At 72.8% G+C, this 55,208-nt stretch carries 54 protein-coding genes, 1 tRNA gene and 1 pseudogene (1 of these 56 only partly in view); 26 read left to right on the top strand and 30 right to left on the bottom strand.

The genetic code is table 11. The features are described 5' to 3' along the window. The 4 genes from ACFXG1_RS03260 to ACFXG1_RS03245 all read left to right on the top strand — a co-directional run. Positions 1 to 649 carry the 3' portion of an ROK family protein gene (locus ACFXG1_RS03260; protein ID WP_384713267.1) on the top strand. 290 nt of this gene lie to the left of the window's left edge, so 649 of the gene's 939 nt are visible here — the last part of the coding sequence; the start codon falls outside the window, past its left edge; its stop codon occupies positions 647 to 649. Then, complete coding sequence (nagA, locus tag ACFXG1_RS03255) at positions 649 to 1,845, top strand: N-acetylglucosamine-6-phosphate deacetylase (protein ID WP_384713270.1); 1,197 nt, start codon at positions 649 to 651, stop codon at positions 1,843 to 1,845. Before ACFXG1_RS03260 ends, nagA begins: the two co-directional genes overlap by 1 nt. 213 nt (positions 1,846 to 2,058) lie before the next feature. Then, the gene (locus ACFXG1_RS03250) at positions 2,059 to 2,988 is read left to right on the top strand and encodes a 1-phosphofructokinase family hexose kinase (RefSeq protein WP_384740560.1); all 930 of its coding nucleotides are present in this window, start codon (positions 2,059 to 2,061) and stop codon (positions 2,986 to 2,988) included. A gap of 20 nt (positions 2,989 to 3,008) precedes the next feature. Then, complete coding sequence (locus tag ACFXG1_RS03245) at positions 3,009 to 3,863, top strand: ketose-bisphosphate aldolase (RefSeq protein WP_384718039.1); 855 nt, start codon at positions 3,009 to 3,011, stop codon at positions 3,861 to 3,863. A 60-nt stretch (positions 3,864 to 3,923) separates the two neighbouring features. Here ACFXG1_RS03245 and ACFXG1_RS03240 read toward each other — a convergent pair whose 3' ends face one another. Both ACFXG1_RS03240 and cdgB read right to left on the bottom strand, forming a co-directional pair. Further along, positions 3,924 to 4,967, bottom strand: coding sequence for a CBM35 domain-containing protein (locus ACFXG1_RS03240; protein WP_384718037.1), 1,044 nt, complete (start codon positions 4,965 to 4,967; stop codon positions 3,924 to 3,926). A gap of 289 nt (positions 4,968 to 5,256) precedes the next feature. Further along, positions 5,257 to 6,933, bottom strand: a complete 1,677-nt coding sequence (cdgB, locus tag ACFXG1_RS03235) for a diguanylate cyclase CdgB (RefSeq protein WP_384718035.1) — start codon at positions 6,931 to 6,933, stop codon at positions 5,257 to 5,259. Between the two features lie 506 nt (positions 6,934 to 7,439). Between cdgB and ACFXG1_RS03230 the strand changes: the two genes are divergently transcribed. Then, positions 7,440 to 8,012 (top strand): flavin reductase family protein, encoded by a 573-nt coding sequence (locus ACFXG1_RS03230; RefSeq protein WP_384718032.1) that lies wholly within the window; start codon positions 7,440 to 7,442, stop codon positions 8,010 to 8,012. Positions 8,013 to 8,091: 79 nt separating this feature from the next. On the opposite strand, the gene ACFXG1_RS03225 is transcribed toward ACFXG1_RS03230, so the two are convergent. Beyond that, positions 8,092 to 8,694, bottom strand: a complete 603-nt coding sequence (locus ACFXG1_RS03225) for an ankyrin repeat domain-containing protein (protein ID WP_384718030.1) — start codon at positions 8,692 to 8,694, stop codon at positions 8,092 to 8,094. Positions 8,695 to 8,867: 173 nt separating this feature from the next. Then, positions 8,868 to 9,296 carry an alternative ribosome rescue aminoacyl-tRNA hydrolase ArfB gene (gene arfB, locus ACFXG1_RS03220; RefSeq protein ID WP_384722362.1) on the bottom strand — a complete coding sequence of 143 codons (429 nt, stop codon included), beginning with the start codon at positions 9,294 to 9,296 and terminating at the stop codon, positions 8,868 to 8,870. Positions 9,297 to 9,519: 223 nt separating this feature from the next. On the opposite strand from arfB, the gene ACFXG1_RS03215 reads away from it, so the two are divergent. Then, entirely contained in the window at positions 9,520 to 10,095 is a 576-nt protein-coding gene (locus tag ACFXG1_RS03215; RefSeq protein ID WP_384740553.1) for a TerD family protein, read from the top strand. A gap of 107 nt (positions 10,096 to 10,202) precedes the next feature. On the opposite strand, the gene ACFXG1_RS03210 is transcribed toward ACFXG1_RS03215, so the two are convergent. Further along, entirely contained in the window at positions 10,203 to 11,609 is a 1,407-nt protein-coding gene (locus tag ACFXG1_RS03210; protein ID WP_384740551.1) for a M1 family metallopeptidase, read from the bottom strand. Between the two features lie 139 nt (positions 11,610 to 11,748). Continuing rightward, entirely contained in the window at positions 11,749 to 12,306 is a 558-nt protein-coding gene (locus ACFXG1_RS03205) for a heme-binding protein (RefSeq protein ID WP_384740548.1), read from the bottom strand. 311 nt (positions 12,307 to 12,617) lie between these two features. Here ACFXG1_RS03205 and ACFXG1_RS03200 point away from each other — a divergent pair, with 311 nt between their 5' ends. From ACFXG1_RS03200 to ACFXG1_RS03185, 4 genes are all read left to right on the top strand, one after another. Then, positions 12,618 to 13,850, top strand: a complete 1,233-nt coding sequence (locus ACFXG1_RS03200; protein WP_384740545.1) for a sensor histidine kinase — start codon at positions 12,618 to 12,620, stop codon at positions 13,848 to 13,850. Continuing rightward, positions 13,847 to 14,479 carry a response regulator gene (locus tag ACFXG1_RS03195; protein ID WP_384713039.1) on the top strand — a complete coding sequence of 211 codons (633 nt, stop codon included), beginning with the start codon at positions 13,847 to 13,849 and terminating at the stop codon, positions 14,477 to 14,479. The genes ACFXG1_RS03200 and ACFXG1_RS03195 overlap by 4 nt, the downstream gene beginning before the upstream one ends. Before the next feature lie 73 nt (positions 14,480 to 14,552). Next, positions 14,553 to 14,726 carry a hypothetical protein gene (locus ACFXG1_RS03190; protein ID WP_384713042.1) on the top strand — a complete coding sequence of 58 codons (174 nt, stop codon included), beginning with the start codon at positions 14,553 to 14,555 and terminating at the stop codon, positions 14,724 to 14,726. Positions 14,727 to 14,730: 4 nt separating this feature from the next. Continuing rightward, positions 14,731 to 15,123: a RidA family protein gene (locus tag ACFXG1_RS03185; RefSeq protein WP_384713045.1), complete on the top strand. Its 393-nt coding sequence runs from the start codon at positions 14,731 to 14,733 to the stop codon at positions 15,121 to 15,123. A 57-nt stretch (positions 15,124 to 15,180) separates the two neighbouring features. Here the strand turns inward: ACFXG1_RS03185 and ACFXG1_RS03180 are convergent, their stop codons facing one another. From ACFXG1_RS03180 to ACFXG1_RS03170, 3 genes are all read right to left on the bottom strand, one after another. Continuing rightward, on the bottom strand, positions 15,181 to 16,398 hold the full coding sequence (locus ACFXG1_RS03180) for a lipase family protein (RefSeq protein ID WP_384713048.1): 1,218 nt from the start codon (positions 16,396 to 16,398) through the stop codon (positions 15,181 to 15,183). A gap of 309 nt (positions 16,399 to 16,707) precedes the next feature. Further along, positions 16,708 to 17,373, bottom strand: a complete 666-nt coding sequence (locus tag ACFXG1_RS03175) for a response regulator (RefSeq protein WP_384713051.1) — start codon at positions 17,371 to 17,373, stop codon at positions 16,708 to 16,710. Further along, positions 17,370 to 18,497, bottom strand: a complete 1,128-nt coding sequence (locus tag ACFXG1_RS03170; protein WP_384740539.1) for a sensor histidine kinase — start codon at positions 18,495 to 18,497, stop codon at positions 17,370 to 17,372. Before ACFXG1_RS03170 ends, ACFXG1_RS03175 begins: the two co-directional genes overlap by 4 nt. Before the next feature lie 198 nt (positions 18,498 to 18,695). Here ACFXG1_RS03170 and ACFXG1_RS03165 point away from each other — a divergent pair, with 198 nt between their 5' ends. Together ACFXG1_RS03165 and ACFXG1_RS03160 are read left to right on the top strand one after the other, a co-directional pair. Then, a complete protein-coding gene (locus ACFXG1_RS03165) occupies positions 18,696 to 19,118 on the top strand; it encodes a DUF6223 family protein (protein WP_384740536.1) in 423 nt (140 codons plus the stop codon). 96 nt (positions 19,119 to 19,214) lie between these two features. Next, entirely contained in the window at positions 19,215 to 19,646 is a 432-nt protein-coding gene (locus ACFXG1_RS03160) for a DUF4259 domain-containing protein (protein WP_384713060.1), read from the top strand. Positions 19,647 to 19,671: 25 nt separating this feature from the next. Here ACFXG1_RS03160 and ACFXG1_RS03155 read toward each other — a convergent pair whose 3' ends face one another. Beyond that, entirely contained in the window at positions 19,672 to 20,463 is a 792-nt protein-coding gene (locus ACFXG1_RS03155) for a hypothetical protein (protein WP_384713063.1), read from the bottom strand. Between ACFXG1_RS03155 and ACFXG1_RS03150 the strand changes: the two are divergent. After that, positions 20,344 to 21,559 (top strand): annotated as a pseudogene (locus tag ACFXG1_RS03150) (helix-turn-helix domain-containing protein). The gene ACFXG1_RS03155 and the pseudogene ACFXG1_RS03150 overlap by 120 nt on opposite strands. Positions 21,560 to 21,818: 259 nt before the next feature. Then, complete coding sequence (locus tag ACFXG1_RS03145; protein ID WP_384713066.1) at positions 21,819 to 22,679, top strand: putative RNA methyltransferase; 861 nt, start codon at positions 21,819 to 21,821, stop codon at positions 22,677 to 22,679. A gap of 91 nt (positions 22,680 to 22,770) precedes the next feature. Here ACFXG1_RS03145 and ACFXG1_RS03140 read toward each other — a convergent pair whose 3' ends face one another. Next, complete coding sequence (locus tag ACFXG1_RS03140) at positions 22,771 to 23,292, bottom strand: hypothetical protein (RefSeq protein ID WP_384713069.1); 522 nt, start codon at positions 23,290 to 23,292, stop codon at positions 22,771 to 22,773. Positions 23,293 to 23,429: 137 nt separating this feature from the next. Between ACFXG1_RS03140 and ACFXG1_RS03135 the strand changes: the two genes are divergently transcribed. The 4 genes from ACFXG1_RS03135 to ACFXG1_RS03120 all read left to right on the top strand — a co-directional run bounded on the left by ACFXG1_RS03135 (position 23,430) and on the right by ACFXG1_RS03120 (position 26,842). Next, complete coding sequence (locus tag ACFXG1_RS03135) at positions 23,430 to 24,542, top strand: helix-turn-helix domain-containing protein (RefSeq protein ID WP_384740532.1); 1,113 nt, start codon at positions 23,430 to 23,432, stop codon at positions 24,540 to 24,542. A gap of 67 nt (positions 24,543 to 24,609) precedes the next feature. Then, on the top strand, positions 24,610 to 25,836 hold the full coding sequence (locus tag ACFXG1_RS03130; protein ID WP_384721894.1) for a helix-turn-helix domain-containing protein: 1,227 nt from the start codon (positions 24,610 to 24,612) through the stop codon (positions 25,834 to 25,836). Between the two features lie 166 nt (positions 25,837 to 26,002). Beyond that, positions 26,003 to 26,644 carry a hypothetical protein gene (locus tag ACFXG1_RS03125; RefSeq protein ID WP_384740528.1) on the top strand — a complete coding sequence of 214 codons (642 nt, stop codon included), beginning with the start codon at positions 26,003 to 26,005 and terminating at the stop codon, positions 26,642 to 26,644. Positions 26,645 to 26,653: 9 nt separating this feature from the next. Then, the gene (locus ACFXG1_RS03120; RefSeq protein ID WP_384740525.1) at positions 26,654 to 26,842 is read left to right on the top strand and encodes a hypothetical protein; all 189 of its coding nucleotides are present in this window, start codon (positions 26,654 to 26,656) and stop codon (positions 26,840 to 26,842) included. A gap of 62 nt (positions 26,843 to 26,904) precedes the next feature. On the opposite strand, the gene ACFXG1_RS03115 is transcribed toward ACFXG1_RS03120, so the two are convergent. Next, positions 26,905 to 27,378 carry a carboxymuconolactone decarboxylase family protein gene (locus ACFXG1_RS03115; protein ID WP_384718134.1) on the bottom strand — a complete coding sequence of 158 codons (474 nt, stop codon included), beginning with the start codon at positions 27,376 to 27,378 and terminating at the stop codon, positions 26,905 to 26,907. A gap of 277 nt (positions 27,379 to 27,655) precedes the next feature. Between ACFXG1_RS03115 and ACFXG1_RS03110 the strand changes: the two genes are divergently transcribed. The 3 genes from ACFXG1_RS03110 (at position 27,656) to ACFXG1_RS03100 (ending at position 30,194) form a co-directional block, all read left to right on the top strand. Further along, the gene (locus tag ACFXG1_RS03110) at positions 27,656 to 28,231 is read left to right on the top strand and encodes an RNA polymerase sigma factor (RefSeq protein ID WP_384718136.1); all 576 of its coding nucleotides are present in this window, start codon (positions 27,656 to 27,658) and stop codon (positions 28,229 to 28,231) included. A gap of 40 nt (positions 28,232 to 28,271) precedes the next feature. Then, positions 28,272 to 28,511 (top strand): hypothetical protein, encoded by a 240-nt coding sequence (locus ACFXG1_RS03105; protein WP_384718138.1) that lies wholly within the window; start codon positions 28,272 to 28,274, stop codon positions 28,509 to 28,511. A gap of 303 nt (positions 28,512 to 28,814) precedes the next feature. Next, on the top strand, positions 28,815 to 30,194 hold the full coding sequence (locus ACFXG1_RS03100) for a hypothetical protein (RefSeq protein ID WP_384718140.1): 1,380 nt from the start codon (positions 28,815 to 28,817) through the stop codon (positions 30,192 to 30,194). A 16-nt stretch (positions 30,195 to 30,210) separates the two neighbouring features. Here ACFXG1_RS03100 and ACFXG1_RS03095 read toward each other — a convergent pair whose 3' ends face one another. Continuing rightward, a complete protein-coding gene (locus ACFXG1_RS03095; RefSeq protein ID WP_384718142.1) occupies positions 30,211 to 31,935 on the bottom strand; it encodes a serine/threonine-protein kinase in 1,725 nt (574 codons plus the stop codon). A gap of 139 nt (positions 31,936 to 32,074) precedes the next feature. On the opposite strand from ACFXG1_RS03095, the gene ACFXG1_RS03090 reads away from it, so the two are divergent. The 3 genes from ACFXG1_RS03090 (at position 32,075) to ACFXG1_RS03080 (ending at position 35,189) form a co-directional block, all read left to right on the top strand. Further along, on the top strand, positions 32,075 to 32,584 hold the full coding sequence (locus ACFXG1_RS03090; protein WP_384718144.1) for a hypothetical protein: 510 nt from the start codon (positions 32,075 to 32,077) through the stop codon (positions 32,582 to 32,584). A gap of 130 nt (positions 32,585 to 32,714) precedes the next feature. Next, positions 32,715 to 34,064, top strand: a complete 1,350-nt coding sequence (locus ACFXG1_RS03085) for an FAD-dependent oxidoreductase (protein WP_384740519.1) — start codon at positions 32,715 to 32,717, stop codon at positions 34,062 to 34,064. A gap of 126 nt (positions 34,065 to 34,190) precedes the next feature. Beyond that, on the top strand, positions 34,191 to 35,189 hold the full coding sequence (locus ACFXG1_RS03080; RefSeq protein ID WP_384722332.1) for a zinc-binding dehydrogenase: 999 nt from the start codon (positions 34,191 to 34,193) through the stop codon (positions 35,187 to 35,189). A 116-nt stretch (positions 35,190 to 35,305) separates the two neighbouring features. Here ACFXG1_RS03080 and ACFXG1_RS03075 read toward each other — a convergent pair whose 3' ends face one another. The 3 genes from ACFXG1_RS03075 to ACFXG1_RS03065 all read right to left on the bottom strand — a co-directional run bounded on the left by ACFXG1_RS03075 (position 35,306) and on the right by ACFXG1_RS03065 (position 37,255). Beyond that, positions 35,306 to 35,791, bottom strand: a complete 486-nt coding sequence (locus ACFXG1_RS03075) for a GNAT family N-acetyltransferase (RefSeq protein ID WP_384722193.1) — start codon at positions 35,789 to 35,791, stop codon at positions 35,306 to 35,308. A gap of 54 nt (positions 35,792 to 35,845) precedes the next feature. Continuing rightward, the gene (locus tag ACFXG1_RS03070; protein WP_384722190.1) at positions 35,846 to 36,751 is read right to left on the bottom strand and encodes an aminoglycoside phosphotransferase family protein; all 906 of its coding nucleotides are present in this window, start codon (positions 36,749 to 36,751) and stop codon (positions 35,846 to 35,848) included. 69 nt (positions 36,752 to 36,820) lie between these two features. Beyond that, positions 36,821 to 37,255: a DUF1801 domain-containing protein gene (locus tag ACFXG1_RS03065; protein ID WP_384722187.1), complete on the bottom strand. Its 435-nt coding sequence runs from the start codon at positions 37,253 to 37,255 to the stop codon at positions 36,821 to 36,823. 175 nt (positions 37,256 to 37,430) lie between these two features. Between ACFXG1_RS03065 and ACFXG1_RS03060 the strand changes: the two genes are divergently transcribed. Beyond that, positions 37,431 to 38,831: an NAD(P)/FAD-dependent oxidoreductase gene (locus tag ACFXG1_RS03060; protein ID WP_384740514.1), complete on the top strand. Its 1,401-nt coding sequence runs from the start codon at positions 37,431 to 37,433 to the stop codon at positions 38,829 to 38,831. 74 nt (positions 38,832 to 38,905) lie between these two features. Here the strand turns inward: ACFXG1_RS03060 and ACFXG1_RS03055 are convergent, their stop codons facing one another. The 3 genes from ACFXG1_RS03055 to ACFXG1_RS03045 all read right to left on the bottom strand — a co-directional run bounded on the left by ACFXG1_RS03055 (position 38,906) and on the right by ACFXG1_RS03045 (position 41,436). Then, complete coding sequence (locus ACFXG1_RS03055; protein WP_384709532.1) at positions 38,906 to 39,622, bottom strand: NDP-sugar synthase; 717 nt, start codon at positions 39,620 to 39,622, stop codon at positions 38,906 to 38,908. 78 nt (positions 39,623 to 39,700) lie between these two features. Next, positions 39,701 to 40,123, bottom strand: coding sequence for a hypothetical protein (locus tag ACFXG1_RS03050; RefSeq protein ID WP_384709486.1), 423 nt, complete (start codon positions 40,121 to 40,123; stop codon positions 39,701 to 39,703). A gap of 176 nt (positions 40,124 to 40,299) precedes the next feature. Next, positions 40,300 to 41,436: an ABC transporter ATP-binding protein gene (locus tag ACFXG1_RS03045; RefSeq protein WP_384740510.1), complete on the bottom strand. Its 1,137-nt coding sequence runs from the start codon at positions 41,434 to 41,436 to the stop codon at positions 40,300 to 40,302. A gap of 230 nt (positions 41,437 to 41,666) precedes the next feature. Here ACFXG1_RS03045 and ACFXG1_RS03040 point away from each other — a divergent pair. Further along, a tRNA-Thr gene (locus ACFXG1_RS03040) sits at positions 41,667 to 41,740 on the top strand. Between the two features lie 103 nt (positions 41,741 to 41,843). On the opposite strand, the gene ACFXG1_RS03035 is transcribed toward ACFXG1_RS03040, so the two are convergent. From ACFXG1_RS03035 to ACFXG1_RS02985, 11 genes are all read right to left on the bottom strand, one after another. Beyond that, positions 41,844 to 43,211, bottom strand: a complete 1,368-nt coding sequence (locus ACFXG1_RS03035) for a M1 family metallopeptidase (RefSeq protein ID WP_384709492.1) — start codon at positions 43,209 to 43,211, stop codon at positions 41,844 to 41,846. After that, on the bottom strand, positions 43,208 to 43,795 hold the full coding sequence (locus ACFXG1_RS03030) for a nucleoside 2-deoxyribosyltransferase (protein ID WP_384709495.1): 588 nt from the start codon (positions 43,793 to 43,795) through the stop codon (positions 43,208 to 43,210). Before ACFXG1_RS03030 ends, ACFXG1_RS03035 begins: the two co-directional genes overlap by 4 nt. 86 nt (positions 43,796 to 43,881) lie before the next feature. Beyond that, entirely contained in the window at positions 43,882 to 44,532 is a 651-nt protein-coding gene (locus ACFXG1_RS03025; RefSeq protein WP_384709498.1) for a class I SAM-dependent methyltransferase, read from the bottom strand. A 43-nt stretch (positions 44,533 to 44,575) separates the two neighbouring features. After that, a complete protein-coding gene (locus ACFXG1_RS03020) occupies positions 44,576 to 46,477 on the bottom strand; it encodes a hypothetical protein (RefSeq protein WP_384709501.1) in 1,902 nt (633 codons plus the stop codon). A gap of 139 nt (positions 46,478 to 46,616) precedes the next feature. Continuing rightward, the gene (locus tag ACFXG1_RS03015) at positions 46,617 to 47,843 is read right to left on the bottom strand and encodes an MFS transporter (protein ID WP_384709504.1); all 1,227 of its coding nucleotides are present in this window, start codon (positions 47,841 to 47,843) and stop codon (positions 46,617 to 46,619) included. 141 nt (positions 47,844 to 47,984) lie between these two features. Next, positions 47,985 to 49,223, bottom strand: a complete 1,239-nt coding sequence (locus ACFXG1_RS03010) for an ATP-dependent carboxylate-amine ligase (protein WP_384709507.1) — start codon at positions 49,221 to 49,223, stop codon at positions 47,985 to 47,987. After that, the gene (locus tag ACFXG1_RS03005; protein ID WP_384709510.1) at positions 49,220 to 50,401 is read right to left on the bottom strand and encodes a DegT/DnrJ/EryC1/StrS family aminotransferase; all 1,182 of its coding nucleotides are present in this window, start codon (positions 50,399 to 50,401) and stop codon (positions 49,220 to 49,222) included. The genes ACFXG1_RS03010 and ACFXG1_RS03005 overlap by 4 nt, the downstream gene beginning before the upstream one ends. Continuing rightward, positions 50,398 to 51,564 carry an arginine 2,3-aminomutase gene (gene blsG, locus ACFXG1_RS03000; RefSeq protein WP_384709513.1) on the bottom strand — a complete coding sequence of 389 codons (1,167 nt, stop codon included), beginning with the start codon at positions 51,562 to 51,564 and terminating at the stop codon, positions 50,398 to 50,400. The genes ACFXG1_RS03005 and blsG overlap by 4 nt, the downstream gene beginning before the upstream one ends. Before the next feature lie 166 nt (positions 51,565 to 51,730). After that, on the bottom strand, positions 51,731 to 52,645 hold the full coding sequence (gene blsF, locus ACFXG1_RS02995) for a CGA synthase-related protein (protein WP_384709516.1): 915 nt from the start codon (positions 52,643 to 52,645) through the stop codon (positions 51,731 to 51,733). Beyond that, positions 52,633 to 53,622, bottom strand: a complete 990-nt coding sequence (blsE, locus tag ACFXG1_RS02990) for a cytosylglucuronate decarboxylase (RefSeq protein WP_384709518.1) — start codon at positions 53,620 to 53,622, stop codon at positions 52,633 to 52,635. The genes blsF and blsE overlap by 13 nt, the downstream gene beginning before the upstream one ends. 23 nt (positions 53,623 to 53,645) lie before the next feature. Beyond that, the gene (locus ACFXG1_RS02985; protein ID WP_384740609.1) at positions 53,646 to 55,067 is read right to left on the bottom strand and encodes a hydroxymethylcytosylglucuronate/cytosylglucuronate synthase; all 1,422 of its coding nucleotides are present in this window, start codon (positions 55,065 to 55,067) and stop codon (positions 53,646 to 53,648) included. Positions 55,068 to 55,208: the final 141 nt, after the last annotated feature.

Raw genomic sequence — 55,208 nt, 5'->3', positions numbered from 1 at the left:
GGATCTGCTCAGCCGCAGGCTGCGCGGCATTCCCGTGGCCCTCGGGCACGACGTCAGGACCGGTGGGCTCGCCGAGGGGCGGATCGGGGCCGGGAAGGGCGACGACCGGTTCCTGTTCGTACCGCTCGGGACGGGCATCGCGGGCGCCATCGGCATCGAGGGCACCATCGAGGCCGGGGCCCACGGCTACGCGGGGGAGATCGGGCATGTGGTCGTACGGCCCGACGGACCCGACTGCGGATGCGGTCAGCGCGGCTGTCTGGAGACCCTCGCGTCCGCCTCCGCGGTGACACGTGCCTGGGCCGAGGCCAGTGGCGACCCGTACGCCGACGCCGCCGACTGCGCCAAGGCAGTCGAGTCGGGCGACCCCCGCGCGATCGCCGTCTGGCGGGACGCCGTGGACGCGCTGGCCGCCGGACTGGTCACGGCGCTCACCCTGCTGGACCCCCGGACCCTCATCATCGGTGGCGGACTCGCCGAGGCCGGGGAAACGTTGTTCACACCGCTGCGGGCCGCGGTCGAGGAGCGCGTCACGTTCCAGAAGCTGCCCGCCATCGTCCCGGCCGCCCTCGGGGACACCGCAGCGTGTCTGGGCGCCGGGCTGCTCGCCTGGGATCTCATCGCCACCGACTCGGAGGTAACCGCCTAATGGCCGCACGCGCCGCACTCGCCCACAGCGCAGCGGGCGCCGCTCGCGCCGACAGCACGATCCTCACCGGAGCCCGGGTCGTCCTGCCGAGCGGCACGGTCGAGAACGGGACCGTGACCGTCGAGGGTACGAAGATCTCCGCGGCCGGGGCGGCCCCCGCGCCCGAGGGCGCGCCCGTCACCGATCTCACCGGGCACTGGATCGTCCCCGGCTTCGTCGACATCCACAACCACGGCGGCGGCGGCGCTTCCTTCACCTCCGGCACCGCGGACGAGGTGCTCACCGGCGTCCGCACCCACCGCGAGCACGGGGCCACCACCGTCGTGGCGTCCCTCGTCACCGCCGACACCGGCTTCCTCGCCCGCCGCGCCGCCGAACTCGCCGGCCTGGTCGAGCAGGGCGATCTGGCGGGCATCCACTTCGAGGGCCCGTTCATCAGCCCCTGCCGCAAGGGCGCCCACAGTGAGGAGCTGCTGCGCGACCCCGACCCGGCCGAGGTCCGCAAGCTGATCGACGCCGCCCGCGGTACGGCGAAGATGGTGACCCTCGCCACCGAGCTGCCCGGCGGTATCGACTCCGTACGGCTGCTCGCCGAGCACGGCGTGATCGCCGCGATCGGCCACACCGACGCCACGTACGAGCAGACCGTCGAGGCCATCGACGCGGGCGCCACCGTCGCCACCCACCTCTTCAACGCCATGCCGCCGCTCGGCCACCGCGCCCCCGGCCCGATCGTGGCGCTGCTGGAGGACGAGCGGGTCACCGTCGAGCTGATCAACGACGGTACGCATCTCCACCCCGCCGCCCTCGAACTCGCCTTCCACCGCGCGGGCGCCGGACGGGTCGCCTTCATCACCGACGCGATGGACGCGGCGGGCTTCAAGGACGGGCTCTACCAGCTCGGCCCGCTGGCCGTCGATGTCACCGACGGTGTCGCCCGCCTGGTCGAGGGCGGCTCCATCGCCGGGTCGACCCTCACCCTGGACACCGCCTTCCGCCGCGCCGCGACCGTCGACCTGCTGCCGGTCGAGGACATCGTGCGGGCCATCTCGGTGAACCCGGCGAGACTCCTCGGCCTCGACGACCGCATCGGATCCCTGGAACCGGGCAAGGACGCCGACCTCGTCGTCCTCGACGCCGACTTCACGCTCAAGGGCGTCATGCGGCGCGGCACCTGGGTCGTGGAGCCCGAGTAACCCGAATAACCAGCCACGGTACGGGTCCGGGGCCGCGCCCCGGACCCGTACCGCCCTCCATCGATCCCCGCCGGATCCCGCCGAACCGCGCGCCGCGCACCACGGACGGCCCCGGGGGGTGGGCCAACCGACCGCCATTTGGCATGATCAGGACCGTAGCCGGAAGACGAGCAGTCCCGACGCGACCCGATGCCGATGGGGGTGGTGACCGCGATGGCGATCCTGACCGTCACTCTGAACGCCGCCCTCGACATCACCTACCGGGTCCCCGTCCTCACCCCAGGCACCAGCCAGCGCGTCTCCGACGTCCGTGAGCGCCCCGGCGGCAAGGGCGTCAACGTCGCCCGGGTGCTGGCCGCCCTCGGCCACGAGACCGTGGTCACCGGATTCGCCGGCGGCCCCGCCGGAACGGTTCTGCGCGAGCTGCTCGCCCCCCTCGCCCCGTACGACGCACTCGTCCCCATCGCCGGGAACACCCGCCGCACCGTCGCCGTCGTCGACACGAACGGCGGCGACACCACCCAGCTCAACGAGCCGGGGCCGGTGGTCTCGCCCGGGGAGTGGACCCGCTTCCTCGATACGTACGAGAACCTGCTGAAGGACGCCGATGCGGTCGCCCTCTGCGGCAGCCTGCCGCCCGGGATCCATGTCGGCGCCTACGCCGAACTGATCCGCCGCGCCCACGCCCGGGGCGTCCCGGCCGTCCTCGACACCGACGGCGAGCCGCTGCGCCGGGGCATCGCCGCCCGCCCCGATCTGATCAAGCCCAACGCCGATGAACTCGCCCGGCTCACCGGGGCCCGCGAACCGGTCCGCGCCGTGCTCGGCGCCCGGCGCCGCGGCGCCCGCGCGGTCGCCGCCTCCTTCGGCGCCGACGGGCTGCTCGCCGCCACCGCCGACGGGGTATGGCGGGCCGCGCCGCCCGCCCCGGTCCGCGGCAACCCCACCGGAGCCGGGGATTCCGCGGTCGCGGCCCTGCTCGTGGGGCTGATCGACGGACTGCCGTGGCCGGAGCGGCTGATCCGGGCCGTCGCCCTGTCCGCGGCCACGGTCGCCGCGCCCGCCGCGGGCGAGTTCGACGCCGCCGCGTACGAACGGCTGCTCTCCGACATCACCGTGGTCGAACACACGGAGATCAACTAGCACCGGTAGCAGGGGGAGACATGCCCGTCGTCAGTACGCGAGAGCTGGTCGAGTCGGCGGTGGCCGCCGGGACCGGGGTCGCCGCGTTCAACGTCATCACGCTGGAGCACGCCGAGGCCGTGGCCGAGGGCGCCGAGCGCGCGGGCCGGCCCGCCGTCCTCCAGATCTCCGAGAACGCGGTCCGCTTCCACGGCGGCAGACTCGCCCCGATCGCCGCCGCGACCCTCGCCGTCGCCCGCGCCTCCACCGCGCCCCTCGCGCTCCATCTCGACCATGTCGTCACCCCCGCGTTGCTGGAGGAGGCGCCCGGGGAGGGCTTCGGCTCGGTGATGTTCGACGCGTCGGCGCTGCCGTACGAGGAGAATGTCGCCGCCACCGCGCGGATGACGGCCTACGGGCACCGGCACGGCATCTGGGTGGAGGCCGAGCTGGGCCGGGTCGGCGGCAAGGACGGCGAGCCGCCGCTGGACGCGCACGCCCCCGGGGTGCGGACCGACCCGGACGAGGCCGCCGCCTACACCGCGGCGACCGGAATCGACGCGCTGGCCGTGGCGGTCGGGTCCTCGCACGCGATGACCGAGCGGACCGCGACCCTCGACCACACCCTGGTCAAGCGGCTGCGGGCGGCGGTCCCGGTACCGCTGGTGCTGCACGGCTCGTCGGGCGTCCCGGACGACGAGATCCGGGCCGCGATCGCCGCCGGCATGGTGAAGATCAATGTGGGGACGGCGCTGAACACCGCTTTCACGGGGGCGGTACGGGAGTATCTGGCCGCCCACCCGGGCACGGTCGACCCCCGGAAACACCTCGTCCCGGCTCGCGAGGCGATGGCCGGGACGGTGGCGGACTTCCTGGGGCTGCTGCCCCCCGGATGACCCCGGTCAGGGGCCCCGGTCAAACGCTCAGGAGGTCTCAGGTGGCTCGGTCAGGGGGTCTCAGGGGGTCCGGACTTCCAGCCAGTCGAGATTGACGTCGCACTGGTCGCCGGTCTCGCAGGAGATCTTGATCTCGTTCTCCCCGTCCTTCAGCGCCACCGGCGCCCAGGTGGTCTGCCAGTTCTTGTCGAGCGCCGGGTCGCTGGAGGAGATGAAGTTCTTCAGCCCGATGGGGTTGGTGTTCGCCTTGCCGTTGATGGTGAGCGTGGCGAGCGCGTCCTTGGCGGGGATCGTGTAGCGGACGTAGAGCCGGTACTCCCCCGCCTTCTCGATCTTCGCCTTCCAGGTCACGGACGAGCCGACCTGGTTGAACTGGGTGACATACGCGCCACCGGTGCCCTCGGCGCCCTTGATGGTGTTGTCCGTGGCCGCCGCGCCGCCGAGCTGGAGGGTGACCGCGTCCTGCTTGGGGAGCGGGGCGGTGTCGTCCTCGTCGTCCTTCGGCTTCTCGCCCTTGTCGTCCGGCTTCCGCTCGGAGGGGCTGGGGGAGGTGCCGCCGACGCTCTGGGTGTTCTCCGCGGCCTTCTTGTCGTCGTCCTTGGTGACCAGGGCGACGGTGATCCCCACCACGACGACGCCGACCACCGCGAGGGCACCGATCAGCAGACCCTTGGTGTTGGGTCCGCGGCCCCGGCCGCCGCCGGAGCCGTGTCCGCCGCCGGGCACCGTGGGCGGCCCCGAGCCGTGCCGGGCGGGCCCGCCCGCACCGGGGTAGGTCTCGGGCGCCGCGTACTGCGCGGTGGGCTGGCCGTACTGCTGCTGCCCGTACTGCTGCTGCGGCGGCGGATAGCCGTAACCCGGCTGCTGGGGGGCGTGCTGCTGGTGGTGACCGTACTGACGCTCGCCGACCGCCCGTACCTGGTTGTACGACGTCCTGGGGACGCCGGGCTGCGATGCGGGGCCGGGATAGCCGTAGCCCCCGCGGCCCTGGCCGGGCCTGGTCGCGCCCGCGGCCTGCCCGTCCTCGTACAGGTAGCCGAACGGGTCGTCGTCCTCGGGCGTGCTGCCGTTGGGCGTGCCTCCGCCGTTGTTCGCGGCCGTCATCCCTGTCACTCCTCACCATGTCGCCGGCGGTACGCCGACTCGGCGAGCCTACCCGGTTCGAATGAACCGATCGGTCGGTGTTGACCGTGATCGGTACGGACGGGACGGTCCCGGCCGGGCGTCCGTGCACCCGCTTCTCCCACAGAGCGTACGGACGTTGGACGCCGGGTCAATGAGCGGATGGACACAGGACGGGTACAACGCGCCCCGGCCGGACGGGAGGAACACCCGGGGGACCGGAGCGCGGCCGTCCGCCGCCGGGACCGGGACGCGGTACGTGCCACCGGGGTCAGCCCGCGCGCCGGTGCACCTTGGAGCGCGAGCGCTTCTCCACGTACATCCGCTCGTCGGCCGAGGTCAGCACCTCGTCCACGGTCATTCCGCAGCTCGCCCAGCCGATCCCGAAGCTGGCGCCGACCCGGACCGCCCGGCCGCCCGCCCTGATCGGCAGGACGATCGCGTTCCGCAGCCGTACGGCCAGGTCCTCGGCGTCCGCGATGCCCAGTCCGTCGGCGAGGACGACGAACTCGTCGCCGCCGAGCCGGGCGACGGTGTCCCCCTCGCGTACCCCGGTCGTCAGCCGCCGGGCGACCTCGATGAGGACCTCGTCACCCGCCTGGTGGCCGAACCGGTCATTGATCGACTTGAAGCCGTCGAGATCGCAGAAGAGGACCGCGAGCCCCTTCGTCCCGTCGTCGGCGCCGCCCTCGGGCGCGACGATATGGACGTGGTGGTCGTAGGGGTGGCCCGCCTGGCCGAAGGAGTAGCCCTCGGAGTTGAAGATCGCCTCGGTGTCGGCGTCGTAGTCGAAGGCGTAGTCGGCGCCGTCGTACTCGTAGTCGTACGTGCCGCCGTCCGCGGGCGGCGGGGCGCCCGGCGCCTGGGGCCGCTCGCACAGTTTGGCGCTGAGCCGGGACCGCAGTTCGGCGCTGTTGGGAAGGCCGGTCAGGGCGTCGTGGGAGGCGCGGTGCGCGAGGGCCAGCTCATGGCGCTTGCGGTCCTCTATGTCCTCGACATGGGTGAGCAGGAAGCGGGGGCCGTCGGCGGTGTCGGCGACGACGGAGTTGCGGAGGGAGACCCAGACATAGCTGCTGTCCCGCCGCCCCAGACGTATCTCGGCCCGGCCGCCCTCGGCGGAGGTGCGCAGCAGGGTGCCGACGTCCTCGGGGTGGACGAGGTCGGCGAAGGAGTAGCGGCGCAGTACGGAGGCGGGGCGGCCGAGGAGCCGGCAGAGCGCGTCATTGGTGCGCAGCAGACGTCCGTGCTGGTCACCGCCCATCTCGGCGATCGCCATACCGCTGGGGGCGTATTCGAAGGCCTGCCGGAACGACTCCTCGCTCGACCGGAGCGCCTGCTGTTCGCGTTCCAGCCGGACGAGTGCCCTTTGCATATTTGCTCGCAGCCGGGCGTTGCTGATCGCAATGCCCGCCTGGGACGCGTACATCTGGAGGGCTTCCTGGCCCCAGGGCCCGGGGCGGCGGCCGTTGCGGGGGCGGTCGACGGAGATGACGCCGAGCAGCTCGCGGTTGCCGCCGGAGCCGTGCATCGGCGCGTAGAGCCGGTCGCGGGGGTGCCATTCGTCGTCGAACCGGGGCTCGGGGCCCTCGGTGTGCCACTGCGGTACGTCGTCCTCGATCAGGACCCAGCCCTCGGTGTGCGGGATGAACCGCAGATCGCCCCAGGCCTCGCCCATGGAGAGCCGCCGTTCCCAGGAGGAGCGGGGGCCGACCCGGCCGGTCATCAGGGCCTCGGCGGCGGCGCTGCCGGCGAAGGCGGCGACGACGAGGTCGCCGTCGGAGCGGACGAGGTTGACGCAGGCGAGTTCGTAGCCGAGGCCGGAAACGACGCCGTCGGCGACGTTCTGGAGGGTGTCGGCGAGGCTGCCGGCTCCGGTGAGTTCAGCCACCACCTTGTGCAGCTGCCGCAAGGTCGCAAGGCGGACGTAGGGCTCCGACTCGGTCTCCATGCTCGCTCTCCCCGAGACCTCGACAGCAGACTCCAGGTATCTCTTCGGCCTTCGTGTTGCGGTCCTCATACGGTCGTTCCACGCCGGTTCGCCGGTGTGGTTTCCCGGCCACTGAATCACAGCGAGCTGTCCACCCGGTACACAGGGTCAACAAATACCGCCCTCTGTGACTCAAGTCACACGGAATGATGAGAGTATCCCGCTTGTACGGGGATGTGCTTTTGGCCTTTACCAGCGTTTTCGGAGTGCAAATCGGATATCCGTACGGAGGGCGACGGGGGCGTACGGGGAGCGCTTCCGGGGGCGTGACCGGGGCGCCCGGGGGGTGTCCGGTGGTGCCCTGGGGCCTGACGAGGCACCTGTTCCCGGGCGTCCGCGGCTCCTTGCGGGGTGCCGGTCGCTCCTTGCCCGGGATCCCGTTTCCACGCCGGGACCTTGGTCCTAGGACCAAGGCAGCCCCCGCCGCCCGATGCGACACCCCGTTTCGTCCGGTTAGCGTTCGGTGTGTGTTGCATACGACTCCCTCCAGCCCCGCTACCGGACGTGTTCCGGCCCCCGGCGTCCCCCATGCTGAGGGGGTGAGCAACGACGACTTCCGGGCGGCCATGTCCCGGCTGGCGGCGGGCGTGGTGCTGGTGACCGCGTTCGACGAGGACGCCGGACCGAACGGTGAGGACGCCGGGATGACGGCGACGGCCTTCGTCTCGGTCTCCCTGGACCCGCCCCTGGTCATGGTGAGTCTGCGCAATGGCTCCCGGATGGACGATCTGCTGGCGGAGCAGCCCCTGTGGGCGGTGTCGGTGCTCTCCGAGAGCCAGCGCCATATCGCGGGCCGGTTCGCGATGAAAGGCCGGTTGAGCGACCGCCTCCTCTTCGAGGACATCCCGTACCGGCGCGGCGGGATCAGCGGCTCCCCGCTGGTCGGCGGCGCCCTGGCGAACCTGGAGTGCCGTACGGAGCAGCGGGTGGTCGCGGGCGATCACACCCTGGTCATCGGCCGGGTGCTGTCGGTCGAGCTGCCGAGCGCGGAGGGCGGCCCGCTGGCGTACTTCCGGGGCCGGTACCGCCACCTGGGCTGAGCCGAGCCGCGCCTTGTACGCGCGGAGCCGCGCCGATACGTGCCGCGCCGAGCCGCACCGGGCGCCGGGGCGAAGGCCCCTACTCCGCCGGCTCCAGCAGCGCCGCGATCTCCGTGAACCCCCGCCTGCGGGCGTGCGCCAGCGCCGTGACGCCGTCCGCGTCCGCGAGACCCGGGGTGGCGCCCGCCGCCAGCAGGATCCTGACGACCTGCTGATGGGCGGGACCGCCGTCGCCGAGGAGTACCGCCTCCAACAGGGCCGTCCAGCCGAGGTCGTTGACATGGTCGACATCGATCGCGGTATCGCTCAGCACGGCCCGTACATACGCCACGTGCCCCCGCTCGGCCGCGGGGATCAGGGACACCCCGCCGAAGCGGTTCCGCAGCTCCACGTCCGGGTTCGCGGGCAGCAGGACCCGCATCATCGCCACACTGCCGGTCACGCCCGTCACCAGCCACGGGCTGTCGTGCCTGGAGTCCTGGGCGTCGGGGTCGGCGCCCGCCGCGACCAGGGCGCGGGCGGCCTCGACATGGTCGCCGACGGCCGCCAGCAGCAGCGGCGTACGCAGATCGCCGTCCCGCACGTCCGGGTCGGCGCCCGCGGCGAGCGCGGCCCTTACGGCGGGCGCTTCCCCGCGCCGGGCGGCGTCGAGCAGCTCGGCGGCGGCGGTGACGGCGTTCATCTGCGGACTCCCTGGGGTACGGCCCGGCGTACGGTGATCCGCGCGCCGTACCTCCACTCTGCGCCCCGGGGCGCCGCGGTGATGTCGCCGCACCGGCCACCCGGACGGGCCCGCCCGGTGGACCCCGGTGTCGTCCGATCGTCCGATGCGCGGGGCCTCGCCCGAGGGTGGGTTCAGGTCCAGTCGCGGCCGGACCGGCCGCGCTTGGTGTCGGCGCGCTGCTTCTTCTGCCGCAGCCGCCGCTCGTTGAGCCCGCGCGGGATCCGGGTCGGGCGGCGCGGCTTGGGCGGCGGCGCCGTCGCCTCGGCGAGCAGCGCGGCCAGCCGGACCGCGGCCGTCTCGCGATTGCGCCACTGGGAGCGGTGCTCGGAGGCGCGGACGGCGATCACCCCGCCGACCAGCCGTCCCGCGAGCCGGTCGAGGGCGCGTTCCTTCCACACCGGTGGCAGCGCTTCCGTGGCCGCGAGGTCGAAGCGCAGCTCGACCTGCGAGTCGCTGGTGTTCACATGCTGCCCGCCCGGCCCCGACGACCTGGAGAAACGCCACATGAGCTCGGCCTCCGGGAGGGAGACGGAACCGCGGATGACATAGGGCCCTGGCATGTCCCCATGATCTCGCGCGAACACGTGTCCGTCATCCCGTTTGTCCGGTGGAAGTGGGCTCAGGGGAAAGGTGTGGAACCCGTCACCCGTCTGTCGGCGTTATGGGGATCGGGGGTAGCTTCGGACGAGGCTCAGCCCACCCGATCCGGGACGAAACGTTTCCGGACCGGGCCCGAGACCCGGGAACGACGCGAAACACAGCTCACATAAGGGGATGTCCCACATGGCAGTAAGCCTGACCAAGGGCGGCAACGTATCGCTGACCAAGGAGGCGCCGGGTCTGACCGCCGTCACCGTCGGCCTCGGCTGGGACGTCCGTACGACCACGGGCACGGACTTCGATCTCGACGCCTCCGCGATCGCGGTGAACGCGGCGGGCACGGTCGTCTCCGACGCCCACTTCATCTTCTTCAACAACCGCGCGACGCCGGACCAGACCATCGTCCACACCGGCGACAACCGCACCGGCGAGGGCGGTGGCGACGACGAGCAGATCAACGTGGGTCTGGCGGCCCTGCCCGCCGACGTCGACAAGATCGTCTTCCCGGTCTCGATCTACGACGCCGTCACCCGCGCCCAGAACTTCGGCCAGGTGCGGAACGCGTACATCCGCATCATCAACCAGGCCGGCGGCGCCGAGATCGCCCGCTACGACCTGAGCGAGGACGCCGCGGTGGAGACCGCGATGGTCTTCGGCGAGCTGTACCGCAACGGCGCGGAGTGGAAGTTCCGTGCGGTGGGCCAGGGTTACGCGTCGGGCCTGGAGGGCATCGCGCGGGACTTCGGCGTCAACCTCTGACGCTACGGCTCCGGCGCTACGGCTCCGGCGCGGCGCGGGCGACGCGGGCGACGCGACGCGGGCGATATGCCGCCACCACCCGGTAAGGCCCCCGGCCCGTCCCCGACTCAGGGGCGGGCCGGGCGCCCGTCGCCGTACAGCCAGACGTCCCACACCTTGTCCAGGTCCTTCCCCGACAGCTTCTCCGCGTACGCGGTGAAGTCCGCGGTCGAGGCATTGCCGTGCCGGTGGGCGGCGGGCCAGCCGCGCAGCAGCTCGAAGAACACCCGGTCGCCGACCGCCCTTCGCACCTGGTGCAGGACCATCGCGCCCCGCCCGTAGACCGGCGCCTCCGTGAGCTGCTCCGCCGACGGCGGTTCGGCGGGCGGGAAGGCCCAGTTGGCGTCGTCGGCGAAGGCCTCGGCGAAGGAGTCCGCCGCCGGGGTCCCCTCGCGGTCCTCGGCCCACAGCCATTCGGCGTAGGTGGCGAAACCCTCGTTGAGCCAGATGTCCTTCCAGGTCGCCGGAGAGACGGAGTTGCCGTACCACTGGTGGGCCAGTTCGTGGACGACGGTCGGTACGTCGAACATCCCGGCCGGGATCACCGGCCGGTTCTGGGTCTCCAGCGCGTAGGCCGCCACCCCGTCGGGGACGGCGATCACCCCGGCGGTCGAGAAGGGGTACGGGCCGAAGCGTCCGGCCGCCCAGTCGAGGAATTCGGGTACCCGCTTCGCGACGCCCCGGGTGGCCTCGACCACGGCCGCGTCGGCGGCGCCGATGACGGGCAGACCGCCCTCGGTACGGGTCCGAGTGATCTCGTACGGCCCGATCGCGAGGGTCGCCAGATACGAGGCCATCGGCTCGGCCGACCGCCAGACGAAGGTGGTGTCGCCGCGGCCGGTGGTGGACCGGCGGGCGAGGTCGCCGTTGGAGACGGCCGTGACACCCTTCGGCACGGTGATCGCGAGATCGTAGGTCGCCTTGTCGCTCGGATGGTGGTTGCCCGGGAACCAGGCGGCCGACCCGGCGGGTTCGCCGAGCGCGACGGCCCCCGTCGCGGTGCGCAGCCACCCCTCCTTCGAGCCGTCGGCGTCGGTGATCGCGCGCGGCAGGCCGGAGTAGCGGACGACGGTACGGAAGTGGGCCCCGCGCCGGATGTCGGCGCGGGGCCGGATCGTCAGCTCGTCCCCCGTCCGGCGCGCGGCGGCCGGGTCCCCGTCGACGGTCACCTCATCGGTGGTGAGCCGGTGCAGATCGAGGTTGAAGGCGCTCAGGTCCCGGGTCGCGCGGGCGAGGATCTCCGCGGTGCCGCTCAGCCGCCCGGACGCGGGGTCGTAGTCGAGGGTGAGGAGATAGTGCCGTACGTCGTAGCCGCCGTTGCCGAGCCGGGGAAAGAGCGGATCCCGCAGCCCGGCACCCCCGGGCTCACCCCGCACCCCGCCGAGCCCGCCCGTACAGCCGGCACTCCCCGCACCGACCACGAGCCCGCACAGCGCCCCGGCCACCACGCGAAGGTACCGCCGCATCCGGTGCATGCGGGGATCCTAGGCCGTGGACAGCCCCGGGAAACCCGGCGACGGGTTCGGGCGCGGGACCGTCCCGGAAAAGATCACCGCACGGGTCGGGGCCGGTACGCCCGTACCGGCCCCGATCCGTGACGGGTACCTCCGCGGGTCAGCGGCCCAGGGCCGCCGCGCCCGCCTTCGCGAACTCCTCGTCCTGGGCGCCGCTGGGGGCGCCCGCGACGCCGATGCCCGCGATCGGGGCGCCCTTCGCCTGGACCGGGGTGCCGCCGCCGAGGAAGAGGGTGCCGGGGATGTCCTTCAGGTTGGGGGTGCTCTCCAGCCGCTTGACCAGCTCGGACGTCGGGGCGTTCCACGACACGGCGGTGAATGCCTTCTTCTCCGCCGACTCGTAGGACTGCGGGCCCGCGCCGTCGCCGCGCAGGGTGACGATGGTGTTGCCGTTGCGGTCGACCACGGCGACCGTCACCCGCTGGCCGGAGCGCTCGGCGGCGTCCAGCGCGGCCTGCGCGGCCTTGGTGGCGGCGTCGATCGTCAGGTGGGTGGTCTGCTGGAGGTTGCGGTTGTGGGTGTCGGCCTTGACCGCGGCGCGGGACTCGGCGGCCGGGGCGGACGCGTTCGCGGACACCGCGCCGAAGGTCCCGGCGCTGATCGCGGCGGCGGCGACGGTACCGGCGACGACACGGGCACGGATCGACATCTTCTTCATGGTCGTGACTCCTGGCTGCGGTGGGGTTCCTGCGGTTCCCGGGTCGGGTCGACCCGTCTGCCATCGATCCTCCGGGTGGATCCGGGCCCCGGCCGTCGGCGTACCGGATGGTCACCGCGTGCATGATGGAGGACGGCCGGGTCGGCCGATCGGCCGATGCGGGCCGGTCCCGGCCGGGTCACCATGCGAGAAGACCCCAAGGCCCCGGCCGCCCCCGACCACCCCGGGACGTCACCGGGCCCCACCCGGGCCCGGCGGCGTTTCCGGCCGTACGACCGCAGCGCGAGGACGACCAGATATGACGGCCAGACATGAGGCGTGACACCGCGGGCGCCGGCCCGCGCCCCCCGGCCGACCGGGGCGCGCGGCGCGACGACCGGCGGCTCGACGTCCTCATGAACGTCGCGTTCCTCACCCTCCTGTGCGGCGCGCTGCTCCGGTTCGTCCTGAACCACCCCGGCAGCCCCCGCCTCCCCTGGGTGATCGGTCTCGCCGCCGCCCTCGCCGTCCTCCAGCTCGCCGGGCCCCGGCTGACCGCGCGCTTCGCCCCGGTCCGGGCCCGGCGCCGGGCCGAGCTGTGCGGCTTCGGGCTGACCGTCGGCTGCTGGGTGGTGATCGTGCTGCTCGCGCCGAGCTTCGCCTGGTGCGCCGTACCGCTGATCTACACCGGTCTACGGTCCCTGCCCGCGCGGGCCGCGATCGCGCTCGTCGCCGTACTGACCGCCTTCGTCGTCTACGCCGAGTGGCAGCTCAGGCACGGTATGGACCCCAATCTGTTCCTGCTGCCGCCGACCGTCGCGGCGCTGGCGACCGGGGTCTTCCTCCATATGCGCCGCCAGGCCGACCGGCTCCAGGCCCTCGTCGACGATCTGATCAGGACCCGGCGCGAGCTGGCCGCCACCGAACGCCGCGAGGGCACCCTCGCGGAGCGCCAGCGGCTGTCCATGGAGATCCACGACACTCTCGCGCAGAGCCTGTCGAGCCAGCAGATGCTGCTCCAGGCCGCGGAACGGACCTGGGACAGCGATCCGGCGGCGGCCCGGGGCCATATCCGTACCGCCGAGTCCATCGCGGACCGCAGCCTCACCGAGGCCCGCCGCTTCGTGCACGACCTGGCCCCGGCGGATCTGGCGGCGGGCGGCGGCCTGGCGCAGGCCCTGCGGGTACTCGCCGGACGGGAGACGTCCGACGCGCTGCGGGTCCGGCTGCTGATCGACGGCGCCCCGGCCCTCCCGCTGCCGGACCGGGCCCAGTCGGCGCTGCTGCGGATCGCCCAGGGCGCGCTGGCCAACGTCCGCGAGCACGCCGACGCCTCGGTCGCCACGATCACCCTGACGCACCTCGACGACCAGGTCGTCCTCGACGTCGCGGACGACGGCCGCGGCTTCCCGCCGTCCGCCGCCGAAGCGCCGCCCGGTGTGCGGGGCCACGGCATCGCCGCCATGCGGGCCCGGGTCGGGCAGCTCGGCGGCCGTCTCACCATCGAGTCCGCGCCCGGCGAGGGCACGGTCGTCTCCGCCGCGATCCCCCTGGAGCCCCAGTGACCCCTGTTTCCGTGGTACGGATCCTGCTCTGCGACGACCACGCCGTCGTACGGGCCGGACTGCTCGCGCTCCTCGGCAGCGCCCCCGACATCGAGGTCGTCGGCGAGGCGGGCAGCGGCGAGGAGGCCGTCGCGATGGCCGCGAAGCTCCGGCCCGACGTGGTGCTGATGGACCTCCAGCTGGGCGCCGGGATCGACGGGGTGGAGGCGACCCGCAGGATTGCCGGCCCGGACGTGCACGTCCTGGTGCTGACGACGTACGACACGGACGCGGACATCACCCGGGCGATCGAGGCGGGCGCGACGGGCTATCTGCTGAAGGCCGAGCGCCCGGAGGAGCTGTTCACCGCGATCCACTCGGCCGCCCAGGGCCGTACGGCGCTGTCGGCGCCGGTCGCGTCCCGTGTGATGGACCGTATGCGCGGCACGGGCACCCCCACCCTCACCGACCGTGAGACGGACATCCTGGGCCAGCTCGCGCGGGGCCTCGGCAACCGGGACATCGCGCGGGCGCTCTTCATCAGTGAGGCCACGGTGAAGACCCATCTGGGCCGGATCTACGCGAAGCTGGGCGTGGACACGCGCGCGGGCGCGGTGGCGGTGGCGAAGGAACGGCGGCTGCTGGCGTAGCGGGTCAGGACGGCCCCGACCGCGAAAGCGACTTGCCCGTCGCCCGCCTCCTCACACGTTCCGCAACCGCCGGATGGCCGTCTACGCGCTGCGGGCGTGGCCGGTGGAGCGGTGGTCGCCGGGAACGGCCGACGCGCTGCGGGCCGCGCACGCCGAGGAGGTGGTGGACGACCTCCGGGACGAGTTGGCGGGGTTGCTGAGGGCGTGGGCCGCAGGTTTGCCGGATCCGCCCGTACGGGGATCTTGATCAGATGGAACAAATACGCCACAACGTCCCCTCGGGGTCACCCTTCGAGGCCTCGATCGGCTTCTCCCGGGCCGTGCGCAAGGGATCCCATGTCGCGGTCGCCGGAACGGCGCCGATCGGGGACGACGGTACGACGGTCGGGCCCGGAGACGTATACGCGCAGACCGTACGGTGCCTGGACATCGCGGAGGCCGCGCTGGAGGCGGCGGGGTCGTCGCTGGCCGACGTCGTACGGACGCGGATGATGCTGACGGACGTCACGCGCTGGCGGGAGGCGGCGCGGGCGCACGGCGAACGGTTCGGCGAGGTTCGGCCCGCGTGCACGTTCGTGGAGGTGTCGCGGTTCATCGAGCCGGACTGGCTGGTGGAGATCGAGGTGGACGCGGTCCTCGACTGATCCCGAACGGAACCGGGTGCCCGGCCGCGCGGCCGGGCACCCGTCACGGGCCGGGTGTCACCTCACCCCGAGCCGCTCCTTGATCCATGCCGTGCTCTCGGCCTCCGAGGCGTCCGTGACGGTGTAATGGTTCGCCGTCGGATACTCCCGGTACGTCACCGGGGAGCCGGCCTTCCGCAGGGCGTCGGCGTACGCGGCCACCACCGGGGCCTGCACGATCTCGTCCCTGGCGCCCTGCCCGATGAAGAGTGGCCGGTCGAGCCGGACGACGGGGATGTCGACATGGCTCCGTAGGGTGTTCATCAGCCCGGGTACGGTCTCGGGCCGCTGCTTCCATACGTTGTCGTCGTTCAGGCCGGCCCGTTTGACCTCGTCGAGGAGGTCGAGGGCGCACTTCTCGCGGGCCGTCGGAACGAGCGCACGGGCCCGCTCGGCGAACAGGCCGCTGAAGTCGGATCGCGGGCCGATCACCCGCAAACCCTCCGTGACCAGCGGATACAGGGCCGTCCGCATGGCGCGTTCCTCCGTGGCGGAGTCCGAACGGTCGGCCACGAGCCGGGACATGGTCGTCGGCGGCGCGGTGGCGACGGCGCCCCGGAAATCGAGACCGGGCGCGTAGCGGGTGGCGTACACGGCGGTGCTGATCGCCGCGTGACCACCCTGGGACTGGCCCATGACGACCCAGGTCCCCGATGTGCCGGCCCCCGACTGACGGGCGGCGCGCACGATGTCGATCGAGCCGTACGCGGCGCTGCGGGCGTGCAGATAGGGGTGCGGCCCGGGGGTTCCGAGCCCTTCGTAGTCGGTGGCCACGACGGCGACCCCGCTGTCGAGCCAGCTGCGGACCTCGGGGTAGGAGGCGAAGTCCTGGGTCTCGGTCCGGCTCGGGGCGCAGACGTCGGCGTTGCCCACGGTCCCATGGGCGAGGGAGATCACCGGCCAGCCGCCCTTCGGGGGCTTCCCGGCCGGGGCGAACACCATCCCGGTGACGAGGACGCGGCCCCCGTCCGCACCGGTCGAGGTGTACGTGACGACTTGCCCGGGTCCACCGTGCGGCCGGGCGGCGGCGGGCAGATCCACCGCCTTCACCAGCCGCCCGCTGCCGGGCGCGGCCCGTACGGGCGTGTCGTCGCTCTTGACCGCGACCGGCTTCTTCGGGGTCGCGGGTTCGGCGTCCGTGAAGCCGGTGAGGGTCGTACCGAGCGCGGCAACGGCGAGCACTCCGCCACCGACGACGGCGGCGCGGCGCGGCCGAATCGGTCGTGCTGAGGTCACAGGGTTCCCTTCGCGAGTTGCGGAAGTCGCCCCCGGCGCGGCCGTGCACCGCCGCGCCGGAGTCGTGATCGTCACGCGACGTACCGCACGGTAACCCCGTCCCGGCACCGGTCGGCAGGCCCCGGAAGACCGATCAGCCGTCGTCCCCGATGACCACGAGCGCGCCGCTTCTCGTCCTCGGGGCGCACAACCGGACGGGGCGGATTCGCATCGCGCAAGAGAGTCAATCGGGACAGTCCGCCGAACCCCCGCTCCGGCACCGACCCCGTACGGCGGGCCGCGGCCGCGCGGCGTGGTGGCGGCGCGCGGTCAGAGGTCGTATCCACTGTCCGCCAGGCCGGACTCGTACGCGAAGACGACCAGTTGGGCTCGGTCACGGGCCCGGAGTTTGGTCATGGCGCGGTTGATGTGGGTCTTCGCGGTGAGCGGGCTGATCACCATCCGGTCGGCGATCTCGCCGTTGGACAGGCCCCGCGCGACCAGGGCGACGGCCTCGCGTTCCCGGGTGGTCAGTTCCGCCGGCCCCGAGGCGGGACGGCCGGGCAGGGGCCGGGCGACATACCGGTCGATCAGCTTGCGGGTGATCGAGGGCGCCAGCAGGGCGTCGCCCCGGGCCGCGACACGTACGGCGTGCAGGAAGTCCTCCGGGACGATGTCCTTGACCAAGAATCCCGCGGCGCCCGCGCGCAGCGCGTCGAAGACGTACTCGTCGAGGCCGTGGTTGGTCAGGATGACGACGCGCACCCCGGACAGCGCCGGATCGGCGGCTATCCGGCGGGTCGCCTCGATACCGTCGACGCCCGGCATCCGGATGTCCACGAGCGCGACATCCGGCAGCAGCTCCCGGGCGAGCCGCAGCCCCTCGGCGCCGTCGGCCGCCTCGGCCACCACCTCGATGTCCTCCTCCAGTTCGAGGAGGGCGCGGAATCCGCTCCGGATCAGCGGCTGGTCGTCGACGAGCAGGACCCGGATCACGGCGCTCCGTCCAGGGAGAGTTCGGCCCGGACGGTGAAGCCGCCCCCGCTCCGCGGCCCCGCGCTCAGCCGGCCGCCGAGGGCGTTGACGCGCTCGCGCATGCCGAGGAGCCCGAGGCCGGGGACCGGTGCCGTGCCGTGCGCGGCCTTGCCGTCGTCGTCGACACGTACCGCCAGGGAATCCGGACGGCAGTCGATCCGGACCGTCGCCGTGTCGGCGTCCGCGTGCCGGACGATGTTGGTGAGGGACTCCTGGACGATGCGATAGACGGTCCCGCCGACCGCGGCCGGTACGTCGTGCCACCGTCCCTCGATCGTCAGTGTCGTGCCCAGACCGGCGTCCCGGGCGCGTTCCACCAACTCCGCCACCTGGCCGAGCCCGCGCGGCGGCCCGCTGTCGTCCTCCCGCAACGCCTCCAGGGTCGCGCGCAGCTCCCGGGTCGCCTCCCGCGCCGCGTCCAGGATCGCCAGCAGGGGCGGCGACACTTCCTCGCCCCGCCTGCGGGCCGTGTGCACGGCGACCTCCGCCTGTACCTTGACGACCGAGATCTGGTGCGTGAGCGAGTCGTGCAACTCGCGCGCGATGTGCAGGCGTTCCTCGTCGGCGCGGCGCCGCGCGGTCTCCTCCCGGGTGCGTTCGGCCTCGTCCGCCCGCCGCTCGGCCTGCCGCAGCGCCTCCCCCGCCGCGCCCGCCGCGATCAGCCAGGCGATCTCCAGGGCGCCGCGGGCCCGCGCGAAGGCCTCGCCCGTGGCGTAAGGGCCCGACACCAGGGCCGCGAGGGGCAGCAGCCCCAGTACGGCGACGCTCACCATCACCGCGACGGTACGATGCCCGGCCCGTACCGCCGCGTACACGGCGAACAGATAGGCGACGGCGGGCACGTCGAGCCCGGCCGCCTGGTATCCCACGGCGCACACCCCGGTGACGGCCAGAACGGCGACCGGAGCCCGGCTCCGCGCCGCCAGCGCAAGACCGCCGACGGCGAGCAGCCCGAACCCGAGCACGGCCCGCGCCGTCCCGGGCACCTGCTGCGCCGCGCCGGTGACCAGCAGCGCCGCCGCCACGACGAGGGCGACGACCCCGTCCCCGTACCGGCTCCACAGTCCGGACAGCCCCGTCTCCATGCGCGCACCCTAACGACCCGCCGTCCCGGGCGAGTCCCTCCGGGGGAGGGGCGCCGGACTACCACGGGCGCGGTAGTCCGGCGTCTTCTACGCCGTCCGCGGCAGCCCGAAGTGTCCACGCTCGCCGGACGACCACGGCCGGTACGGGCGGACATGCTCGGGCCGTCCTCCCGTCACCGGAACAAAGGAGCCCGCCGCATGCGCCCTCGTCATCTGCTCACCACCGTCACGGTGACCCTGCCCGGCATCGTCGCGACGGCCGCCCCGGCGGTGGCGATCGCCTCCGCATCGCCGACCGCCGCCGACGCCACCGGCTTCGGCGCCGGACGCGCCGGCGCGACCACGGGCGCGCTCCTGGGCCTGGTGGCCGTGATCGTCGCCTGGCTGGCCCTGACCCGCCCCACCGGCCGCCTCGGCACCGGCCGCGGCCCATGGGGGGCCGGTACGGCACTGGCTGCGGGCCTTACCGGCACCGCACTCGGCGCCCTGGTCGCCCTCACCGCCGACGGCGGCCTCGGCACCGGCAACGGGCTGGGCGGGGCGTATGTCGCCGTGCTGCTGGGGGTGATCGGCGCGGCTCTGGGGGGAAGGGCGCTGGCGCGCGCTCGCCGTACCCGCTGACCGGAGAGAGCCGATCCGGGCGAAGGGACTGCTTCCCCGGTGGGGTTGTCAGTACGGGGTGCGAGGATCCCGGCAACGGCGCGGGAGGAGATCACCATGGGCACCTGGGGAACCGGCCCCTTCGACAACGACACGGCCGCGGACTTCTCCTACGTCCTGGACGACGCCGCGCCCGAGGCGCGCGAAGCCCTGATCCGGGGTGTCCTCGTCCGGACGATCGACGCCGTCGGCTACCTCGCGGAGGCGGAAGAGGCGGTGGGCGCCGCCGCGCTGATCGCGGCGCAGTGCCCCGGAGGCGAACCGGTCGACACGCCCTGCGGACCGAAGTCCGCGATGCCCTTATTTCCCGACGACCTTCGAGCACTCGCGGACGAAGCCATCGCCCGCATCGCCGACCACGAAGACGGGCCGGCCGCCAATTGGGTCAGGCCGGAGGACTACAGGCAATGGCGGGCGATGCTCCGCCGTCTGCGCGCGGTGCTCGTACCGCCGCCTCCTACCATCGCGCTCTTCGGCATCGAGCCATGACGGCGCACCGGGCCAGGGGCGGAGATCAGCCCTCGGAGTCCCCCGTCGAGTGCCGGGCGAGGAACCGCTCGGCGGCCGCGACCGCCTCTCGGGTCAGTTCCTCGTAGGGGGTGTCCCAGGGATCATTCGTCCAGTCGGCCAGGCTGACCGCACAACTGACCAGTTCGCGCAGCTGCTCGGGGTGGCCCAGTCCATCGGCGATCTCCCCATGGATGAGATCGGTACCCAGGGCGGGATCCAACGATCCGTCGACGATCCCACGGGCCATCCAGACGGCCATCGCCCATTTCGCGGCCCGGGGGTCGGCGGGCGGTTGGAAGAGCAGCCCCAGCTCCTCCAACACCTGCTCGAAGAGCGGCGGCGCTTCGGGCTCTTCCTTCCGGAGGAGGCCGGCCAGTGCGACGAGGGACGGACTCTCGATCCCGGCGAGCAGTGCGTCCAGCCCGGCCGCGATGAGCCGGTCGGAACCGACATGGCAGCCGACCATCCGCAGGTGCGCGAGATGGTTGAGCTGTCGCAGGGCGTCGTCACGGTTCATCGGGGCCTTCTCCGTCGGCTTCCGGTAGCAGAAGGCTCGCACGGCCGCCGACGTCGCCGCCATCGGGTTTTCCGGCGGGGTCACATCTCCGGGAACCCGTCGGTCGTCGTCGCCGGATCCGTCACCCCGGGCACGGGACGCGGGCGTAACCTCGGGCACATGGCTGTGGAGCACCTCGGGGAGCGGCTCGCCCGCCTTCGCCGTATCGCCGGTCTCACGCAGGAAAGTCTGGCGGAACGCGCCGATGTCTCCGTCGATGTCATCAGAAAGCTGGAGCAACGACGGAAGCACAGCGCGCGGTTGCCGACTCTTCATGCCCTGGCGCACGGTCTGGGCGTGGAGTTGACGAGTCAGCTCGGTGATCCACCAGGAGTGCCGTCGACCGGAGAGGCGGATCCGCCTCAGCTGGTCGCGGTCCGCCGGGCCGTCATGCCCCCGCTGTTCTCCGTTCCTCAGGAGCCGAGCGGCGCCGATGCGCTCTCCCTTCCCCTCCTCCGCCGGGAGATCGCCGCCGGATGGACCCTGTACCACGACGCGGAGTTCGGCCGTCTGCTGGACGCGCTGCCGGGCATCATCACCGACGCCCGGTTCACGGCATCCGCTGGGCAGCGCCGAAAGCAGGTCCCAGGGGCAGGCGGCACTCGGAAAGGCCCTCCAGCTCGCGGGACATCTCGCGATCCGGCTCGGAAAGACCGATCTGGCGCTCTCATCGCTCGAACGGGCCATGAGCGCCGCGCGGGAATCCGGGGATCCGTTGCTGGCCCCGATGGTCAGCAATTCGATCGCCTGGAACTACCAGCGGCAGAACCGCCTGGCCGATGCCGAAGATCTGGCGATCTACGCGGCTGATGACGTGGAGCGGTCCCGGGTCGGTACGGCCGAGGGTGTTCGGGTGTGGGGCGGACTTCTGATGTCCGCCGCTACCAGTGCGGCCAGACGTGGGGACTACGACACCGCGAACGGGATGATGCTCGACGCCGAGAACGCCACCAGACGGCTCGCCGCACTCCCCGCCCCCGGCGACGGGAGGATGGTGTCCGTCTTCAGCCGGTCCTCGGTACGTATCGAGCGGGTTCGCCTCGCCGTGCAGCACGCGCGGCCCACCGAGGCACTGGCGCTCGCCAAGGGAATGCGCCTCAGCGCCGACACCCCACCGTCGTGGCGGACCTGGCTCCTCCTCGACATCGCCCGGGCCCATGCCGACCTCGGCAACCCCGAGGGGTCCGTCGCGACGTTGGAGAGACTGCACAGGATCGCCCCCGCCTGGATGCGGCATCACACCCTGGCCGTCATGATCGTCAACGATCTCCAGGCGGGACCGAAGCGTCCCACGGGCCTGCGGCGGATCGCCGGGTTCCTCGGGCTCACCGAGTAGTTCGTGCCTCTTGTCCACGGAGGCGAGGTGAGTCGCCTGCGGCGCGGCTCGTAAGGTGGAGGCATGTGGACCCAGCTCATCCAGGCTCTGTGATCACGAGGCATTGAGGGCGATGCCGTAGGGGCGTCGCCCTCCTCGGTGTGCCTGTTACGTGATCCACTACGCCTCCTTCCGGGTTCTTCCGGCCCTTCCGAGACGGCGGTTTCCGAGCCCGCGTGCAGGCACGGTTCCTTTCCTTCACCGTTGCCAGGAGTGCCTTGTGCCCGTGTTGCTTCCCCCTGCCCTCGCACACTTCCTCGACGCGCTGCGCTGCCCCGTGTGCCGCGCCCGCCTCCGGCCCGAACGCCACGCGCTGCGCTGTCCGGCGGGCCACACCTTCGACATCGCCCGTCGCGGCTACGCCGGACTGCTGACGGGCAGCCGTGCCATCAGCGGTGACGACGCGGCCATGGTGCGGGCCCGGAACCGGTTCCTGTCCACCGGGACGTACGCCCCGGTCCTCCGCGCCCTGACACGACTGACCGCGGACGCCCTGCCCGGCCGGGGCGACGGCAGCACGGTCATGGACATCGGCTGCGGCACCGGCTACTACCTGGCCGGTGTCCTCGATCAACTGCCCGGCGCCCGTGGCCTGGGGCTGGACACCTCCGTACCCGCCCTGCGTTCGGCGGCCCGCGCCCATCCCCGAGCGGCGGCGGCGAGCTGGGACGTCTTCCGCCCCTTTCCCCTGGCCGACCGGTCGGCCGATGTCGTGCTGGACGTGTTCGCCCCGCGCAACCCGCCCGAGTTCCACCGGGTGCTCCGCCCGGCGGGCCGGTTGATCGTGGTGCGTCCCGTCGCGCGGCATCTGGCCGAGCTGCGCGACCGGATACCCGCCATGGTCACCGTCGACCCGAACAAGGAACAGCGCCTCCACCAGGCACTGGACCCCTACTTCGCGGCCATCGACACCCGGCAGGTCGAGTACACCGCGCCGCTGACCGGTCAGGAAGCCGTCGACCTGGTGGGAATGACACCGAGCGCGCGCCATCTGCTGTCCCGCGCGGACCCGAGCGGTCACGGCCCCCTGCCCGACCGGGTCACCGTCTCCGTACTGGCGACCTCCTACCGGCCCCGGTGACCAAAGCCGGCAGCCACGCCCGCTGACCGAAGCGCCATGGGCGAGACCGATGCCCCGCCTTCCCGCCGACTCGGGGAAGGCGGGGCGCTCCTCATATCAACAGGTCCACATTCCATGCCCGAGGAAGGGGGCCTCCGCAGAAGACACAGAAGAAGTCGTCCTCGCGCACGATGTTGTGCTCCCGGCAGCCGGGGCAGCGCCGGAACACCACCTCGTGAGTGAACCGGCAGCGGTGTCCGAGGGCCGCACGGCCCAGGGCACGGGCGACCGCGGGCCAGGAGCTGACATCAGGGCGGTAGCCGGTCGAGTGATTGCTGACATGGTTGACCGTCCATCGGCCCGCCTCGTGGACGAAGCCCATCTCACCGGCGCTCAGGACGGGCTCGCCGCCCGCACAAGCCACATGCTCACTGCGTCGCGGAGCGAGCCTCAGCACACCGTCCGTGCCGACGACGAATGTGAACGGCTCGGCCAGTTCCGCCGCGGACCGCTCCGCGGCCCATCGGTCGAAGTCGTCGGACGAACCGATCCGTACACCCGCGCCCTCCGGCCGGACCATCGCCTTCAGTTCGTCCGGACCCACGTACCGATAGCTCCGTCCGTGCTCGTCCATAGGACACAACCTACGGTTCCCTCTGCCTGCCCGGCGTGCAGTCCGTCATCGCCATCGGCCGTGCATCGCGGTCGCTCGCGGGTCGCTCATTCGTTTGACTACTGTGACGACCCACAGGCTCGGGGACGGATGGGTGTGTGAGCGACCAGGTGGGGGGCGTGCGGGACGAGGCCGCTCCGGGTGGGGCGATCGGGAGTCGGCTGGCCGTGTGGCGCGGGCGGCGCGGCCTGGGCCCGGGGGAACTCGGGGAGCTGTCCGGGGTGTCGGCCTCGCGGATCGGCCGGTGGGAACGCGGCGAGGACTGGGTCGACCGGCGCGGCCAGTTGGCGGCGCTCGCCGGGGTCCTGGGTGTCGGCGTCGGGGAGTTGACCGGGCAGCCCTATCCACCGGTGGGCGACGCGCATATCGCCGTACGGGCCGCCGCCTTTCAGCTCCGGCGGCAGTTCGCCGAGGCGCGGACCCCGCCGCCACCGGGGACGGGACCCGGCCATCCGATGCGTATGGCGTCGGACGCGGAGGCCGCCGGGGACGAGCAGGTCCTGGCCGGAGTGCTGCCGGGCCTGATCGCGACGGCGGAAGGCGGGTCGCGGGCGTTGGCGGACGCCCTGGCCGCCGGGCTGTTGAGGCGTCTGGGGTACGGGGACTTGGCGTGGCTGTATCTGCACCGCGCCCGTGCGGGCGGCGGTGCGGAACGGGTCGTACTGCTGGAGGAGATACGGCTGCTCACCGACCTGGGTCTGCCGGAACACGCCGTGGCCCGCGCGGAACGGGGTATGGGGACCATCGGCGACCCCGAGTCGCTCGCGCTGCTCGCCTTCGCCCGCGCGGCGGCCGGGCGCCGCCGGGATGCCGAAGAGGCGCTGACCACGGCCGCCCGGCGCGCGGACGACGAGCGGGCCGTCGCCATCGTGACGGCCACCCGGGCCGCCGTCGCCGTGGAGTGCGGCGCCCCCGACGAGGCCGTCGAGCACGCCCGCGCGACCGATCCGGCGGCGCTTTCGCCCGCCGCGCGGACCCGGCTGCTGACGGTGACCGCGACGGCCGCCGCACGGCTGGGGGACGTCCCACGGGCAATCGGCGATCTCCTCGAAGCCGAAGCCACAGCGCCGTTGAGGCTACGACTCGACCCATGGGTACGAGAGTTGATCACGGCCTTGGCGCACCGCGCCAAGCATGCGTCACCCCGGTTCGGAGACCTCCTGGGCCTCGCCGAGCGGACCGGTCTCCGCCCGGACGGCCGGCTCACCTGAAGCGGCGGAACGGCGCCCGCCGCCGCCCTACCCTGGGTCCAACTGCACCGGACGAGGGCAGATGTCGATGAGCGGACAGCCCGGGGAGCACATCGGACAGCGACTGCGGTCGGCTCGCCGCCGACGCGGCCTGTCACTGCGCGCGCTCGCCGAACTCTGCGGCCTGTCACCGGGCTTCCTCTCGATGGTCGAGAACGGCCACCGGCACCTCGACCGCACCGGGCACATCACCGCCCTCGCCGAAGCCCTGCGGATCGCCCCGGCCGAACTGACCGGTCAGCCCTTCGCGCCGATCGGCCCCCGGACCGATACCGCCCACGAGGCCGTTCCTGCGCTCCGGCTGACCCTGATGGGCCTCGTTCCGCCGTCCCCGGGCGAGCCGTGCCCGCCCAGGACGCTCGCCGCCCGGGTGCGGGAGGCCAACCGCCTCTACCACGCGGCCGAGTACGGTCTCCTCGCCGGCGCGCTCCCCGGGCTGCTGACCGATCTCCACGCCACGGCCGACGCGGCCACCGGCGCCGACCGGCCGTCGTCGCTGCGGCTGCTGGCCGCCGCCTACCACCCGGCCTGTGCCCTGCTGCTCAAGAACCTCGGCTACACCGATCTGGCGTTCATCGCCGTCACCCGCGCCGCGGAAGCGATCGCCGAGCTGGACGACCCCTCCCACACCGCGCTCTCCGGCTTCTTCCACGCCCATGTGCTGCTGTCCGCCGGAAGCCCCGACCAGGCCCTGGCCCGGGCGGAGCAAGCCGCCACCGACGTCGAACACGATCTTTCAAGCCCCGGCGCGCACGCCCTGCTCGGCGAGTTGCACCTGATCGCGGCCACCTGCCTCACGCAGGACGTACGGCGCCGGGGCACCGACCGCGCCCGCGAGGTCGGCGAGCACCTGGCCGACGCCGCCGCCCTCGCCGAACGGACCGGGGAGACCAAGGCGTGGCACCTGAACTTCGGCCCCACCAATGTCGGTATCCACCGCGTCAGCCTCAACACGGACCTCGGACTCCACGGCCGTGCCGTTTCCGCCGGGGACGGGGTGGACCCCGGAGTCCTCCGTGCCCCCGGACGGCAGTCCGCCTTCCACGCCGACCTCGGCCGCTCACTCGCCCGCCTCCACGGCCGGGGCTCCGAGGCGGTCGCCGCCCTGCTCGCGGCGGAACGCACCGCGCCGCAACGAGTCCACGCCCACCATCAGGTACGGAGCACGGTCACCGAACTGCTCGACCGCCGCCTGTCGTCCCCTACGGCCCGTGAGTTGCGCGGACTCGCGCACCGGATGGGCGTTCTGTACTGACGACGGACGGTGTCGGCGGGCGGGTTCACCACCGTGAACACCACTCCGTGGTCACCCGCCTACCTTCGGTCACCCGGATCGGGCGGAACCACCACCCGGAGTGAAAGGGCGACCCATGACACCCATGACGACGAATCCACTTGGTTGGAACGGGGTACGTCAGGCCGTGGACGCTTTGGGGTGCTGGCGGTTGAAGGAGTGGCCGGTCGTCGCCCGGCTGGCGGGGGAGGTGGGGCCGCTGGTGCGGGGCGCCCTGGTCTCGTCCGGGGTGTGGGAGTCGCTTCCCGGGCATACGAGGGCGGCCGTCCACTGGTGTGCGGCAGACGCGCGGGAGATCGGCCGGACCTGGCCCGTCGATGTTGATGCGGAGGCGTACGGGCCCGGGATCACGGCCCTGTGCATGGACGCCGCCCACTTCGCCGCCCTCTACGACCCCCGCGGCGCCGGACGGTGGCCCGAGGCCGACCCCGACCGCGCCGAGCACGCACTGCTGGCCGTCGACACGGCCCGCCAGTGGGGCGACCTCCCCGCCTCCTGGCGCGCGGCCGTCCTGCGGGACCTGTACCACCCCGAACGCCCCACCCTCACCGAAACCCTCGCGGCGGCGACCACATACGCCGAAAAGGGAGAACCACCACCCCCGCCGGACTACATCCACCTGCGCACCGTCGACGCACCCGAACTCGCCCACCGCATCCGCCGACTCCCCCACGACTGGCGCCCCGAAGCCTTCCGCCGCATCGCCACCGGAACCGACCCACTGACCGTGGAGACCGAGGCCCGCCGGGCGATCCGTACCGGCGTGTGACCACCGCCCATGACCCGCGACAGCCTCACCCAGCCCCTCCCACCCCCGGCCGACACCCCCTGCGCCGTCTGCGGGCGCGTCTCACCCGCCGCCGTCGAGATCGGCTACCGCGACGGAACCGTCCTGTACGCCTGCCCGCAACACGCGGGAACGGCCGCCCCCGGGCCTCTCCCCCACGAACTCGGCGTCGCCGGGTGACGACGCCCGAGGGGCCGCCGCCGGGGACATGGCGGTGGCCCCTCGCCGGGGGCGGGTGCGGGTCAGGCGAACTGGCCGACCCGGTAGTCCCCCGCCGGGTTCTGGAGGATCACGTTCAGGCGGTTGAAAGCGTTGATCAGCGCGATCGTGCCGACCAGCGCCACCAGCTGCTCCTCGTCGAAGTGCTTGGCCGCGTTCGACCACACCTCGTCCGGCACCCCGCCCGCCGCGTCGGCCAGGCGGGTGCCCTCCTCCGCGAGTTCCAGGGCCGCGCGCTCCGCGTCGGTGAAGACCGTCGCCTCGCGCCAGGCCGCGACCAGGTGGAGGCGGGCCGGGTCCTCACCGGCCGCGGTGGCCTCCTTGGTGTGCATGTCGAGGCAGAAGCCGCAGCCGTTGATCTGGCTGACGCGAATCCTGACCAGCTCCTGGATGGTGACGGACAGAGTCGCCGGAGAGATCGCCTTGCCCGCGGAGACCAGGTGCTTCAGGGTCTTCCCCGCGAGCGGGCTGGCGAAGAGGTTCAGGCGGGCTTCCATGGTGGGCTCCAATGCCGTTGTCGTCGTGCCTACACACACATGACCCGCCGGGGCCGCGAGATGTGACACGGCCCGGTGTGACGTACGTCTCCCCCGTACGGGCGGGCCGGGGGCGGTCCGGTTGAATCCTTCCGCGGGCGGTGCGCCTCTCATGGGCGTACGGACGCACGGGCCGTACGGAACCGGAGGTGGTCCATGACCACGGCAATCGTCATCGGCGCGGCGGCCCTGCTCGTCTGCGCCTGTACCTTCTTCCTCCTGCGGCGGAGGAGCGGGCGTGGCTGACGTCGCCTGGCCCGGTGAGCGGCTGGTCGACGCCGCCCGGGACGGCGACGAGGAGGCCGTCGCCGCCTTGCTGACCGGCTCGCATCCGCACGTACGGCGGTTCGCGCACTCCCTGTGCGCCACGCCGCAGGACGCGGAGGACGCGGCGCAGGAGGCGCTGATCATCCTGTACCGGAAGATCGGGATGCTCAGGGCGTCCGGCGCGCTGGCGTCCTGGATGTTCCGGATCGTACGGAACGAATGTCTGCGGCGGGCCCGGCTGATGGTCCGCGGGCCGGTGCCGGTGCCGGTACCCGACGACGCGCCCGTCCCGTCGTTCGAGGACGACGTCCTGCGGCGGCTGGAGGCGGAGCTGGTGGCCCGCGCGATCGCGGCGCTCCCCGCCGACCAGCGGCGGGTGCTGATCATGCGGGACGTCCAGGGGTACAGCGGCCGGATGACCGCCGACGCCCTCGGGCTGAGCACCGCCGCGATGAAGTCCCGGCTGCACCGGGCCAGGGCCGCCGTACGGCAGGAGCTGGCGTGGGCGGAGGACGGCACGCTCCGGGGCGGTGATGTCGATGGGTGACGGGTCCGGGTCCGGGTCCGGAGACTTCTCCAGTCGTACGGTGCCCCGCCATCTGGTTCGCGGCGCCGCCGGGTTCGGCGCCCTGGCGGGGTCGGTACTGCTGCTGCCGGTGGTGGGGCTGTGGAGTCTGCTGCTGGCCCCGCCGGGCCTGCTGGCGCTCCGCGGCTGCCCGCTGTGCTGGACCGTCGGCCTTGTACAGACCCTGTCCCGGGGGAGGCTGCGGCGCCGCTGCGGGGACGACGGCCGGTGCGAACTGACCGTCGCGGAGAAGATGACCTAGGCCGGATGCGCGCGGCGGCAAGGGCCCTGCGGGTCGCCGCACGTCACCGGCGGACGCCCCCCGTCCCGGCCCCCGTTCATCGCGCACCCCGGCCGCGGGGCGTGGCGCGGGCCCGGGTCGGGACGCTCTGACGCGACATGGTGATGTCCCCGTTCCTGGTGCGGGCTTTCTGCGACCATGGGTCCAGGATCGCGGAGTGCCGGGGTGCTGCGGCAGGTGCAACGGTGCTGCCGGTGAATCGGCAGCGGCAACGGCAGCGGCGGCGGCGCGGACGGCAGCGAGGGCGGGGGCGACGGCGACACCATGACCGAACTCAAGCCGATCGACGACGATCTGGCGCCGGAGGTCGCGGCGCTGGCGGCCGCGTTGCGCGACCTCTTCGCCGATCTGGGCGTCTCGGTCCGCCGGTACGCGGTCCGTCGCTCCTACGACTCCGGGACCGTCTCCCGCTACCTCGGCGGAGGTCGCGTCCCGCCGTGGGAGTTCGTGCTCCATCTGCTGCACGACGTCGCCGAGCGGCGGGGCACCGTACCGACGCAGGAGACCTCCGATCTGCTGAGGAATCTGCACACCTCGGCGCTGGAGTGCGGCCGGAGCCCCGCCCACCGGGCGCAGTTGCTGGAGCGGAAGCTGGCCGACGCGGACCGGGAGGCCCAGCGCGCGGCCACCCGGGAACGGTGGCTTGAGGACAACCTCCACGACCGTGAGCAGCGGCTCCGCGATCTCCAGATGCGTCATCGCGAGCTCCAGGCGACTTCCGTTCCCCCGCCGAAGGACCCGCTGGACGACGAACCGCCGGGAACGGTGTCGGACGAGTCGATCCGGCTGCGCGGGGAGATCCACGCACTGGAGGAGGAGCTGGCACGGGTACGGGCGCTCCACCGGCGGGCGGAGGAGCGCTGCGACCAGTTGGAGCGCCGGCTCGCCGAGGTCGAGGAGGCCGCGGGTGACGAGCAGGGGGCGGTGCCGACCCGGCTGCCGGATGTGGTGCCGGCCCGAGGGCCCGTCGAAGGCGTCGTTCACGAGGGCGGTGCGGCCAACTCCCGTGTGGTGGGCGGCAACGCGATCTACAACTCCGGCAACTTGACCATGTTCACCGACACCTGGCAGGTCGACGAGGAGTTCGTCTTCTCGATGAGCGTCCGCGTCACCTGCGACGGCAAGCACCTCGGCAACGGACTGCTCGTCGACGCCACGACCGTGGTGACGGTGAGCTATGTGCTCCAGCAGATCACGGACGGCGACGGCCCCCCGGTCGTACAACTGGCGACCGGGGAGCGGGTGTCGGCCACGGCGATCGAGGTGTCCGCCGAGACCTCGGACGAGTCGCTGTACCAGGGCGGCCCGCCCCTCGCGGTACTGCGGCTCGACACGCCCGTGACCGTCGCGGACGGCCCGATGGTGCTCGACAGCCGGTTCACACCCGGTCGGCAGCTCCTGGTCAGCGCCTATGCCGCCAACGGCCGGTTCTCGTGCCTCCTCGACATCACCGGCCGTACGGGAGACCGGCTGCGGGTCGCCGGGGACATCGTCAACGGCCTCGGCGGCGCCCCCGCCTTCACCAGCGCGGGCGCGCTCGCGGGGATCGTGGTGGCGCGCTGGGCGGAGGGGCGCGGCGGGTTCCTGCTGCCGGTGGCGGCGCTGGGCGCGCTGGAGTCGGTCACCCTCCGCGAACGCGAATAGGGCACAGAGGCGGGCCCTACGTCCGGGGAGCCCGCCAGACCGTCATATCCGCCGTCACGAACGCCGTTCCCCGGCTCGCCCCCGCGGTCGACTTCGTCTGGAGCACGAGCAGCCCGATGTCCCCCGACGCGTGCTTGACGCAGATCTCGCTCCCGGCCGCCGCCCCGGCCAGGGGGAGGCTCTTGCTGTCGGCCTTGGCGAGGAAGAGCCGGCACATGTCGACATCCGTCCCCGGTTCTCCGTACATCATGACGAAGACGCTGCTGTCGCTCTCCAGGGAGCAGCCCGCGGAACGGCAGTCGAGCCGGATGTCCCCGCTGCGGTCCTCGCGTCTGACCGGTTCCTCGAAACTCACCGACGTCTTGAGGTCCAGCCATTGCTGGGGGTACGGGACGGGCCGCTGGTCCGTCGCGCCGGTGGCCGAGCCCCGGGGCGGCAGCCCGGTCGCCGCCGCGTCGCGGGCCGTGTCACCGGCTTCGTCGCCGGCCTCGGCACGCTCGGAGCCGGTGCCCTTGGTGCTGCCGGTGCTGCCGGTGCTTTTCACGGATGCGCCCTGCTCCTCGGCGCCCTCGGCCGTCGGCGAGGAAGCCGCCGCGCTGTTCCGGTCCCGTACCCGGTCCGCCGTTTCGACGACGGTCCATACCAGGCCCGTCAGCAGCAACGCGCCCGATGCCACCGCCCCGGCCGTGAAGAGTGCCGTACGGCGCCGACGCGCTTTCCGTGCGGCCGGGTCGGGCGCCGGGGGCGGGGGCGGGGGCGGGCCGCCCAACGGCAACGTACGGACCGCCGTCGCCTCCGGAACAGGAGGGGGAACGGGGGCCGGGACGGCGACCTCGGGGCCGGTCACCTCCTGCCACACCGCCGGACCCGCGCCCGCGTCGGCCTCGGCTCCCAGCAGCTCGCGGCAGGCGGCGACGATCTCCGCCGGGGTGGCCCGGTCCGCGGGTTCGGCGGCCAGACAGCGGGCGATCAGCGGCCGCAGCTCGGCGGGCAGCCGGGACAGATCGGGCGCGGAGTGCACGATCCGGTACAGCACGCCGACCGAGTTCCCGTCCCCGTACAGCGTCTCGCCGAGCGCCGCGAAAGCCGCCGTCTGGCCGAGCGCGAAGATGTCGCTGGCCGCGGTGACATCGCCCGCGGACGCCTGCTCGGGGGCCATGAACGACGGTGTGCCCACGGTCGTGCCGGTGGCGGTGAAGAGCGTCGCGCCGGACGCCAACGAGATACCGAAGTCGATGACCCGGGGGCCGTCGGCGGCCAGCAGCACGTTCGACGGCTTCAGATCCCGGTGGACGATCCCCTCCGCGTGGATGGCCCGCAACGCCTCGGCGACCCCCGCCATCAGCCACAGCACCGCCCGCACGGGCAGCGGCCCGCGCCGCCGGACGGCCTCCGTGAGGGACGGGCCCGGTACGTAGAGCGTGGCCAGCCACGGCGGTGTGCCGTCCGCGTCGGCGTCGATCAGTTCGGCGGTGTACGCGCCCCTGACCCGTCGCGCGGCCCTGATCTCCCGCCGGAACCGCAGTCGGAAGTCGGGATCGTCGGCCAGCTCGGGCCGTACCACCTTGATGGCCACCGGCCGTCCGCCGTCGGTGTGCGACAGATAGACCCGGCCCATGCCGCCCGCGCCCAGCCGGGCGGCGATCCGGTATCCGGCCACCAGGCGCGGATCGTCCGGCTGCAAGGGCTGGAAGGGCTGGAAGGGCTGGAAGGGCTGGAACGATTCAGTCGCAGGTGTCATCGGCCTTCGTTCCCCCCAGGTGGCTGCCCCTTCACCCTATCCGCCGCCTCCACCCCGCTGACCTGCGCGGCCCCCGGGCCCGGGGCAGCCCGGAGGGATGCCGTCGGTGGGGGTGGGTCGGTCATGACACCATCGGCGGGTGCTCGACATCGGCTATTCGCTCTCCCGGCGCTTCCCGGATCCCCCGCAGACGGACTACCGCCGCGCGGAGGTGACAACCCTGCGCCACGACCTGTTCTGCGGCGATGTCTATCTCGCCGACACCGAGGCCGACCGGGAGCTGTCCACAGCCTGGGGATGGGTGCCGGTGCTGGACTTCGCCTGGGCGCTCTGCGACATCGTCGAGCGGCTCGACCGGGATCCGATGGGCAGCCGGGCCGCCCGGCCCCAGCGCGCCGAGCTGGACTTCACGGAGTCGAGCGACCGGCTCCTGTTCGAGCGGCGGTTCGGCTGGGTGGACGTCGCGGCGGACTGGCAGCCGCTGGAGGAGGCTCCCCTCTCCTTCCCGCACGCCGATCTCCGGCGCGAGGCGCGGGACTTCCTCCACGATGTGATCGCGGACCTCTGCGATATGCACGAGACGCTCGCCGACAACCCGGTGGTCTGGGACCTCCAGGCCCGTTTCCCCCGTACCCCGCCGACCGCCTGACGCGCCTCCGATGCTCCCGGGGGCCCCGGATGTCACAAACGGGGGGCCGCCGTTCGTCATCCCTTCGACAGACCGGTGACGCCCGCTCCACGCGCGTCACCGCGGCGACCGGGAAGGACGGACAGCAGTCATGACCTCCAGCGCATCGGGCCGTACCCACGGACGGACGCCCGACCCCGACCCCGAGAGCGAGAGCGACCGGGCGACCGGCCGGCCGCGGGCCCACCCGGCCCGCGACGCAGGCCCGGCCCGCGACTCCGGCCGGGACCGCGTCAGCGTCATCGGCGGCGGTATAGCCGGGCTCACCGCGGCGATCTCCGTCGCCGAGGCCGGGGTGCCGGTCACTCTCTACGAGGCCCGCGCCGCGCTCGGCGGGCGCGGCCGGACCGCCGAAGGCCCGTACCGGACCAGTGAGGGCCCGCATGTCTTCTACAGCGGCCCGATGTGGTCCTGGCTGGGGCGGCGGGACCTGATCGGCCCCACCGGCCGGGTCCCGATCGGCGACGCGCTCCGGATCCGGTTCCGCCACCGGGGCGGCCTGCGGTCGCTGCCGCCGCGCGGGCTGCTGCGGCTGGCCCGGATCGCCGTCGACCAGGCGCCGGTGGACGAGTCCTACCGGGACTGGGCGACCCGGCAGGTGGGCGCCGAAGGGGCCGAGGCGACGGCCAACTTCATGGCGGTCGGCCTCTTCCACCACGACCCGGGATCGCTCTCCGCCGCGTTCGTACACGAGCGGTTCCGCCGGACGGCGTCCCTGCCGCCGGGGGTCCGCTATCCGGCGGGCGGCTGGGGACAGGTCATGGAACGGATGGCGGCCCGCGCCCATGACCTGGGGGTACGGGTGGAGACCTCGGCCCGGGTCGACGAACTGCCCGCCGACCGGGGCCCGGTCATCGTCGCCACGTCCCTGGCGGCGGCGCGGGGGCTGCTGGGCGACGAGTCCCCGCGGTGGACCGGTGGACGTACGGTCCTGGTGGATCTGGCGGTACGCCGCGCCCGCAAGGATCCCTTCGTCGTCTCCGACCTCGACAGGACCGGCTGGATCGAGCGGTTCTCGGCCGTCTCGCCGCTGCTCTCGCCGCGCGGCGAATCGCTGTTCCAGGCACAGTTCCCGGTCCCGCCGGACGCGGGCAAGGCCGACGGGGTCGCCCACGCGGAGGAGCTGCTCGACGCGGCGGTGCCCGGCTGGCGGGAGCGGGAGACCTGGCGTCGGACGGCCCTCGCGCACGACCGGACCGGCGCGCTCGACCCGCCGGGGACGACCTGGCGGGACCGCCCGGCGATCGACCGGGGCGACGGGGTGTTCCTGGCGGGCGACCAGGTCGCGGCGCCCGGCCTGCTGGGGGAGGTCGCCTTCTCCAGCGGGCTGACCGCCTCGTCGCTGGCCCTGCGGGCGCTGGGCGCGTCGCACGGGCCGGGGGCGTCGCGGACCGCGCGGCACCCGGCCACCGGGACGGACCTTGACCTCAAGGTTGCTTGAGGTCGCACAGTGGTGAGCGGTCGGGGTCGTACCGCCGCCGCCGTACGGCCCCGGCCGCACCGCCCCACCGGCCCGCCACCGCGTCAGACACCCAGCACTGAGCACCGAGCACCGAGGGGACCACCTATGCGCGCCATCCGACTCCACGCCTTCGGGCCCGCCGAGAACCTGATGTACGAGGAGGTCCCGGACCCGGTCCCGGGCCCCGGGCAGGTCCGGATCGCGGTCTCGGCGGCCGGGGTCCACCTCATCGACACGGCCCTGCGCGAAGGCGAACAGGGCCCCTACCCCGAACCGGTCCCGCTGCCGACGATCCCGGGCCGCGAGGTAGCGGGCACGGTCGAGGCCATCGGCGAGGGCACCGACGCCGAGTGGCTCGGCCGCCGGGTCGTGGTCCATATCGGGATGAACCCGGGTGGCTACGCGGAGCGGGTCGTCACCGAAGCCGACCGGCTCCGGGTCGTACCGGACACCCTCGGCGACGCGGAGGCCGTCGCCATGATCGGTACGGGACGTACCGCGATGGGCATCCTCCAGTTCGCGGACCTCGGTCCGGACTCCATCGCCATCGTCTCGGCCGCGGCGGGCGGTATCGGGATCCTCGCCGTCCAGTACGCCAAGAACGCCGGGGCCACCGTCATCGGCCTCGCCGGCGGCCCCGCCAAGATCACCCGCGTCCTCGCCAACGGCGCCGACATCGCCGTCGACTACACCGATCCGACCTGGCCGGACGAGGTACTCGGCTATCTCGGCGACCGCCGCGCCACCGTCTACCTCGACGCGGTCGGCGGCACCGTGGCGCGCGCGGCGGTCGAACTGCTCGGCAAGGGCGGCCGGCACCTGGTCTACGGCCGGGTGGGCGAGAACGGGCAGGACGGCGAACCCTTCCTCCCCTCCGAGGAGGAGCAGGCCGAACGGGGCGTGGAGACCCTCATGGTCCTCGGCCCGGTGATGCTGGAGCCCGTCGGCGGCGATATCCGGCGGCTGGAGGACCGCGCCCTCGACCAGGCCGCCACGGGACGGCTCGCGCCCGCGGTGCACCGCTTCCCGCTGGCCGAAGCGGCACGGGCACACCGGGCGCTGGAGACCCGGGCGACGATCGGCAAGGTCGTCCTCGTGCCATGACCACGCGGGGGAACCGGTACGGGGAGCGGGGTGGCCGTCACGGGGTTACGGCCACCCCGCTCCCACACCCCACCCCGCTCCCACCCCCCTTCTCGCCCCCGCTCCCGGCCCCCGCGCTATGCCTTCTCGTACGCCGCCAGCTTCTCCAACGCCCCGTCCGTGAGCCGGAACACCCGGCTGTCCTCCTGCGGACGGGCTCCCAGGGACCGGTAGAACGCGATCGTCTCGGTCAGCTTGTCCAGCACCGACCACTCCAGCCGCTGATACCCCCGGTCCCGGCAGATCCGGGCCAGCGTCGCGAGCAGCGCCTTGCCGTGGCCGCCGCCGCGCCGCGCCGGATCGACATACAGGTCCTCCAGATAGACCCCGTGGACCCCGCGCCAGGTCGAATAGGTCAGGAACCACACGGCGAACCCGATCACGGCGCCGTCGGTGTCGTCGACGGCGATCAGCGCGTGGACGGCGGGCTCGGCCCCGAAGAGCGCCTCGTGGAGCTGCTCCTCGGTGGCACGGACCTCGTCGCGGTAGCCCTGGTACTCGGCGAGGGCCAGGATCATCCGGTGGATGTCGGGTACGTCGGTGGGTGAGGCGGTACGAATCATGGGGTCAGCATGCGGCCGGGCCGCGGACCCACGCCACCGTGTTTCGCCCGCTGATCACCGTCTGAGCAGGGCATTCGCGATGACCACGGCCTGCTCGTCCAAGCCCTCGCCCTCCTTCCCCTGCCCCACGTCCTCCAGGTCCCAGAGCAGGACCTGGAGCACCCGCCCCAGCGTCCACGCCCGCGCCCGCTCCCGGTCCGTGCCCAGCGCCTCCGTCAGCAGATCGAACCGCCACCGGATGGCCGCCGGATCCGGATCGAACCGGTTCATCAGCGCGGGCAGCAACTCGAACCCGGGGTCGCCGGCGAGCGGCTTGGGGTCGATCGCGAGCCACGGCTCCCGCTCCGCCGCCAGCACATTGCCGTAGTGCAGGTCCCAGTGGAGCAGCCGGTCACCGGGCTCGGCCGCGACCTCCCGCAGCGCCGCCGCGCAGTCCGCGAGCAGCCGCCGCCCGTCCGCGTCGCCGAGGGCCGAGAGCGCCCCGGGCAGCTGGTCCAGCATGGCGGCGGTGAGGTCCCCGAGCCGGCGGAGACCGGCGGGCGCGGGCCGGTCGCCCAGCCGGGCGAGCAGCGCGCCCAGGACACGTACCGCCTCCCCCGGATCGGCGACGGAGGAGAGCGGACGGGCCGCGTCCAGCCGCTCCAGCAGCAGGGTGCCGGTCGCCGGGTCGTGGTCCAGCAGCCGTACGGCTCCGTCACCGCCCCAGGCGCGCAGCGCGACCGGCTCGCCGACGGTCTCGTCGTCCACGGGCTGGAGCTTCAGCACCGCTTCCGAGCCGTCCGCCCGCACCACGGGCAGAACGAGCGCGACGACCCCGTGTGCCGGGGGCCCGTCGGGTCCGAGCCCCCATCGCTCCATGAACTCGGCCGCGCGGGCGGGCAGCGCGTCGATGAACGCGCCGGCAGCGGCACCGCTGTGCGCCCGGTGCGAGGCGGCCAGAGCCTCCGGAACCACGATCATGCGACCGATCGTACGCGCGGCCTCGGCACCGGCCGCGGGTTATCCACAGGCCCCGGACGGCGGCCGGGATCAGCCCACGGCCCTCTTCAACAGGTCGGCGATCGCCCGCTCGCCCCGGTCGCTCAGCTCGTTCACCGCGTACGACGTGGGCCAGACGCCGCTCTCGTCGTCGAGGTTCGCCTCGGGGGTGAAGCCGAAGGCCGAGTAGCGCTCCTTGTCGACGTGCCCGCTGCGGAAGAAGCACACGACTTTCCCGTTCCTGGCGTAGGCGGGCTGCCCGTACCAGAGCTTCGGTGCCAGGTCGGGGGCGTGGACGGCGACGAGGGCGTGGAGCCGTTCGGCCACCGCGCGGTCCGCGGGCTCCATCTTGGCGATCTTCGCCAGGACATCGCGCTCCTCGGCCGCGGCCTTCTTGGAGCCGCGGCCGCGGCTCGCCTCCGTCCGCAGCTCGACCGTACGCTCCCGCAGGGCGCTGCGCTCCAACTCCGACAGACCATCGCTCATCGCCGCACTCTCCTCTTCGTCGCCTTTGATGGAGTGCTGTCGACGCTAGCCAGCCGACGGGACCCGGGCTTCTCGATTCCTGACCGATCCCGTCCGGCTCTCTCCGCACTCCCGCGGACGCGCCCGGCTGCATACAGTCGTACCCCCCGACATCACAACCAGGACCAGGGACGGCATGAGGACGACGGGCACGGTCAACGGCGGTATCTCGTTCTGGTACGCGCAGGACGGACTCGCCGCACCCCGCGAGCCACTGCCCGGTGACACGACCGCCGACGTCTGTATCGTCGGCGGCGGCTACACCGGCCTGTGGACGGCGTACTACCTGAAGAAGGCCGTCCCCTTCCTCAACATCACCGTCCTGGAGGCGGCGTTCTGCGGCTACGGCGCCTCCGGGCGCAACGGCGGCTGGCTCTACAACGGCATCGCGGGCCGCGACCGCTACGCCCGCCGCCACGGCCACGAGCCCGCCGTCCGCCTCCAGAAGGCGATGAACGACTCCGTCACCGAGGTGATCGACGTCTGTGCCGCCGAGGGCATCGAAGCCGATGTCCACCGCGGCGGCGTCATCGAGGTGGCCCGCTCCCCCGCCCAGGCGGCCCGGCTGCGGGACTTCCACTCGGTGGAGGTCGCGTTCGGCGAGACCGACCGGGTGCTGATGGGCGCCCGGGAGACCGCCGAACGGCTCAGGGTCGCCGGGGCGGTGGCCTCGTCCTGGACCCCGCACGGCGCCAGGATCGACCCGGTGAAGCTGGTCAAGGGCCTGGCGGCGGCCGTGGAGGCGCTCGGGGTCACGATCCACGAGTCGACCCCGGTCACCGAGATCAGACCCAAGCACGCGGTCACGCCGTACGGTACGGTCCGCGCGCCCTATGTCCTGCGCTGCACCGAGGGGTTCACCGCGACGATCAAGGGGCGGCGCCGGGACTGGCTCCCCATGAACTCCTCGATGATCGTCACCGAACCGCTGCCGCCGGAGGTGTGGGACGCGATCGGCTGGACCGGCCGCGAGACGCTCGGCGACATGGCGCACGCCTATGTGTACGCGCAGCGGACGGCGGACGACCGGATCGCGATCGGCGGGCGCGGGGTGCCGTACCGCTACGGCTCCCGTACCGACAACGACGGCCGTACGCGGCCCGAGACGGTCGCCGCGCTCCACGAGATCCTGCTCGCGTTCTTCCCGCAGGCGGCCCGCGCGGGCATCGACCACGCCTGGTCGGGCGTGCTGGGCGTACCGCGCGACTGGTGCGCCACCGTCACCCTGGACCGCTCGACCGGCCTGGGCTGGGCGGGCGGCTACGTCGGCTCGGGGGTGACCACGGCGAATCTGGCGGCCCGTACGCTCCGGGACCTGATCCAGCGGGACTCGGGCCAGGCGGGGCCGACGGAGCTGACGTCCCTGCCGTGGGTGGGCCACAAGGTCCGCAAGTGGGAGCCGGAGCCGCTGCGCTGGCTCGGGGTCCGGGCGCTGTACGCGGCGTACCGCGGCGCGGACCGGCGCGAGTCGACGGCGCGTTCGACGGCGACGGACCGGGTGGCACGACTCGCGGACCGGATCTCGGGCCGCGGCTGACCGGACCGCCCCGCCCCGCGCGCCGGCCTCCCCTTCCGGCACGCGGAGACGGCCGCGGCCGAACCCGTCATGGACTAACCCCGGTTCGAGGCGAGTTCCTTCGCGGCCTCGGTGAGGTCCTTGGCGGTGTCGATGGCACGCCAGTACGCGCCCTGCGGCAGCGGGAAGCCCGCGAGGCGCCGCTCGCGCGCGAGGCCGGGGAAGGTGGTGCGCTCGTGGTCGCCGACGTCCGGCAGGAGATCACGGAAGGCGGCGGAGAAGACGTACACGCCCGCATTGATCAGGAACGGCGACGGCGGCGACTCGATGAAGTCGGTGATGTGCCCGAACGCGTCGGTCTCGACGGCGCCCCAGGGGATCCGCGGCCGGGCCAGGGCGAGGGTCGCGGTGGCGTCGCGCTCGGTGTGGAACGCGGCCATGTCGCGGAGCGAGAACCGGGTCCAGATGTCGCCGTTGGTGGCGTACCAGGGCTGGTCGGGGTGGGGCAGATGCGCCGCGGCGTACTTCAGCCCGCCACCGCGTCCCAGGGGCTCCGTCTCCACGACGGTGGTGACGGAGAGCGGCAGTTCGGTGCTCTCCAGCCACTTCTGGAGCACCTCGGCGAGATGACCGCAGGAGACGACGACGTCGGTCACGCCCTCGGCGGCCAGCCAGGCCAGCTGATGGCCGATGATCGGGGTCCCGGTTCCCGGGATCTCGACCATCGGCTTGGGACGGTCGTCGGTGTACGGGCGGAGCCGCGACCCCTGGCCACCGGCCAGGACGACGGCCTGCGTCGGATACGTGGGCATATGCATGCCCCGAACCTTATGCGGACCGGCGCGCGACGGACCCCGGGGGGAGCCACGGCGTCCCCGGGCGGCCCGGGGTCAGCTCCCCTGTGCCCGCTGGGCGACACCGGCGGCGAAGGACGTGTCGCAGACGGGCTTGGAGTACTGCTGCGCCTTGGTGGGCCCGAGCCGCTCGACGGCGGCGCGGCCGAGGGCGCGGGCGATGCCCATGCAGTGCCGCGAGAGGGAGGGACGCGCCTCGACCTCGCGCTGGAGGTGGGTGAGGACGGTACCGGGGTCCTTCTCCTGGAGTTCGGTGAGGAGCCGGTCGCGCAGGACGTCCTGCGGGGCGCGGACGGGGGCGGCGGGCACCGAGACGTTCTGCGACGAGGCGGTGAGCATCCGGGAGTCCGATGGGCCCGCCCACGGGACGCTGGTGACCGCGAGGGTTCCGGAGAGCACCATGACGACGGGGAGGACGAAGGCGAAGGAGCGGCCGATGCGCCGTGCGGAGTGAGTCACGCGAGCGAGCGTAGCGGGCAGTGATGATTTGGCGACATTTCGTCACCCCCCCGGGGGAAGCCGGGGAGAAGGTTCTAGGAAACCTTTCGAATCCGCCCGGCGGCGACGGGCCCCTGACAACGCGAAACGGCCCCGGGGATCCCGGGGCCGTTCCGTCAAGGCGGGTATGCCGTGTGTCAGTCGGAGAGGCGCTCGCCGGAGGACGTCGAGAAGACGTGGATCTCGTTCGGCCGCGGCACGACGTGCAGCTCGCTGCCCTTGTCCGGGGTGGCCCGGCCGTCGACGCGGACGACCAGGTCCTTGTCCTCGCCGCCGACGCGGGCGGAGCCGTAGACGAAGCTGTCGGAACCCAGCTCCTCGACGACGTTGACGGAGATCGCGAGCCCGGCGGGGGCGTCGTCGGACTCCTTGGAGAGGGACTTGGCGACGCTGCCGTTGTGCTCGACGACGTCGAAGTGCTCCGGGCGGACACCGACGGTCACCGTGGTGTCACCGCGGTCGGCGGCGGCGCTCAGCGCGTCCCGGGAGACCGGCACGACGCTGTTCCCGAACTTGACGCCGCCGTCGATGATCGGGACGGTGACCAGGTTCATCGCGGGCGAGCCGATGAAGCCGGCGACGAAGAGGTTCGCCGGGCGGTCGTACATGTTGCGCGGGGTGTCGACCTGCTGGAGCAGACCGTCCTTGAGCACCGCCACCCGGTCGCCCATGGTGAGGGCCTCGGTCTGGTCGTGGGTGACGTAGACCGTGGTGATGCCGAGCCGGCGCTGGAGCGACGCGATCTGCGTACGGGTGGAGACCCGGAGCTTGGCGTCGAGGTTCGACAGCGGCTCGTCCATGAGGAACACCTGCGGCTCCCGCACGATGGCCCGCCCCATCGCCACCCGCTGGCGCTGACCACCGGAGAGCGCCTTGGGCTTGCGCCCCAGGTACTCGGTGAGGTCGAGGATCTTCGCGGCCTCCTCGACCTTCGCCCGGATCTCCGCCTTGTTGACCCCGGCGATCTTGAGCGCGAAGCCCATGTTGTCGGCGACGGTCATATGCGGGTAGAGCGCGTAGTTCTGGAACACCATCGCGATGTCCCGGTCCTTCGGCGGCAGATGCGTGACGTCCCGGTCACCGATCCGGATGGCACCGCCGTTGACGTCCTCGAGCCCGGCGAGCATCCGCAGGGACGTGGACTTGCCGCAGCCGGAGGGACCGACGAGGACGAGGAACTCCCCGTCCGCGATCTCGATCTCCAGCTCGTCGACGGCGGGCTTGGTGGACCCCGGGTAGATCCGGGTGGCCTTGTCGAACGTTACGGACGCCATGACGCGTCTCCCCTCACCGGCAGGAACGTGCCGGACGATCCGAGTAAAAGGAATTGGTGTAGTCCACTCACGTGGGCTGCTGGTGACGCTACCCCGGCGATGTCCCATCTGTCAGCAGTGCCGCCGAACCGAGATCCAAACCCGCCCGCCCCACCTCCTCGGACCCCGCCACCGGCCCGCCCCCGCTGTGTACAGTGGGTCCTTCGCACGGGGTCCGCCCCGCTGCCGGTGCCTCCTTAGCTCAGCTGGCCAGAGCAACGCACTTGTAATGCGTAGGTCGTCGGTTCGAATCCGACAGGGGGCTCTTCTCATGCCCGGGTCAGAAGCTTCTGACCTGGGCATTCTTCGTTTCGGAGCGATGCCGGAGAGCCGTCGGGCACAGGGTGGGCCGGGAGGCTTGGGGGCGGTCAGTCATGGATCCGGTGGGCGGCCCAGAACGGGGTCAGGTCCTTGGCCGTGACGGCTTGGGCGGCGGCCTTGAAGGCGGATGTGGTGCTCACGCCGTGACGGTGGGTGCGGACATAGCCGCGGAGCAGGCGGGACATCGCGTCTGGGCCGATCATCCGGCGCAGGTCGTGCAGCGCGCAGGCGCCGTAGCCGTAGACGACGTCCTCGTACCGGTGGGGATGGTCGTCCCAGTACGCCATGCCGTTGGTGATCGACTCCTGCGGTGCGGACCACTCGACGGCCCCCCAGCAGCCCGAGCCGTCGCGGCCGATGGCGAGCTCGGTGGCGTACTCGGCGAAGGATTCGTCCAGCCAGGGCCGGCGGTACTGGTCGTTCCCGACGACGCCGTACCACCACTGGTGGGCGATCTCGTGGAGGAGGGCGGAGGTCTTCACCCGGCTCAGGACGAACCCCGGGTACTCCATACCGCTGAACCAGAGGTCGTTGTCCACGACGACGTCCAGCTCGGCGTAGGGGTAGCCGCCGAACGCGTGGGCGTGGGTGGCCATCCCGGCGCCGGCGGCGGCCAGCATGGCCCGGGCATCCGCGGCCGGGACGCCGGCCCCGCTGTGGACGTTGATCACGACCCCGTCCGCGGTGACCTGGGACACGGTGTCGAACGGGCCCGCGGACCAGGCGAAGTCGCGCACCTCGCGGGCCCTCACCGTGGTGACGGTCCGTCCGGTGGACCCCGGAGTGCCGGTCGCGCTGCCGGTGGCGGGCACCTTGAGCGCGGCCGGGTGGTCGAGCACCACGGTGAAGTCGGCGGCCAGGGTGTAGAAGGACTCCCCGGTGTCGGTGAACGGGTCGAGGTGCCAGCCGGCGCCGTCCCTCACCGCGAGCACCGGCAGGGCGTTGCCGAAGTGGCTGTACGCCCCGTACCGGCCGAACCTTCCTGCGCTGTCGGCCAGTTCGGGGGCGCGGATGGCGAGGTCGAAGCCGATCGTGTGGCGCTCGCCGGGACCGAGCGGATCCGGCAGGACGATCCGGAGCGCCGTGCACCCGGCCCGGAAGCCGTCCGCGGTGGCCCCGACGAGGTTGCTCACCGTGACCGCCGGTGCCGAGCAGCCGCCGGGGGCGTTGCCCCACAGTCTGAGGTAGACCTCCCGGAGCGGATCCGCCGCGGCATGGGTGAAGCTCACGCGCCCGCGCCCGGACCACCGGCCCCCCGTGGAGTCACCGGCCAGCTCGACCGTGTAGGCCGCCGAGGCCGGTGTCCGGGTCGGGTCGGTGGGCCGCCCGTTGCCGGACGGGGTGCCGCCCGGCATGGGGGCCAGCAGCGCGAGGCACCCGAGAAGGACCGCCGCGAGCCGAGCGGACCTGCTCAAGCATCCTCCCGCGGAGTCCGCGCCGGCGTCTCGTGCGGGTGGACCGGGCCCGTCGGCAACCGGCTGCCGTCGCGTTCCCGCTGCCGCTGCACCGCCAGGTCCACCGCCCGGTCGACGGCGGGCAGACAGGCCGCGATATCCGTATGGACCACGTACTCCACGGATGCGACCGTGTGCAGGCCCTGGATCAGGAAGGTGTACTCGTGTTCGCGCTCCAGCAGCAGGACGATGGGCTTACCGAAGGCACTGGCCCACCCGATCTCGATATGGGTGCCCGGGGAGGCTGGATGGCCCGGCAGCGCCACGAAGACATCGGCCTTGCGGATCTCGTCCTGGTCCAGTTTGGTGCACTGCTCCGGAAGCATCAGTTCCGCCCCCCACGCCTCACGGCGGTGGGCATTGTGCACGGAGAGCCCCTGTGCCTCGAAATGCTTGATCAGGATGTCGAACGGGCCTCGGGCGGCGGCCGGCATCCTTCCGGTCTCGGGGTCCAGGAGCTGGATGAACGGGCCGGCGAGGAAGAGGGAGCGGATGCCCGGGTCGGGCCGGGAGCCAGGGGAGTCGAGGGGTGGTGTGACGGCCATGGGAGTGCCTCCGTGGTGGCGCTGGTGCTCGGTGTCGGGTGTCGGTGGCGCGTGGAGAGGGAGGGGGGCGGGCGGGGCGAGCCGGGTCAGTCCTTGAGGAAACACTGGATGAAGGCGTCGCCGGTGGTGCCGCCGTGTGTGTACTCGGTGGTGTCGTAGGCGACGAAGGGGTGCCGTTCGACCCGGATCCGGCGGAAGTGCGGGAAGTACTGCCGGCGCAGCTCCGGCTTGGTGCTGAAAAACGGGATGAAGACGCCGCCGGTGCGCAGCACCCGGACGACCTCCGGCATGACGCGGGCCCACAGCTCGTCGTCCGTCCAGACCTCCATGTCGAGGGCCGGGTCGAAGAACATCCCGTCGACGCTCTCCGACGGCAGTTCGAAGATCCGTTGGAAGAAGTCGCCGCGCTCGACGGTGAGGTTGTCGGGTACGTGGGGGTGCCGGGCCCGGAACAGGTCTTCGACCTCGCCGAAGAGCTCCAGCACCGTGTGGCTGCGGGTCACCGGGTTGCCGGCGATGCGCAGCGCGGACAGGCCCAGGCCAAGACCGACCTCGTAGAAGTCCTTGCCGTACTCGCACAGCATGTCGGCGCTGGCCCACATCAGGTCCCGCTCCCAGGCCTGCATGGCCTGCTCGCCGCCGATACTGAGGGTCACTTGGCCGTTCTGCTCGATCAGTTCGATCGCCGGCTGCTCCCGGGGCGCGGTGCCCGGCTCCGTAACGTTCGGGGTTTCCATGGTCTTCTCCCTGTGAGGTGGGGGGGGCGGGCAGGAGAGGCGGTCAGACGGTCCGGGGAACGACTCCGAAGTGGCGCCGGGCCGTGGAAACGGCGAGGTCCTGTACGGCGAACACCGTGAAGTAGTACGCCTGGGGCGCGGTGCCGGGCGCGAACCGCACCCGGAACGCGACGTCCTCGGCTCGTCCACCGGTGAGCCGGCGCTTGGTGGTGGCCGGTTCCACGGTCGTGTCCTCGCGCAGATAGGTCGGTACGAAGAGGCCCAGCCGGACCGGGCCGGTGCGGGCCGCGGTGACCGTGGCCCGGACTTCCAGTACCTCGCCCTGCCCGACCGCGTCGGCGGCATGGGCGAGCAGGGCGGGTGCGTCCGGGATCCGGAAGGTGACATCGCCGCACCGCATGCAGACGGCACAGGTGGTGTCCAGGACGTACGGGAGCAGACCCCGCCGGGTGAACTCCTGCGCGGGACGGCCGCAGTGGCAGGTGACCTCCCGGACCCGGGGGTCCAGGGTGCTGCGGTCGCCGAAGTGCGCCGGGTAGTTCATCAGCGCGGTCTCGGGGTCGGCCGAGACTTGCTCGGTGATGACGTGGTCGAGGGATTGCAGATCCGCCGTGAGCGAGGCCGTGATCTGCTCGGGCGACTGGTCGGCGAGGTGCGTGGGCCTGGCCACCCAGAGGTCGACCTTCCGGGCGAGTCTGGTCAGCCGGGGCCTCAGCGGGTGGTGGTGCGGCAGCAGGTCCGAGGCGAGATAGGCGGTGAGCCGGCCGCCCACGGTCAGGAGCAGCGGGTCCGGGCGGTGGTCCACCGGAGCGGGGGGTGCCGGGGTGTCCTCCGGCGCCTCCGGCAGTCCGAAGCGCATGAACGCCGGGTAGGGGTGCGAGCCGGCCAGGCTGGCGTTGAGGGTGTCGACGGAGTCCGCGCCGACGAGGGCGCCACGCATCCAGGCGACGTTCTCCGGCCGGTCGGAGTCGTGCACGGATACGGCCGAGACCACCGTGCGGGCGGGCCCGTCGAGGGCGTTCAGCAACAGCTGGTACTTCGGGTCGTACAGGGCGAGGTCCGCGAGCGGGCCGCTGTTGCACGCGCTGAGCACCAGTTCCACGGCCTGTACGCGGTTGAGGGGGACCAGTTTGTCCTCCGGCTTGTAGCAGGGCAGCCCGTACGCGCAGCGCGGACCGAGGAGTCCGGGCACGGCCGGGGCGGCGGGGTTGAGACCGCAGATGGTGAACTCGCCGAGGTTGACGCTGTCGTCCTTGCCGTGCCCCTGGAAGCCCACCCGCAGCCATCGGGTGTCCCCGATCGCCGCCTGGATGTCCGTACTCTCGAAGTCCCGGTCGTCGAAGACCTGGACGCCGGGCAGCCGGGGCGGCCGGTCGGTGTCGGTGAAGAGGCCCAGCGCGTCGACGTCGAGTGCCGGCCGCGCGTACTGCTTGGCGACGTTCCAGCAGACCGAGGCGGCGTCGCGGCCGCTCAGCAGGGTCAGTCCGTGCCGGGCGCCGCGGTAGGTCGCCAGCAGCAGGGCCCGTACGGGGTCGAGGGTGAGCCGGTCGTAACAGCCGACGAGCAGCAGCGAGCCGCCGTGCCGGGCCCTGAACGCGGCGATGTCCGCGAGTTCTCCCTCGTCCGCCCACACGCGGGCGAACGGACGGGCCAGTTCCGCGAGCCCGTCCGGCAGCTGCGCCGCGCCGAGGACGACGCCGGTGTCCAGCGGGTGCGGCCGCCGCAGTCCGCCGTACAGGCGGCCGGCGAGTTCGACGCTCGCCGTCAGATCGGCGCGGTCCTCGGTCGGGACCGGCACCGGCACCGGCACCGGCACCGGCGGGTGCGGAAGGGAGCCCAGGAACTCCCGGACGGCTTCGGCGAACTCCCGCCGGGTGACCGGTCGGAACAGGGGGGCCGGGCCGGACGGCCGGTCGGCTCGCTGGTGGGTGAGCGCGGCGTTCATGGTGGATACCTCGTGTCGCCCGCGCCGGGGCGCGGGGCATGGGGGGGGGCGGGAGCGGGCCGGACGGGGAGCGGTCGGTTCGGGCCGGACGGGGAGCGGTTCGGGTCGGTGGGGGGGCCTCGGCCGGAGGGCGTGGCCGTCATGCCGCGCACTCCACCGCCGGGGCCGCCCGCCGGGTCAGCAGCCCCCGGAAGGCGAAGGCCAGCCCGGCGGCGGCCAGGGCGGTCCCGGTCGCCACCGCGAACACCGTCCGGGGCCCGAACGGGTCCATCAGCAGCCCGCCGGCCTGTTGGCCCAGCGCGTCGCCCAGGACGGTGGCCAAAGACGCCCAGGTGAACGCCTCCGCCATGGAACGTCCGTCGGCGATGCCGCTCACCAGGCTCATCTCGGTGGCGGAGACCAGGGCGATGGGTGCGCTGCCCACCGCGAGCGCCACGGCCAGGCCCACCTGGGAGCTCGCGAGCAGCGTGAGCCCGGTGCCGGCGGCGTAGGCCAGCAGCAGGCGGGGCAGGCGTACCTGAGGGGCCACCTCGGACTGGGACCGGCCGAGCCAGACGGCGCCCAGCGCGCTGCCGACACCCCAGCAGGCATACACCACGCCCGCGCCGCCCGGAGCGCCGTGCAGATCGGTGAAGGCCGGGATCGCCAGGGTCAGCAGACCGATGGGCACCGCGGAGACGGCCATGACGACGGTCAGCGCCAACAGGGCCGGCTCCCGCAACGGGCCCAGCGGGTGGCGTCGGCCCTTCGATGTCGTCGGCGCGTCCTCGGTGCCGGCCGGCAGCCGGGTGTACGCGAGCCCGAGTGTGCCCAGGCCGCCCAGCGCCGCGACCACGGTCAGCGCCAGGCTCGCCGACCCGGCCAGCATCAGCGCCGCCAGCATCAGCGGCGCGCCGATCACCAGGACCTCCGCGAGCAGTGCCTCCCAGAGGTAGGCCGTCTCGCGTTCCTCCTTGCGGAGCGGCAGCCGCGCCCACAACGAGCGCATACAGGCATTCGCGGGCGGCAGCACCACCCCCGCCGCGAACGCCGTCACCGGCTGCGCCCAGCCGCCCGGGCGGGTCGCCCACACCAGGACGGCGAGTGCCGTCGGGTAGGCGACGGCGGTCGCGGTCAGCACCGCCGCCCGGCCGCCGCGGTCGAGGCGGCGGGCGATCAGCGGGCCGCCCAGGGCCATCCCGAGCGTGTACAGGGCGGCGACCAGGCCCGCTTGGGCGTAACTGCCGCCTTGTTCACGGACGGTCAGGACGATGGCCAGTGACATCAGGTAGACCGGCAGTCGGGAGACGACGCTCCACCACGCCGCCCCGGCCACCCGGGGACGTGTGAGCAGGTCGAGGAAGCGACGGGGCAGGCCGCTGGTCACGTCACGGTCTCCGTTCGACGGCCGCGCGGGGCGGCCGGTTCGGGTGCCGGGCCGCCGTCCGGGCGGGCGGCACGGCCGACATTCAGGTACGGGCGGCATTCGGGTAAGGGCAGCATTCGGGTACGGGCGGCACGGCGGGGTTCAGATGGGGGCGACACGGGTCTCCCGTGCCGTCACCTCGATCGTGAAACGGGCGAGCACCTCACGCATGCGACGCTCCACCTCCCCGATCGAAACCCCTACGACATGGGCGTACCCGGAGGCGTTGTGGGAGGCACGGCGGGCCGTCACCGTGTCACCGGCGCGGACCTTGAGCACCGCGTCGATGACTCCGGGCATCCCCAGCAGTTCGTCCCGGGAGGTGATTCGCCGGACCAGTCCGGTGCCGGGCAGCGGCAGCAGCAGGTCACCGGCGCAGCGGCGCTCCCGGTAGTCGAGGTCCGGGCGGCGGCCCAGATAGACCGCCAGCGTCGCGCCGAACACGTCGAAGCCGTACGCGTGACCGTGGTTGGCGGGTATCTCGCAGCCCGCGAGCCGTACGCCGATCTCACCCGCGTACACCTCGCCGTCGATCAGGAAGAACTCCATGTGGACGTAGCCGTGGTCGATCCCCATCCCGGTGACGACGCGCTGGACGAGCGCCCGCAGGTCGACCGGCGGGCCCTCACCGGTGCCGACGCTGATGTTGGCGTTCATCGCGCCGTCGACGATGTCCAGCGGACGGCAGGGCATGGCACTCGGCCACGCGTCGAGGACCTCGCCGGCGAGGACGATCGCGCAGACCTCCCATTCGGTACCGCCGAGGTATGCCTCCACCATCCAGTCCCGTGTCCCGAGGTCGACCCCGGCGCAGTCGCCGGGCCCGTCGAGCCGGTAGGTGTCCAGACAGGCGAAGGAGTCCACAGGTTTGAGCACCACCGGCCAGCCGTGCCGGCCGGCGAACCGCTCGATCCCGGCAGCCGAGCGCACCCGGGTGAACTCGGCGGTACGCAGCCCCAGTCGGCGGAAGCACGCCTTCATGACGGCCTTGTCCCGGACCAGGGCCACCTGCCGCCCGGTCAGGTGCGGCAGGCCGGCCAGCTCCGCGAACCGCTGGGCTACGGCCTGCCGGGGCTCCGACGGGTTGCAGAACCTGGTCGGCGGCGTCGGCAGCCCGGCCGCCCAATCCCGGTACCGCCGGGCCTCCTCGGCCGGTGCGGCGCCCTCGCCCACCCAGAAGGCGGGCAGGTGCGCGGTCTCCCGCAGATAGTCCTCCGGCAGGTCGGGGCGGGCGTCGGCGAACCGCAGCAGGACCAGCCGGCCCGCCAGCTCCCGGGCCGCGTAACGGGTGAAGGACGACGGCCGGTCGTCCACCATCAGCAGCACTTCGGCGTCGCTCACACCGCCTCCAGCACCCGGCTGACGGACCGGGCCGCGAGAGCCTGCTCCCTTTCGCCGAGTTCCGGGGAGAGCGGCAGGCACAGGGTGCGGTCCAGCAGGTCCCTGGTCCGGGCGAAGCCGTCGCGGCTGAGGGCGAGGAGCCCCTCCGGGGCGTGGTTCCAGGGGAAGCCGTCGCGATAGAGCGATCGACGGCCGGTGAGCACCGGATGTTCGGGCAGCAGATACTTCCCGAGCGTCCAGTTGGCGATGCCGGCCGCGGTGAGCGCGGCCACCGCGGCATCGCGGAGCTCCTTGCTCTCGCACCGGAACCGCAGGCTGACCTTCACATCGCCGGCGGCCCGGGGCAGGACCTCCAGATCGGTCCGGCCGGGGAGTCCGGCCATGGCGATCGCGTACATCCGCTCCAGTCCGGCGAGCAGCTCGTCGAGGTGGCGGAACTGCTGGCACTGGACGGCCGCGACCTGCTCGCTGGTGACGAAGTTCTCCCCGAAGTGGGCGTCGTCGTCCCATGTCGGGTACTGGCCGGGCACCCGTGCCGAGCCGTGGTCGTGGTAGCGGCGCATGATCGCCCGGGCGTCGTCGGAGTCGGTGACGACGAGCCCGCCCTCGCCCGAGGTGAGGACCTTGTTGTGGTGGAAGCTGAACGTCCCGGCGTAGCCCGCCGTCCCGACGTACCGGCCGTCGGGGAAGCGCGCGCCGAGGGACTGCGCGCAGTCCTCGACGAGATACGGCACCCCCGTCGGCAGCGGTGCCACGGTGCCCTCCATATGGGCCGTGATCACCCGCTGCGCGTCCGGCGGCAGCAGGGTCGGATCCATGGAGAGCGAGTCGTCGGCGTCCACCAGTACCGGGATCAGGCCGCACGACAGCACCGCTCCGGCCACCGCGACGAAGGTCACCGCCGGGATGTGCACCAGGTCGCCGACGGCCGGGCGGGTGGAGATGAGTGCCAGCCGCAACGCCTCCGTGCAGTTGTGCACGGCCAGGGCGTGGCCGACGCCGAGGCGTTCGGCCACGGTCCGCTCCAGGCGGGATGCCATGCTCTCGTTCCCGGTCTGGTACCGGAACAGGACCTGGTGCTCGATCACCTCCCGCAGTTCCGACATATCGGACCAGTCGAGGTAGTTCGCCCCGTAGGGCAGGAAGCGCTGGCCGAGCCGATTGCCGAGTGTGCTCATCGTGTCCCGGACTCCGTGATCGGCTGCGCGTCACCGTCGACGACCATTTCCTGGCCTCGGTAATTGCGGAGCAGCAGGCCGTCGGGAGTGGTGGTGAAGGAGGGGCGGGCGATCGGGATCTTGCCAATCTTGGTGGTCAGAACGTATTGGGGGACACCGAATCCGGTGATGTGGCCCTGGAGGCCGTCCATGATCTCCCAGCCCTTCTCCACGGTTGTCATGAAGTGCGAGACCCCGGTGACGTTGTCGCAGTGGTAGAGGTAGTACGGCCGGACCCGGATGCGCAGCAGCTCGGTCATGAGGGTGCGCATCGTGGGGACGTCGTCGTTGATACCGCGCAGCAGCACCGTCTGGTTCCCGACCGGGATGCCGTGCCGGAGCAGGCGGTCCACGGCCGCCGCGGCCTCCGGCGTGATCTCCTTCGGATGGTTGAAGTGGGTGTTCAGCCAGACCGGGTGGTAGCGGGAGAGCATCGAGCAGAGGTCTTCGGTGATGCGCTGCGGCAGCAGCACGGGGAACCTGCTGCCGATCCGGATGATCTCCACACTGGGGATCGCCCGCAGCCCGGCGACGATCTCCTCCAATTTGCCGTCCTGGTACGACAGCGGATCGCCGCCGGTCAGCAGGACGTCCCGGATCTCGGGGTGGTCGGCGATGTAGCGCAGGTCCTCGTCGAAGGAGCCGCCCTCGTCGTCCCGGAAGTAGGTGCCGTCGACGTCGGTCGTGTGGAACTTGCGGGTGCAGTGGCGGCAGTAGACGGGGCAGGCTTCCGTGATCAGCATGATCACGCGGTCCGGGTATTTGTGCACGACCCGGTTGGTCCTGCGGTAGTAGGTGTCCCCGACCGGGTCTACCTCGGCCCCCGGGAACTCCACCAGCTCACCGAGGGCCGGTACGGCCTGCTGGCGGACCGGGCAGCCGGGGTCGTCCGGGTCCATCAGGGAGGCGTAGTACGGGGTGACGCTCCAGCGGTACTTGCCCGCCACCCCGGCGATGGCCTCTTCCTCGTCGGCGCTGAGGTTGATCCACCGACTGGCCTTCTCGACGTTGGTGATACGTCGGCGCATATGCCAGCGCCAGTCGTCCCAGTCGGTCTCCGGGACCCTGGGGCGGATCAGTTCGGGGCGGGTGGCGGGTACGGGTTTGCGGAGGGCGTGGGACATGACGGCTCCTGCACGACGCGGACGCTGTGGGTGAGGTGGCCGGAGCCGGCGGGACCGGTCCGGCGGGCCGACGGGACGGCGGGACGGGGGATACCGGGGATACGGGGGATACGGGACGGGGCAGCGGATACCGGACGGGGCGCCCCGGGCCCGCGGTGAACGGCGCTCACAGGGGCGCGAGAGCGAGTTGGCGGAGGGTACGGGCGACCCGCTGCGCACCGCGCAGGTCGTCCAGTGCCGGGTCGAGCAGATGCCACGGCCCGGCCGCGGCCGCGGGTGACCACAGGCCCGGATCGTCGGGATCGTCGGCCGATGGCAACGGCAGGATCTCCGCGACCTCTCCGGCGAGGGCCCGCTGGGCGGGCCCCAGCGGCGGCAGCAGTGCCAGCGGTGCCCGTCGCGCCTGCGCGAGGGCGAGCGCCCCGAGGACCGGCGAGGCGAGGAGGACGGCGGCGTCGGCGTGGAGGGCGTCCGGGTCGGTATCGGCGGCCCGGAGCACCCGGACGTCCGGATGTTCCGCCAGGGCGGACCGTACGCGTGCGAGCCCGGTGTCGGCGACCACGGTGCAGCTTCCGGTGTGCCGCAGCGCGGCGGCGACCAGCTCCCGCAGCGCTCCGGACGCGAAGGCCCCCGCTTCGGCCGGGGGAACGCGCCACAGGGACAGCAGCACCAGGGTGCCCGAGCGGGCCGGGCTCCGGCCGGTGCGCCGCGGCGCGAGGACTCCGGTGGGGCGCCCGCCCCGGGCCGGGGGCCCGGGCGGCGGCAGCCACCCCGGCCGGTGCACCCGTACCAGCACCCGCCCCGGCGGCGTCTCACCGGCGGGCCCCGATTGCAGGTGCACCACGGGCACGCCCAGGGTCAGGAGCCGCTCGGTGGCCGCCACGTCGTCGCAGACCAGCGCCGCGACCGGGGGGAGTTCGGGCTCGGCTCTGTCGGCCCGGCGGAGGTCGCCGAGGTGGGCGGCGACCCGGCCGAGGGCGAGGATCGAGTCCAGCTGGTCCTCGCGGGCGCTCAGCAGCACCCGCGGGCCGGGTGCCGCGCCACCGGCCGAAGGCGCCCAGGACCGGTTCAGTAGTGCCATGCCCCCACCGCCCCGAGCCTGGCCACGTCGTCGCTGTATCCGGCGGCGGTGGTGGAGCAGCCGTTGCACACCTCGGGGCCGCGCTCGCGGAAGTAGTCGGCGTGCGCCCGGAACACCGGGGTGTCGAGCCGGATCACCCCCCGCTCCCGGAACGGCGCGCCACCGGGCCCGTCGTCGCCTTCCCGGTGGGGGATGCAGCTGCACGCGTACATCCGTCCGTACTTGCCGTCCACGTAGATGACGTCGTCGGCGACATGGCACAGCGGTTCGGAGGCGCGCGGTGTGACGGACTCGGTGAAGTAGCGCTCCTGTTCCCGCGGGGTGTCCCCGTAGAAGCGTTTGCCCATCGGGACCAGCAGGACGGCCGGGTCGGCGTCGTAGACCGGATCGCAGACGCCGCGGACGTGGTCGGCGTCGGGGTAGGTGATCGTGCGGTCGAGCTTGAGCGCGGACAGTTCCCACTGCCGTACCCCCTCGTCCGTCAGGACCTCCTGGAGCCGGGGCATCTCGGTGTAGTTGTGCGGCCCCACCACGGTGTTGACCCTGGGCAGGACACCGAGCGCGGCTGCCTCCCGCAGGCCGCGCAGCCCGTTGTCGAACATGCCGGGAGAGCGCCGGTACACATCGTGGGTGGCGCCCGAGGCGCCGTCCAGGCTGACGATCACCTGGGCCAGGCCGGCCGCGGCCAGGGGCGCCGCCATCCGGGGCAGCATCGAGCCGTTGGTGATGAGGGACATCTTCATTCCGGCGGCCGTGCCCGCGCGCACCAGCTCCACCACATCGGGGTGCATCAGCGGTTCGCCCCCGGTGAACCGGATGTAGCCCACACCGGCGTCCCCGGCCTTGGGCAGCAGGTCGTCGAAGTCCTCGGTGGAGAAACGGAACGCGTCGCGGGACAGGGCGAACTCGCACATGAAGCAGTCGGCGTTGCAGGCTTCCAGGATTCTGATGAAGAGATAGCGATCGCGTGGAGGCACGGCGTGGGGACCTTTCAGGCGACTCACGGGGTGGGGGGAACGGTGCGGGAGATACGACTCCGGATGGCTTCGGCGCCGGCCGCGGCGCGCGGGTCGGGCAGGTCGGGCGAGTTGGGCAGGTCGCGTCGGTTGGGCAGGTCGGGCAGGTGGCCCGTCGCGCCGAGGACTTCGAGCAGCGCGTCGGCCACCTGGGCCGCCCCACCGGTGCCCACCGCGGTGGTGAGGGCGTCCCACCGGCCGACGTGGGCGGCCCGGCGCAGTGCGTCCAGGACACCGTCGAGGACGGCGCGGCCGACGTCCCGCCGGCCGTCGCCCAGTGCGGCGGCCCCGATCGCGCCGTAGATCCGTTCGAGTGCGTGGTCCTCACCCTCCGAACGCAGGGCCAGCACCTCGTCCTCGACGAGCACGTCATCGGGCCAGCGCACGCGCAGCTCCGCCCCGAGGGCTCGGCTGTGATAGCGGCCGTTGTAGATCTGGCTGAGGTTCTGCGGCGGCAGGCAGACGGTGGGGACGCCCGCCCCGCCCGCTTCGAGCAGGGTGGTCAGTCCGGGCGAGGTGAGCAGGATGTCGCAGGCGGCCAGCCGTTCCAGGAACGCGCCGTGTCCGAGCGGGCCGGCCGTCGTCCGCGGCGGGGCGGCGGACGGGTCGACGAGCTGGTCCGCCAGGTCGCCGGGCAGGTTGCCGGCGATGTGTACCTCTTCGATCCCGTAGGCGGTCAGCGCCTTGAGGACGGCCGGGACGACCAGGCGCGGGTAGTGCCCCGGATCGGTGAGACCCGGCGCCCGCAGACCGCCCAGGCTGACCAGCGCCCTGCGATACGGCCGGCCCGCGTCCCGCCGGGCGCCGCGCTCCGACTCCGGCTCCGGCTCCGACTCGGGCTCCGGCTCCGACTCGGGCTCCGGCTCCGACTCGGGCTCGGGCTCGGGCTCCGAAGCGCGAGGTCGGGCGATGACGGCCTCGACCCAGCGCAGCCCCCGGGCGTCGGCCAGGACAGCCCGGCACTCGGGCGGCAGTTCGATGGATTTCTGAGCGCAGTACACCGTCGCGTTCAGCGGCAGTGCGGCCCGATCGCCCTCGGACCAGAGGAAAGGCAGGCTGTCGAGGAAGACCGTGGGCACACCGGTGGCCAGCAACGCCGTCGCCGCCGCGCCGTCCAGGACGACCAAGGCGGCCCGTACCGCTTGTGACCGCACGATCTCTTCGACCGCGAGGGTCGTCCCGCCGGGATCGTCCGGCAGGTCGTACCAGCCGTCGACCGCGTGCTCGGCGAGCACGGGACGCCCCAGCCCCGACGCCATTCCGATGAAGCGCAGGGGAGGTGTCGACCGGTCCCGCAGCGCGGCGAGTACCGCGCTCAGTTTGCCCGAGCTTCCCCATCCGAATTCCGCCCCGACGAGCGCGACGGTTACGGGATCGGATCCGGTGGCAGGGGCCACGGAATGCATGGCGGCAAAGGACGGCATCGGTAACTCCCGTATCGTCAAGGAGAGGTGGTATGCCTGGAACAGAGGGCGAGCGCCACAGGGGCATCCGCATCACACAGTCGCAAAGTCGCCCCGGGTGAGATCGTGCACCTCTCGCCGGAG

This window comes from Streptomyces sp. NPDC059248, from assembly GCF_042753905.1.
Lineage (GTDB): Bacteria > Actinomycetota > Actinomycetes > Streptomycetales > Streptomycetaceae > Streptomyces.
The sequence above is the reverse complement of the archived record's forward strand: the minus strand, read 5'-3'. Positions and strand labels throughout refer to the sequence as shown.

Coding starts and splice junctions, on each gene's coding strand:
- nagA (WP_384713270.1), top strand. CDS start 649: ATGGCCGCACGCGCCGCACTCGCCCACAGCGCAGCGGGCGCCGCTCGC.
- ACFXG1_RS03250 (WP_384740560.1), top strand. CDS start 2,059: ATGGCGATCCTGACCGTCACTCTGAACGCCGCCCTCGACATCACCTAC.
- ACFXG1_RS03245 (WP_384718039.1), top strand. CDS start 3,009: ATGCCCGTCGTCAGTACGCGAGAGCTGGTCGAGTCGGCGGTGGCCGCC.
- ACFXG1_RS03240 (WP_384718037.1), bottom strand. CDS start 4,967: ATGACGGCCGCGAACAACGGCGGAGGCACGCCCAACGGCAGCACGCCC.
- cdgB (WP_384718035.1), bottom strand. CDS start 6,933: ATGGAGACCGAGTCGGAGCCCTACGTCCGCCTTGCGACCTTGCGGCAG.
- ACFXG1_RS03225 (WP_384718030.1), bottom strand. CDS start 8,694: ATGAACGCCGTCACCGCCGCCGCCGAGCTGCTCGACGCCGCCCGGCGC.
- arfB (WP_384722362.1), bottom strand. CDS start 9,296: ATGCCAGGGCCCTATGTCATCCGCGGTTCCGTCTCCCTCCCGGAGGCC.
- ACFXG1_RS03215 (WP_384740553.1), top strand. CDS start 9,520: ATGGCAGTAAGCCTGACCAAGGGCGGCAACGTATCGCTGACCAAGGAG.
- ACFXG1_RS03210 (WP_384740551.1), bottom strand. CDS start 11,609: ATGCACCGGATGCGGCGGTACCTTCGCGTGGTGGCCGGGGCGCTGTGC.
- ACFXG1_RS03205 (WP_384740548.1), bottom strand. CDS start 12,306: ATGAAGAAGATGTCGATCCGTGCCCGTGTCGTCGCCGGTACCGTCGCC.
- ACFXG1_RS03200 (WP_384740545.1), top strand. CDS start 12,618: ATGAGGCGTGACACCGCGGGCGCCGGCCCGCGCCCCCCGGCCGACCGG.
- ACFXG1_RS03190 (WP_384713042.1), top strand. CDS start 14,553: ATGGCCGTCTACGCGCTGCGGGCGTGGCCGGTGGAGCGGTGGTCGCCG.
- ACFXG1_RS03185 (WP_384713045.1), top strand. CDS start 14,731: ATGGAACAAATACGCCACAACGTCCCCTCGGGGTCACCCTTCGAGGCC.
- ACFXG1_RS03170 (WP_384740539.1), bottom strand. CDS start 18,497: ATGGAGACGGGGCTGTCCGGACTGTGGAGCCGGTACGGGGACGGGGTC.
- ACFXG1_RS03165 (WP_384740536.1), top strand. CDS start 18,696: ATGCGCCCTCGTCATCTGCTCACCACCGTCACGGTGACCCTGCCCGGC.
- ACFXG1_RS03160 (WP_384713060.1), top strand. CDS start 19,215: ATGGGCACCTGGGGAACCGGCCCCTTCGACAACGACACGGCCGCGGAC.
- ACFXG1_RS03140 (WP_384713069.1), bottom strand. CDS start 23,292: ATGGACGAGCACGGACGGAGCTATCGGTACGTGGGTCCGGACGAACTG.
- ACFXG1_RS03130 (WP_384721894.1), top strand. CDS start 24,610: ATGAGCGGACAGCCCGGGGAGCACATCGGACAGCGACTGCGGTCGGCT.
- ACFXG1_RS03120 (WP_384740525.1), top strand. CDS start 26,654: ATGACCCGCGACAGCCTCACCCAGCCCCTCCCACCCCCGGCCGACACC.
- ACFXG1_RS03115 (WP_384718134.1), bottom strand. CDS start 27,378: ATGGAAGCCCGCCTGAACCTCTTCGCCAGCCCGCTCGCGGGGAAGACC.
- ACFXG1_RS03100 (WP_384718140.1), top strand. CDS start 28,815: ATGACCGAACTCAAGCCGATCGACGACGATCTGGCGCCGGAGGTCGCG.
- ACFXG1_RS03095 (WP_384718142.1), bottom strand. CDS start 31,935: ATGACACCTGCGACTGAATCGTTCCAGCCCTTCCAGCCCTTCCAGCCC.
- ACFXG1_RS03085 (WP_384740519.1), top strand. CDS start 32,715: ATGACCTCCAGCGCATCGGGCCGTACCCACGGACGGACGCCCGACCCC.
- ACFXG1_RS03080 (WP_384722332.1), top strand. CDS start 34,191: ATGCGCGCCATCCGACTCCACGCCTTCGGGCCCGCCGAGAACCTGATG.
- ACFXG1_RS03075 (WP_384722193.1), bottom strand. CDS start 35,791: ATGATTCGTACCGCCTCACCCACCGACGTACCCGACATCCACCGGATG.
- ACFXG1_RS03070 (WP_384722190.1), bottom strand. CDS start 36,751: ATGATCGTGGTTCCGGAGGCTCTGGCCGCCTCGCACCGGGCGCACAGC.
- ACFXG1_RS03065 (WP_384722187.1), bottom strand. CDS start 37,255: ATGAGCGATGGTCTGTCGGAGTTGGAGCGCAGCGCCCTGCGGGAGCGT.
- ACFXG1_RS03060 (WP_384740514.1), top strand. CDS start 37,431: ATGAGGACGACGGGCACGGTCAACGGCGGTATCTCGTTCTGGTACGCG.
- ACFXG1_RS03055 (WP_384709532.1), bottom strand. CDS start 39,622: ATGCCCACGTATCCGACGCAGGCCGTCGTCCTGGCCGGTGGCCAGGGG.
- ACFXG1_RS03045 (WP_384740510.1), bottom strand. CDS start 41,436: ATGGCGTCCGTAACGTTCGACAAGGCCACCCGGATCTACCCGGGGTCC.
- ACFXG1_RS03030 (WP_384709495.1), bottom strand. CDS start 43,795: ATGGCCGTCACACCACCCCTCGACTCCCCTGGCTCCCGGCCCGACCCG.
- ACFXG1_RS03025 (WP_384709498.1), bottom strand. CDS start 44,532: ATGGAAACCCCGAACGTTACGGAGCCGGGCACCGCGCCCCGGGAGCAG.
- ACFXG1_RS03020 (WP_384709501.1), bottom strand. CDS start 46,477: ATGAACGCCGCGCTCACCCACCAGCGAGCCGACCGGCCGTCCGGCCCG.
- ACFXG1_RS03005 (WP_384709510.1), bottom strand. CDS start 50,401: ATGAGCACACTCGGCAATCGGCTCGGCCAGCGCTTCCTGCCCTACGGG.
- blsG (WP_384709513.1), bottom strand. CDS start 51,564: ATGTCCCACGCCCTCCGCAAACCCGTACCCGCCACCCGCCCCGAACTG.
- blsF (WP_384709516.1), bottom strand. CDS start 52,645: ATGGCACTACTGAACCGGTCCTGGGCGCCTTCGGCCGGTGGCGCGGCA.
- ACFXG1_RS02985 (WP_384740609.1), bottom strand. CDS start 55,067: ATGCATTCCGTGGCCCCTGCCACCGGATCCGATCCCGTAACCGTCGCG.